The following is a 56,669-nucleotide window of genomic DNA, read 5'->3' as shown; positions in this document are numbered from 1 at the left end:
GCCCACGGGCGAAGCCTACGACGCCGCCTCCGTGCGCAGCGAAGCCCTGCCCGCATGGCAGGCCTTCTTCACGGACGAGCGCCTTCGCAAGGTGATCGATCTCGCCCTCAAGGAAAACCGCGACCTCCGCGTCTCGGCCCTCAACATTGAAAAGGCCCGCGCCCTCTACGGCGTGCAGCGCTCCGAGCTCTTCCCGACCGTCGCCGCCGCCGCTAGCAACGCAGGCAAGCACACCCCGGCAAGCGTCGCCGGCACGAGCACGACGACCCACACCTACACGGCCCAGCTCGCCATGACGAGCTATGAGCTCGACTTCTTCGGCCGCGTGCGCAACCTCAACGAACAGGCCCTGCAGGCCTACCTCGCCTCCGAGGACGCCCGCCGCTCCGCCCAGAGCGCCCTGATCGCCCAGGTCGCCTCCGGCTGGCTTGCGCTCGGCGCCGACCGCGCCCAACTCGAGCTCCAGAAGGAGACCCTCGCAAGCCAGGAGGAAAGCTTCCGCCTCATCGAGGAAAGCTACAGGCTCGGCGCCGCGAGCAGGCTCGACTATGAGCAGGCCCGCACGACGGTCACGGCCGCCCGCGCCCAGATCGCGTCCTACATCCGCGCCGTCGCGCAGGACAAGAACGCCCTCGACCTTCTCTGCGGCACCACCGTCCCCGAGGATCTGCTCCCTGCGGGTCTCGCCACCGGCGTCACGCAGACGGCCGTCCTCCCCGCCGGCCTTCCCTCCGAAGTGCTCCTCAAGCGTCCCGACATCGCTGCGAGCGAACGTGACCTGATCAGCGCCGAAGCCAACATCGGCGTCGCCCGAGCCGCCTTCTTCCCGAGCGTCTCGATCACCGCCGGCGCAGGCACCACGGGCATGCAGCTCTCGAACCTCTTCGACGCGCACACGGGCTTCTGGTCCTTCACGCCCTCCGTGAACCTTCCGATCTTCACGGGCGGCCGCAACGTCGCCACCCTTGAAGCCGCCAAGGTCGGCCAGAAGATCGCCGTCGCGAACTACGAAAAGGCCATTCAGACCGCCTTCAGGGAAGTCTCCGACGCCCTCGCCACCGAAGGCACGATGGACCGTGAACTCACGGCCCGCCGCGAATACGCCGAGGCCGCCACCAAGGCCTGGGAACTCTCCGACGCCAGCTACAAGGCGGGCGCCATCTCCTACAACGACGTTCTGACGAGCCAGCGCGCCATGGTCGGCGCCAAGCAGGCCCTCATCGGCGCCGAACTCTCCAAGTCGATGAGCGCCATCACCCTCTACAAGGTGCTCGGCGGCGGCACGACCGTAGCCGAAGCGCAGCCGGCCGACAAGGAGTAATCCATGGCCAAAGTGACATTCACCATTCACAAGGCGGGCAAGCACCAGCGCCACTCACGCCGCAACCAGATACTCGACGCCGCCCAACGCTGCTTCAAGAAGCAGGGCTTCCACAAGACGACCCTGCGCGACATCGCGCAGGAGTTCGGGATGAGCGCCGGCCACATCTACAACTACTTCAGCAACAAGGAAGCGATCATCGAGGCGCTCGTCGAACTGCGCACGCAGGAGTTCCTCGACATGATCGACACCGACAAGTTCGCCGACCTGCCGCCCGAAGAGCGCATGGACAAGGAGCTCGGCCAGGTAGTCGACGCCTACCTCAACCTCGACAACACGTCGCTCTCCATCGCGATCATGAACGAGGCCCTCATCAACCCGAAGGTCTATGAAATCGTCGTGGCCGCCGCGAGCAAGGTCCGCAACCACATCGTCGAGGCTCAGCTCCTCGCGATGAAGGAGGAGCGCCGCTACGCACCGCCCTACGAAGTGATCGAGAGCCGCTGCATGACCATCCGCGCCATGCTCGAAGGCCTGCGCCTCGCGCACATCTTCACGCCCGAAATGGACGTGCCGCTCGTGCGTGAGATGGCCATCAAGCGCATCAAGCAGATCCTCGCGCTCGATGAGGCCGAGGACCAGGCCGCAGCATCCGCCGAGGCCAAGCTCAGGGCCGAAGCCATGGCCTGCGCCTACTATCCGGTCTCCGAAAAACCTGAGGCCTGAGGCCTGAGGCCTGAAGCCTGAAGCTTCTAAATAAAATCGGGAGTCTCCGCAACGGAGGCTCCCGATTTTTTCACTCTCATTTTCATGCGTCCCTCAGTCTTCCCGAGAGACGCATTTGAACGCCCTCTTTACGGCAGTCTCGACACGGCATCCGCCATCATGTCCCAGAAACGCGCGAGGTCAAGCTCGAGCGCGGCGTGGGTGTGACAGCCCTCGGGGGCCGTCCTGCGGAAGTCGGCGACGGTCATGCCGCGGGTGCGCGTGCCCGTGAGTTCGACGCTGATGGGCACGGGGACGTACCTGACGACCGTCGGGTCGAGCACGCACGCGATGGCGCACGGATCGTGCAGCGGCGCGTCGCCGAAGCCGCGCACGCGGCGGTAGCGGACGTTGAAGGCCGTGAGGATTTCAGCGAGGAGCTTCGCGGAGGCCGTCGGGATCGCGGCGATGCGGGCGACCTGCTCCTCGCTCACACGGGCCTGATAGGTGAGGTCGAGCCCGACCATCACGACCTTCCACTTTTCCTTGAAGACGATGTCGGCCGCCTCGGGGTCAGTGCCGATGTTGAATTCGGAGTACGGGCCGTGGTTGCCCGTGTGCACGGCGCCGCCCATGAGGACGACCTCCTTGACGCGCTCGACGATCCTGGGCTCCAAGCGCGCGGCAAGCGCAATGTTGGTGAGCGGCCCCGTCGGCACGAGCGTCACCGTCCCTGCGGGGCGGCTCATCACGGTGTCGATGATCACCTGCACGGCATGCCTCGGATCCGTCTTGAGCACGATCTCCTCGGGGAGCGTCGCGTCGTCAAGGCCCGTCTCGCCGTGGATTTCGGCCGCCACTTCGGGCTCGATCATCAGGGGACGCGTGGCGCCCGCCGCGATGGGAACGTCGTGAAGGCCCGCCACCTGCGCGATGGCCAGCGCGTTGCGGGTCACCTTGGCAATCGACTGATTGCCCGCCACGACCGTGATCGCGAGGATGTTCACGTTCGGATTGCCTGCGGCGAGCAGGATGGCGGCCGCGTCGTCGTAGCCGGGGTCGCAGTCGAGGATGATGTCGATCTTCTGGTTTTCGGTGCTCATGTTGCGTGCTCCTTGCGTTCGGAATGTTCGGCTGCGAAGATTGCCGGGCTTCAGACGGCGAGCGCCTCGACCTCGGACCTTCTCGGAATTGAGGTGGCGGCGCCCTCGCGCGTCACCGAGATGGCGGAGGCCTTCGCGGCGCGGTTCATGGCGGTCCTCAAGTCCTCGCCCGCGGCAAGCGCGGCCACGGCATACCCCGCGAACGTGTCGCCCGCGCCCGTCGTGTCGACGGCCTTCATCTTCACGGCCGGCACGAAGAAGGGCTCGGCACCGGGCACACGGCCGCAGGCGCCCCTGCTGCCGAGTGTGAGGATGAGGTTCACGTCAGGATACCTGCGCTCGAGAAGCGCCATCAGGCCGGCGGCCTCAACGCCTTCGGCCTCGTCGGCCAGAAAGCCCCTCGCCTCGGTCTCGTTGACGATGAGCGCGTAGAGCCTTTCGAGCGGCGCCTTGAGAAGCGAAGCGTCGAAGGGAGACGGATTGAGGACGGTGCGCAGACCACGTTCGAGCGCAGCTTCGATAAGGCCCGCAGTGTCGGGGAGCTCGTTCTGCAGCATCACGATGTCGTCCTTCTCGCAGGCGTCGAGCGCAAGCAGCATGCTCTCCACCGTCACGCGGCCGTTGGTGCCGGGATAGTAGAGGATGCCGTTCTCGCCGTCCTCCGTCACCTGGATGAAGGTGTGGCCGCTCGCCTCGGACTCGTGCACGGCCAGCATCGAGACGTCGACGCCTTCGCCCTTGAGCACTTCAAGAAGCATACCGCCGTCGGCACCCACGCAACCCGCATGGAGGACCGTCGCTCCCGCGCGAGCAAGCGCCACCGACTGGTTGAGACCCTTGCCACCCGCATGCACGGCGCGGTGCGAGGCCGCAAGCGTCTCGCCGGGACGCACGAAGTGGTCGACGCGATAGACGTAGTCAAGGTTGAGAGAGCCGATGTTGAGGACTGCCATGTTCGATGTCGTCAATAAAGTGTTGGAACGGGACCCGCCGCCCGCCGAGGCGGGCGCGGGAGCTTCGGTGACACGCATTTTAGACCAGAGGCCCCTCATGACAAAAGCGTCTCAACATCATGAAAACGACTCGGGCGCAAGCTCCTCAGGCAGATCGCCTTCAGGCGTGCGTACGCCAGACGCCCTTGCGCCAGTAGTGCCACAGCACGACGCCCGCCGTGATGTAGTAGATCCAGTCGGCGGTCCAGACGACGGCGACGTTCGTCGTGAGGCGCGTGATCGTGAAGACGTAGCAGAGATAGACGGCCGAGGCGGCGATGGTCGCGACCGAGCTCTCCCAGGTTCGGCCGATGCCGCCCATCACGAAGAGCAGATACATCGCGGGCACGGCCGTGAGGAAGGAGCCGAGCATCACGTAAAAGGTCGCGTTCGCGGCCGAGATCACGCCCTCGATGCTCGTGAAGACCCCGAGCACGGCCGAGGGGAACACGGCGGCGAGCAGCATGACGGGCAGCATCGAAACGGCGCAGAGCACGAGGCCGCGTCGCACGAGGCCCGGCACCTCGTCCTCCCTGCCCTCGCCGATCAGGTTTGCAGCGACGGCGCCGCACGTCGAGCCGAAGGCGTGGATGAATAGGAAGAGCGTCGAGCAGATCTGGCGCACGATGTTCGAGACCGCCAGAGGCTCCTCACCGAGATGCTCGACCGCGAGGAAGAAGAGAAGCCACGCAAAGAACGCAAAGGCCTCCTGCACCATCAGCCAGCGCCCGAGCCTGAAGAGCGAGCGCTGCAGCGCGCCGTCCCAGGAGAAGCTCCCGAAGAGCGCATACTTCCCGTGGTCCACGCGAAGGAGTACGTAGCCGAGCAGGAACACGAGGCAGACCGCCTCCGAAATCGTCGAGGCAATGGCCGCGCCCGCAATGCCCATCGCGGGCACGGGACCTGCGCCGAAGATGAGCACGTAGTTGAGGACGAAGTTCGAGGCGACCATGACGAGCGAGCTCGCCGTCAGGACGCCGGGCCTGAGCGTCGCGATGAAGAACGCACGCAAAAGCGCGCAGGCAAACGCAAAGGGCAGGCCCCAGACGCGCCAGTAGAGATACGTGTCGGCCGCCTCAGCCACCGCCGCCGACTCGCAGGCCGTATCGAGAAAAGGCTTGGCCGCAAGGTCGGAGAGCACGATGAGGACCGCCGCGAGCCCCGTGAGAAAGAGTACCCCGGAGCGGAACGACCGCCCGATCTCCGCCCAGGCCTTCTCGCCGTTCTTCCTGCTCATGTGCGCCTGCACGCCGAAGCCGTACCCCATGCCGAACATCATGAGCATGAGGAAGAAGACGCCCGCGAGCGCTGCGGCGCCGAGCTCCACTTCGCCGACACGCCCGAGAAAGGCGACGTCGGTCATGCCGATGAGCTGCTCGAGCAGGAAGCTCAGCATCAGCGGAACGGCCATGCGGAAGATGGTGCCGCTCGAATAGATGCGGCGGCGTTCGATTTCGAAGGACATGTGCAGAAAGACTGAAGAGGCCCGAAACGCAGGCCCTGAACTGAAAGTGCCGTATTTTAGCGACTTGCAGGCTTCTTTTCAGCGTGCCCGCGAGCGCCAAAAAGTCAGGCCGCCCGTCCGAAGACAGGCGCTCCTCATCCTTTTTTAGGCTCTTACTCGTTGATGTTCGGGCCGCTCTTGACTTCCTCCCCGTCCTAAAGGGCGGGGATTCCTTGGACCACGCGGTCTCGTGGTTCAAGGGCGGTTCCCATTGATGGCATCGAGTCCTTAGGCCGAAAGCCTTGCTCCCCAACACTCACTACATGGGCGATGTGCTTTTTGTTGTGTGCACTCGGGCCTGTCCGGCCCTTCCTCAACACGTTCAGGGCGCCCACCACGTCGGCATTCGCTTCGAAGCCGCAACTTTCGTTGACGCACTTGAAAATCGCCTGCGTCGGGCGGTTGCGTTTGTCCCTGCTCTGACAGTGCGGGCAGGTGATGCTCGTCCCTCTCGGATCGACGGAAATCATCACACCACCCACTTTCAGAAGTTGCCATTCGATTGTTTGGCGAAGACTGTAGAACCCCGTGCGCAGGATGGCGCGGTTGAGCCCGCTTTTCTGCTTCACATTCTTGCCTGGATTCGCAACGGTGCCCTTGGCGGACGCCGTCATGTTCTTCACCTTCAGGTCCTCGACGTACACGCAGCCGTACTCCTGCGCGAGCGCATGCGCCGTCTTCCTGTGGAAATCCTGTCGAATGCAACGAATCTTTCGGTATAGGTTTTGAATCCTCTCCTTGAGCTGACGGCGCTTGCGACTCGGCTGCTTCTTGTCAAAAGGCTCCGCCAGTCCCAACTTCGCGAGTTTCTTTCGCGACTCCTGGTTGAGCGAAAGCTTGCGTTTCAAGCCCGCAATGCGTTTCTCGATCGAGCGAATCTTCTCCGTGTCGAGATCGTAGAATCGTCCGTCGCTCGTCGCGACGGCATGCACGACGCCGACGTCGATTCCGACATCGAGCGCCTTCATGTCGGGGGCCTGGACTTCGAACTCAACCGTGAAGATCACGAACCAGCGGCCGCAGTCCTTCTTGACGTGAATCTGTTTCACGACACCGGGAACGAGCGTCCCGTTCGCACACTCAAACGCGATGGCGCGCGTTCTACGGTATCGAATCCAGCCGATCTTCGGGAGCTTGACTCGCCCGTTGGCATTGTCGATGTGTTCTGGAGCAAACTGCGGAACCCGAAAGCCGTCTCCGATATCTTTCGCCTTGAACTTCGGCCATCCTTTGTGTGCCGGATCGCTCTTGGGACGGAAGCTGTCGCTGATGGCGCGATCGAGATCGAGCAGGGCTTGCTGGAGCGGTTGGGCCATGGCCTCTCGAAGGAAGGCGGTCTCGGGTTGTTTTTTCCAGAGCACCAACTCGTGGGCGAGCTCCTTGTAGGTGAGAAGCTTTTCACCTTTGGACTTGCGCTCGTTTTGGATCCCCAACGCCTTGTTGAAGACAAACCTGCGGCAACCGGCGTTTCGGCTCAAGGCCGCACGTCGGGTCTCGTCAACATAGAGTTCGTATTGAAAGGCGCAGGTGATCTTCATATGAACATCATGGCACACTTCCTTCAAGAATACGTGCTTTACGACCAAATGCCCATTTGGGCCTTATATCCTCCCCATGAATGGAGAGGTTTTACGGCCCGTTAGATAACGGGAGGCAGTCAGACGGGCAGCGGTTGAGGGACAATTTCAGCGGGTGAACACCTTGCCGATGACAAAACCGAGACCAACGCCCAGAAGGTCCGGAATCGTGAACACCAATGCGCCGAAGACAAAGGCGCAAATCACACCGATGATCGTGCCGGTGGCAAGTCCCTCTCTTCCTCCGATGAGTGCTCCGAGGATGGGCGGAAGGCAGTGAAGCAATGCAATGATGACTACCATGATGGGATACCTCAAGAAGGGATGGTGCGGGCAAAGCCCGGCCTGTGTGCTTCGGAGCCTTTGGAGACCAGCCGATTGACCTGAGGTTTCGAACAGTCAAGTTTTAGGTGACGATATCGGAGGATGGCTCGCGTGTGACAGCAGGCAGGAGCGTGCTCGACTATGCATGTTGTTTTCGAATCGCATGGATCTCATGGAGGGAACTAGCGAAATCTTTTTCATTATAGGATGCCGTGCATGGAATGACTTTGCCGGACACCACACGGTACGGATCGATCCCTCACTGAAAATCGATGGATGAGAGTCGGGAATGGATTTTCATCTCCTCCGGGCAGGGCCATGCGAAGTTGCCCGCGAGCGCCAAAAAGTCAGGGCGCCCGTCCGAAGACAGGCGCCCCTCATCCTTTTTTTAGTCAAGCCCGTGCAGGGCGCGGCTTATTTCTGAGCCGGCTCCCACTTGCAGCGGACCGGCGAGACGATTTCACCCGTCTTCTTCATCGCCGCAAAGGCCTTGTCGACCGCCTTGCGGTCAAGACCCGTAAGTTCGGCGACCTTGCCGGCATTGAGCGGTTCGCCCGCCTTGCGCATGGCTTCGAGAATGACGTCCTTGTCTTCCATTTCTGTCTTCCTTTGACTTCGTAGGGTTCGGGGCGGCACACCGCCCCCTCTGTCCGCTCATTGTCCCAGACTTTCGGAAGGGCCGTCCCGATTGACATAGTGTTTTACAAACACTCCTCATGATATTGACGACATCAATTTGAACGATTGAACGACCCTATTCCTGAGCATCCGCCGCGTCCATCCGCGAACCGACCGTCCGCATCCATCGTCATCAAAACGTCATGTCCGTGTCGTCTTCGTGAAGCACAAGGTCTTCAGAATCTCACGGCGACGGCGAACGTCGTGCGGCCCGCGCCTTCAGTTCGTTTTCTCCGGTGCCGGAGCCTCAGCGTGAGTCGTCACCGCATTCAGACCTTTGTTTTCGGACTCCGTGCGGAGTCCGGCGCGGGACTCTCCCTTCATTCGTCATTCGGAGCTCCGCGCGTTGCTGCAGGAAATGTAAATGTTCAAGATCCGCAAGACCGCCGCCCTCGCGGCCCTCTTCTGTTCCAGCGTCCTCAACGCCTGGGCCTCGGCCGATCACATGGTGATCGCGATGCCGCAGATTCCGACCATCATCGAGCCGCAGGGCATCAACAACAACGCGATCGACCGCTATGTCGGCAACGTCTTCGAGACGCTCCTCAAGGCGGACCAGAAGACGGGCGAGCTCAAGCCGGGACTTGCCGAATCGTGGTGCCGCCTCTCACCCGACACGGTCGAGTTCAAGCTGCGCTCCGGCGTCAGGTTCCACGACGGCACGCCGCTCACGGCCGATGACGTCGTCTTCACGTTCGGGCCCGAGCGCTTCTCAGGCGAAAAGGCGCCGGGCCGCGCCGTCGCCTGGGAATTCCTCGGCAACCTCAAGGAAGTGGTCAAAGTCGACGACCTCACCGTTCGCGTCACCATGAAGGCGCCCGACCCGATGATCGAGCGCCGCTTCTCCGCGCGCACCTCCGAGATCATCTCCGAGGACGGCTGGAAGGCTGCGGGCGGCTGGGAGAAGTGGCTCAAGGCGCCCGTGGGCACGGGTCCCTACAGGATCGCCTCCTTCAAGACCGGCAACCGTCTTGAGCTCACGCGCTTCGACGGCTACTGGGGCAAGACGGCACCCGCCGCCAAGGTGAGCTTCGTCGAGGTGCCCGAACTCTCCGCCCGCGTCGCGGGCCTTCGCTCGGGCGAATTCGACCTCATCACCGAAGTCCCGCCGGATCAGGTGAAGCCTCTTTCCGCCGACGGCCGCATCGACGTCACGGGCGGCGCCATCGACAACATCTACGGCCTCGTCTTCGACTGCAAGTCCTCCGCCGTCATGCAGTCGAAGGAACTCCGTCAGGCCATCCTCCACGCGATCGACCGCGACATTCTCGTCAACGCGCTCTTCGCGGGCCGCACCTCCACGGCCGACAACTTCCAGTCGAAGACCTTCGGCGAACTCTATCTCACCACGGCGGGCGAAAAACTCTACGATCCCGCCAAGGCCAGGGCTCTCGTCAAGGCCTCGGGCTACAGGGGCGAGCCCATCGTCTGGCGCATCCAGGCGGGCTACTACACGCAGGAGCTCGTCGTCACGCAAGCCGTCGCCTCCATGCTCAAGGCCGCAGGCCTCAACGTGAAGATCGAGGTCAAGGAAAACTGGACCCAGGTCGAGGCGCCGGGCCGCGACCGCATGATCAACAACGCGAGCTTCTCCGCCTACTATCCCGATCCCGTCGCCCAGCTCTGGCGCCGCCTCAAGCCCTCGAGCTTCTGGGTGCAGAACGGCTACGTCGCCGACTCGGCCGAGTATAGGCGCTTCTGCGAGCTTGGCGAAAAGCTCGAGACGAGCGTCGATCCCGCCGAGCGCAAGGCCGCCTGGGGCGAGATGCTGAAGGTCTTCTCGCAGAATCCCTGGGCCTGCCCGCTCTACTCGCTCCCGATGCTCTACGCCAAGCAGAAGAACGTCGTCTGGGAGGCGAGCGCCCTTCAGGGAAGCCTCGACCTCTCGGCGGAGAACTTGTCCTTCCAGTAATGCCGGCATCCTCCGGCATCGGATTCCGGACGAACTCCCGCGCAGGGCGGCCGTCCGGGATCTGGCCCCGCACGCCGAACGCACGAAAGCCGCGGACGCAGGGATCCCGTCATCCCGTGCGTCCGCCCGCGTTCTCCGTCCCAGGCTTTCCGGATTCCTCACGTCCCTCACCTTCAACACATGTCTCACATGTCCAACATGTCTGCAGAGACTTTCTCCACCTGCAAGCTTCTTGACGTGCGCGGCCTTCGCGTCTCGTTCGACGCCGTCGACGTGCTGCACGGTGTGGACCTCACCGTTCACTGCGGGCGCATCCATGCGCTCATCGGCGAGTCGGGCTCGGGCAAGAGCGTCCTCGCCCGCTCGATCCTCGGTCTGGCCGGCCGCGGCGCCCGCACCACGGGCTCCATCCGCTTTCTCGGCCGCGAGCTCGTCGGTCTTTCCGAACGCGAGTACCGCGCCATCCGAGGGGCCGACATCGGCCTCGTCGTCCAGGACGCCATGTCCGCGCTCAACCCGATGCGCACGATCGGCGAGCAGCTCGTCGAAACCATCGCCTGCCGCCATCCCGACTTCCGAAGCGGCGCCTCGCGTGCTTCGCGCAGCTCACGCGCCGACCGCCACGACATTGCGCTCGAGCTTCTGCGCACCGTCGGCATCACCGCGCCCGAAAAGCGCATGAACGCCTACGCCCACCAGCTCTCGGGCGGCATGCGCCAGCGCGTGATGATCGCGCTCGCCCTCACGGGCAGCCCCAGGCTGCTCCTCGCCGACGAACCCACCACGGCGCTCGACGTCGTCGTGCAGCGGGAGCTCCTGCAGGAAATGCGTGCGCTCGTGCAGGCGCGCGGCATGTCGATGCTCATCGTCACGCACGACCTGAACCTCGCCCGCGACGTCGCCGACGACGTCTCCGTCATGTACGCGGGCCACGTCCTTGAGGAAGGCCCCGTCTCCGACGTCATCACGCGTCCCGCCCATCCCTACACCGAAGGCCTTCTGAGGGCCATGCCCGCCATGGACGGCACCCGCGGCCGGCTCATCCCGATCAAGGGCGAGATTCCGCCGCCCGACAAGCTCGGCTCGGGCTGTCCCTTCGCCTCGCGCTGCCCGCGCGTCACGAACGCCTGCCGCGAAAGTCTCGGCGCCATGACGGCCGTCGAGGACGGCCGCAGGCGCACCCGCTGCGACGCCGCGCTCCTCACCGCCGCCCCGCATGCGCCTTCGTGCGCCTCGCGCCTTGCGTCCCTGCCCGTTCAGGACACCGAGTTTCCCGTCATCTCCGATATCCGCATCGCCCGCCACTGCTACGTCTCGAGGCAGGGCCTTCTCGGCCGCCGCCGTCCCTGGGACGTCCTGCAGGACATCGACCTGCAGGTCCGCTCGGGCGAGGTCATGGGACTCGTGGGCGAATCGGGCTGCGGCAAATCGACGCTCGCGCGCCTCGCGCTCGGCCTCATCGAGCCCACCGAAGGCACAGTGCGCTTCAAGAACGCGCCGATCCCTGAGCGAGACTCCGCCGCCTGGCGCGCCCAGCGCGCCTCCATGCAGATGATCCATCAGGACCCGTACGCCTGCTTCGATCCGCGTCTTCCGATCATCGAGCAGGTGGCCGAACCGCTTCGCCACCACAGGGGCCTCTCGAAGGAGGCGGCCGCGAAGGCCGCGCTCGAAGTGCTCAGGGCCGCAGGCCTTCCCGCGCACCACGCCGGCAGGCGTCCGTCCGTCATGTCGGGCGGCCAGCTCCAGCGCGCGGCCATCGCCCGCGCCGTGGCGCTCGAACCCGCGCTTCTCGTCTGCGACGAACCCGTCGCCTCGCTCGACGTCTCGATTCAGGCGCAGGTGCTCGAACTCCTCCTGCAGCTTCGCAACCGCATGAAGATGGCAATGCTCTTCGTCTCGCACAACCTCAGCGTCGTGCGCTGCATCTGCGACCGCGTGACCGTGATGTACCTCGGCCGCATCGTCGAGTCGGGCACCGTCGAAGCGGTCTTCAGCCGGCCCCTGCATCCCTACACGAAGCTCCTCATGGCCTCGACTCCGGGCGCCGACGCGCACGTCGTGCGCTACTACCCGAAAGGAGCCATGCCCAGTCCGATCGACCGTCCGAAGGGCTGCGTCTTCGCCTCCCGCTGTCCGCTTGCCGAGGCGCGCTGCCGCACCGACGTGCCGCCCCTCAGGGACGACGGCAGCGGACACCTCGCGGCCTGCTTTTCGGGCCCCTCCTTCCTCTTGCATCCGGAGGCCTGATCCATGTTCGCCGTCGTCTTCCGAATCCTTCTTCGCGCCGCGTTCACGCTCCTGCTCCTCACGGCCTGCGTCTTCTTCGGCCTTCACATGACGGGCGATCCGGCCCGCATCATGCTCGGCAACGCCGCCGACGAGGTGGCGCTCGAGGCCTTCCGCGCCCAGTGGGGCCTCAACCTGCCGCTCTGGCAGCAGTTCCTCGTCTACCTCGAGAAGTTCGTCTCGCTCGACATAGGCACGAGCTACATGACGGGCCAGCCCGTGAGGGACGTCTTCCTCGACGCGCTCGGCCCCACGCTCTCGCTCATGATTCCGACCGCCGTCGTGACGCTCCTCATCGGCATTCCGTCGGGCGTGTGCGCCGCGCTTCACCGCAACACGCTCCTCGACCGCAGCCTCATGGTGATGTCGGTCTTCGGCTATGCGGTGCCCAACTTCTTCATGGGCGTCCTCCTTCTGCTCGTCTTCTCGATCCAGCTCGGATGGCTCCCGTCCTACGGCAACGCAACCGTCTGGCACTACATAATGCCGATCATCACGATGGCGACCTCGGAGGCCGCGATCTTCTCGCGCTATGCCCGAAGCGCCATGATCGACGCGCTGCGCCTCCCGTGCGTGAGGGCGGCCCGCATGCGCGGCCTGCCCGAGCGCAAGATCATCTGGCTCCATGCGCTTCCCAACGCCATGCTCTCGATCCTCACGATCCTCGGCTTCTTCCTCGGCACGCTCGTCGCGGGCGCCGTCATCACCGAAAACGTCTTCTCCTGGCCCGGCGTCGGCAAGCTCCTCGTCCAGTCGGTCGCCTCGCGCGACATTCCCGTCGTGCAGATGATCGTGCTGGTCACGGGCGCCTCGCTCGTCACCGCAAACCTTCTCATGGACCTTCTCGCACTCGTCGTCAACCCGCGCCTTCGCAAGGGAGACAACTGATGACCACACGTCCCGCACTCGCCATTGCGGCAGGCATCATCCTCGCCGTCTTCTTCACCGCAGGGCTCCTCGCGCCCGTCCTCGCCCCGTACGACCTCGAGGCCATGGACCTCACGGCCCGCCTCCTCATGCCGTTTGAGTCCGCCGCTCACATCCTCGGCACCGACGAGCTCGGGCGCGACATCTTCTCGCGCCTTCTCTACTCGATCCGCATGTCCTTCGTGCTCGCCGTCGTGGGCACGCTGCTCGGCGCCGTCATCGGCACGCTGCTCGGCTTTCTCGCCGCCCGCTTCGGCGGCATCGTCGACGACGCCGTCAACTGCGGCATTGACTTCACGGCCTCGCTCCCCTTCATCATCCTGGCCCTCACGATCATCGCCTTCCTCGGCACCGACGTCACCGTCATCATCGTGATCATGGCCGTCTACGGATGGGACCGCTACGCAAGGCTCACGCGAAACCTCTCGCGCTCCGCCTACACCGAGGGCTACGCCTGCGCACTCGAGGGCCTCGGACTGCCCACGGTCTCGATCGCCCTGAGGCACATCCTGCCCAACATCGCCTCGGCCCTCGTCGTCAACATGGCCCTCAACTTCCCCGGCATGATCCTCCTCGAGACCTCGCTCTCCTTCCTCGGCGTCGGCGTTCAGCCTCCGATGAGCTCCCTCGGGACCATGCTGGGCTTCGGGCGCGACTACCTCACGACCGCCTGGTGGATCGCCGTGATCCCCGGCCTCGTGATCGTCGTCTCCACGCTCTCCATGTCCATCCTCGGCGACTGGGTCCAGCAGAAGCTCGAACCCGCCGCACGATAAGGAGACACTCATGACCTCAAATTCCTCCTCATCCGCCGCCGTCCGCTTCGTGATCGTGGGCTTCGACGGCCTTCGCCCCGACAGCGTCGAGGCCGACATGCCCGCGCTCTCGCGCTTCATGGCCTCGAACCACTCGTGGTCGCACTACCTTGCGGACTTTCCGACCGAGACCTACGTCAACCATCCCGGCATCTTCTCGGGCTTTCGCCCGACGGGCCACGGCCTCGTCGCCAACTGCTACTGGCGCCGCGACATGGGAGGCGCCGACGGCGTCTTCTTCGGCTTCGACCTCGAGCACGTGCTGCGCCATCGCCGCGAGGACGGGCTCCTGCTCGTTCCCACCATGGGCGAGCGTCTCGGCGCCGCCGGCAAAACCATGCGCGTCTACTGCGCCAACTCGAAGGGCAGCACGCGCCTTCAGCACCTCTACGCCGACCGTTATCCCGACCACGTCTGCGCCTGCGTGCACGACCTCGTGACGAGCGTTCCGGACAACGAGCGCCGCGAGCTCGTCGAAGATTTCGGCCCGGGCGTTCCGCTTGAATTTCCCGACTTCAGGGGCACGAAGCTCGTCGTCGACCTCTTCTTCGAGCGCGAGCTCCCGAGGGGCCTCGGCGACGTGACGGTCCTCTGGATCGGCGAGCCCGACCACTCCTCGCATGAGTTCGGCATTGACGACGAGCGCACCCGCGAGGCAAGGCGCGACGCAGACCGCCAATTCGCGCGCGTGCTCGAGTGGTGGGAGACGGAAGGCAGGGACGCGGGCGTGCAGCTCGTCGTCATGTCTGATCACGGCCACGGCGTCGTGCGCCGCCACTTCGACATGAAGGGCATTCTTGAAAAAGCGGGTCTGAGCATCCTCATGGGGCGCGAGGTGCTCGAAGGGGCCGACACGGCCTCGGCCGACGCCGTCCTCGTCGGAACCTACTGCGCGGGACTCTGGTTCACGAATCCCGCGGACCTCTCGCTTCAGCTTCGCGCCCGCGACGCGCTCATGACCTCGCCCGACATCGGGCTCCTCTTCTCGCCCTCGGATCCCGAGCAGCCCTGCTCAATCGAGGGCCGAATCCCGGGGACCTTCTCCGAGCGCCTCGTCTTCACCGACGGCCGCCGGTCGCCCGACCTTCGCATCGTCCCGCGCGGAGATCCCGAAACGGGCGGCCTCGTCATGGCGCCCGAGCTGCCTCTTGGCGCAGGAAACCACGGCGGACTCCTGCCTCAGGAGATCAACGCCGTGCTCGCGGTCGGCGGAAGCGCCTTCCCCGGCTCGGCCGTCCACGACGATCCTGCTGGCCACGCCGACCTCGCCGTCACGATCATGACGCTCGAAGGGCTTCTCTCCGGCTCCGACATGGTGAAGCCCACGGGCCGCCTTCTCGACGAGGCGCTTCCCGGCGGTCCTGTCCGCAGGACGCCTGCGGGCGAGGCCTTCGACCTCACCTTCGGCGCCTTCCACCAGCGAATTGAACGACTCTCATCCGGAGGCCGCGCCTACGTCACCTGCGCCCATCGCATCAACAACGACGGCTGGACGCCCGAGCGCGGTCTTCCCGAAGGCGCCCGCACGGACGACGATGACTGATTGAAAGAGGAAAATCGATGAACGACATGCTTCTTGCGGGCGACGACCGTGCGATCCACGGATTTGCAGACCGCCTCAACTTCAGGACGAAGCTCGTCAGACCCGGCTTCATCCGTCTTTCGGGCGTGAGCTCGAAGGGCTTCCCGACGGGGCTTGCGGCCATGGCCGAAGAGAGCGCCGTCGACGTCCTGCTCCTGCCGCCCGATCTTTCCCTCAGGCGCTTTCGCGTCGCCTGCTTCGACATGGACTCGACGCTCATTGAGAGCGAGTGCATCGACGAGATGGCCGCCTTCGCGGGTGCGGGCGAACGGATCTCCCGAATCACCCGCAGGGCGATGGAAGGGCTGATTCCGTTTGACGAGTCGCTGCGCCAGCGCGTAGCCGCACTCGCGGGATCGAGCGCCGAGATCGTGACCCACGCCGTCGAGCGGGCCGTTCCGACGCCCGGCGCCCTTGACTTCGTCGACTTTCTCACGCGGTACGGTCTCGCCACCTACATCATCACGGGCGGCTTCGAGGAGATCGCCACGCACGTCGCCCGCCGCTTCGGCATGACGGGCGTGGTCTGCAACCGCCTCGTCCTTGAGGACGGCAGGCTTACGGGCGGCGTCCGCGGCCCTGCGAGCGGGAAGATCCTTGATGCCGATGGCAAGCGGCGTGCGCTCGAGGTGCTCGCCCAGGTCAACGGCGCCTCGCTCTCCGAGACGATCGCGGGCGGCGACGGCGCAAACGACCTGCAGATGATCGCCGCCGCGGGCTTCGGCTTCGCCTACCACGGCAAGCCCGTCGTCATGAGGGAGGCCCCGAGGGGCGTTCGCTTCGGCGACTTCTCGGTCCTCAAGCACTGCTTCCTCGAAGCCTGGGCATGACGCCCTTGTCTTCCCGCACCGAAAAAACAGAACGCCCGCAGAAGAATCCTCCTGCGGGCGCGTTCAGTCAGACCTGAAGATCAGGCAGCTCAGAACTTGTGGACGAGGCCGAGGGCGAAATCGTAGCCTTCTTCTTCCCAGCTGCCGGTCACGCCTTCGTAGTTGGCGTCGAGCTCACGCTTCGTGTAGCCGAGACCCGTGTAGACGAGCGTGCACTTGGAGAGCGAGTATTCGTAGCCGAAGGCAGCCGTGTAGACCTTGGAGTCGGCGACCTGGCCGTCGTTGGCGTAGTCGATGTCGGCGTCCATGTAGCCGATGCCGGCCTTCATCGTGCCGCCGAGAACGTCGAACGCCGTGGAGAGATGCACGCCATAGCCGGTGTTGGCAACGGCACCCTTGTTGAACTTGACGTCGCCTTCGTTATTGTTGAAGACGCTGTCTTCGTCGAAGAAGCCCACATAGTCAAGGACGGAACCCGCGTCACGGGCATCCTTGAAGTACTGGGTGGCAAGATAGGTCTTCATGAAGCCGAAGTCATAGGAACCGGCGAGGTTGAACGTCCAGGCATCCTGAAGGTTCATGTCCGCCTGGAATTCGGCGCCGTTGCTGTGGGTGATGGAGGAGTCCTTGTTCGTCCAGTCGACGAGAGCGGCGAGGTCGAGGGCGCCGGCCTTTCATTCAGCACCGAGAGCGGCGTAGCGGTAGTTGGAAGCCTTGTTTTCGTTCGTGTCGCCCATGGCGTACTGGGCATAGATCGTCACGCCGGCGAATTCCGGCGAAACGTAGGCGATCGTGTTGTCATAGCGGCTCGAGTAGTTGGCCATGACGGCGTTGTGGCCGGCGATGTTGTCGGACCAGCCCGTGGCCAGAGCGGAGGCCATGGAGCCGTAGAAGCCAACGGAGCCCGCGTCGGAGACGAGCGTGCCCATGCGGCCGGCGTAGACCGTACCGAACCCGCCCTTGATGAAGAGCGTGGATTCGCGGTCAAACAGCTTGCTGTCCGTCTTGAGGGCGCCCGTGCCGGACTCGAAGCCGTTTTCAAGCTTGAAGCCCACCGTCATGCCGTTGCCGAGGTCTTCCGTGCCGCGGATGCCGAAGCGGGAGGCGGAGTTCGTGCCCGGTTCCATGCTGAAGGAGTCGACTTCGGCGCTGGCGCTGCCGATGCCGTCGATGGACGCACTGGCTTCACCGTGCTGATAGAGAAGGCCCGTATCGACGACACCGTACATCGTGACGTCGGCAGCCATGGAAGTGCCGGCAAAAGCGCCGAGAACGGCGAGAGCGACAAAACTCTTCTTCATTTTTTCTTTCCTTTGATGGTTGACAAGAGACAATCAGGGCGCGGCTCCCGACGTCCCCTCAGGACGTCTTCAGACAGCACCGCGCCGTGACTCTGCGCCATTGTGCGCAATCCCCGAACGATGCGCCACCTCTCTTCAACCCCACCCACAGACTCGCGTCCTTCCTTCTGCCGCAACCCTTCCGGACTTTCATCCCCGTTCGATAACTGAAGAACCCCCCCCGGCTCGGACCGACGTCCCTCGAAGCGTTCTCCAAACCTTGCCCCACGTTTGACGCAGCGGATCCGACGCCGTGAACCGCGACGCTTCGCCATGGAAACGAACCGACGATGCGGGCCGCATCGATTCGTTCTCCCGTTTCCGCCTTCTCCTTCGAGCCTGTCCGCGCATTTCAGAACAAAGGGTCCTTCTTTCGTCTCAGGACGGATTGAAAAGCCCCTGCATCGGCGTTCTCTACAGCACCGACTCTGGAGAACAGGTGTTGCTTTCACGCAACAAACGGGCTGAAAACGGCGTTTTTGCCGGTTGAGCGAAACGGCGGTTTCTCAACATCGGCGGCCCCCTGCCCGCCCTCACGCCTGCGTTCACGTACATGAGAACCATCTCGCCCGATGGTCCGCCACCCTCATCCGCTCGTCTCCCCGTCTTTGCCTGCTGTCGCTTTAAAGCGACTGTACCGCACGCGTTTCCATCATCAGGCTCCGATCTGGGCCTCTAAGGCGTTTGTCTTAAGACAATTTGCCGAAATCCCCTCTCCCGCATCAAGGAATGTCGAAATTTCGTCGTCTTTCGACGTCCTTCGGTCGTCCGGTGCTTCTGGACGGGATCAGAATGAATTCATGAACGTGCACGCGCCGTCGACGACCCCGGGCGACGGCGTCCTCAGACTCCAACTACCGCACGTCAAGGAACCATTCCATGCTCATGTACAACTTTGTCTCGGCCTTTGCGGCCTGCCTCGTCATCATCCTGCTGGGCGAGGTGCTCTCCAAGTTCACGAAAGGCTGGGTTCCGTCGGTCTTCATCTCCGCCGTGCTGATCCTCATCGCTTTCTGGACCTTCCTCCCAAAGACGCTCGTTGCGGACTCGAAGCTTCTGCCGCTGGGCTCCTCCGTCGCCATCTTCCTCCTCATCACCCACATGGGCACGCTCTTCAGTCTCGAGCGCCTGCTCCAGCAGTGGAAGACCGTGGTCATCTGTATTGCGGGCCTCGCCGGGCTCGTGGGCCTGTGCTGGTTCGTCGGTCCGCTCTTCATGGACCGCACGCTCGTCATCGCCGGCATCCCGCCGCTCGCGGGCGGCATCGTAGCCACCACGATGATGCAGAAGGCCGCGCTTGACGCCGGTCTTGCCGCCGCAGCCGTCTTCGCGATCGTCATGTACTGCGTGCAGGGCTTCGCGGGCTACCCGCTCACGGCCGTCTGCCTCAAGCTTGAGGCCCGCCGCCAGCTCGCCGCCTTCCGCGCGGGCAAGGTCGAGGACAAGGGCGAGGACGCCCGCAAGGTCATGGCCGACGCACTCGCCATGCCCGGCAACGAATCCAAGCAGGGCGTGCTCGCCACGCCCAAGGCCTGGAACACGCCGTACTTCGTGCTCCTCAAGGTCTCGCTCGTCGCCTGGCTTGCCTTCGTGCTCGGCGTGCTCACGCCGGTCAACGGCGCCATCTGGGCGCTCGTCTGCGGCGTCGTCTTCTGCCGCCTCGGCTTCCTCGAGCCCAACGTGCTCTCGCGCACCGGCTCGAAGGACTTCCTCTTCCTCGCTCTGATCATGTTCGTCTACAGCGGTCTCGGCGACAGCAATCCCGAAATGATGGCGAAGCTCATCTGCCCGATGGTCCTCCTGATCATCATCGGCGTCGTCGGCATGGCCGTCGTCGCGGCGATCGTCGGACGCTTCCTCAAGATCTCCCCCTATCTCGGCTTCGCAACCTGCCTCACCGCTCTCTACGGCTTCCCCTTCGACGCGATCATGACCGAACGCATCTGCCAGGAGGAAGGCGCCGACAAGGCCGAGGTCGACTTCCTCATGAGCCGACTCTTCCCGCCGATGATCGTGGGCGGCTTCGTGACGGTGACGATCACCTCCGTCATTCTCGCGGGCTTCTTCGTCAAGCTCTTCTGACGGAAGACCTCAAACCTCTTTTCATTCAGGCGCAGCGCTTCCGCACGGGACCTGCGCCTGAAGACCCTTGACAGGACCAAAAAATGACACTCCAGGAACTCATGACCCGCTGGAACGGGTACCAGATCGAAATGCGCCGCTGGTTCCACCAGCACCCCGAAGAAAGCACGAAGGAAGTCCGCACTGCCGAACGCATCCGCGCCGAGCTCGACCGCGCAGGCATCCCGTGGCGTCCCTGCGGCCTCGGCACGGGCACGCTCGCCCGCATCGAGGGCGCTCAGCCCGGCCGCACGATCCTTCTTCGCGGCGACATCGACGCGCTCTCCGTCAACGAGGAGACCGGACTTCCCTACGCGAGCGAGGTTCCGGGCGTCATGCACGCCTGCGGGCACGACTGCCACATCTCGATGCTGCTCACGGCCGCAATGATCGTCAACGAAATCAGGGACCATCTCAAGGGCACGATCGTCTTCGCCTTCCAGCCCGCCGAGGAGCTGGGTCTGGGCGCGCGCGCCATGATCGAGGAAGGCGCGCTCGAGGGCGTCGACGCATGCTTCGGCATGCACGTCTGGTCCGACTATCCCGCCGGCACGGTCGCGCTGCGCAAGGGGCCGATGATGGCCTCGGGCGATCAGTTCAAGATCCACGTCCGCGGCAAGTCCACTCACGGCGCCCAGCCGCAGCTCGGCGCCGACGCGCTCATCATGGGCGCCGCCATCGCGCAGAACCTGCAGACGATCGTCTCCCGCGAGACCTATCCCGGCGACACCGCCGTCGTGACGGTCGGCAAGTTCCACTCGGGCACCCGCTTCAACGTCGTTGCGGGCACCGCCGAACTCGAGGGCACGACCCGCACCTTCAGCCCCGCCGTGCGCGACCGCTTCGAGGAGCAGATCACCCGCATCGCGAGGAGCACGGCCGAAGCCATGCGCGGCACGGCCGATGTCGAATACCTGCGCATCGTGCCCGTCACGGTCAATGATCCGGGCATGATCGACGTCGTCACGGGCGCGGCAGGCAAAATCTTCGGCGACAAGGGCGTCATCGAGGCGGACCTGCAGATGGGCGGCGAGGACTTCGCCTTCTATCAGGAGAAGGTTCCCGGCGCCATGGTCCTTCTCGGCGTGCGCAACGAGGCCTGCGACGCCGTCTGGCCGCAGCACCACGGCTGCTACAAGGTCGACGAGTCCGTCCTCGTCAAGGGCGCCGCGCTTCACGTTCAGACCGCGCTCGACTTCCTCGGCGTCGACCTGCAATAACGCCCGCCTCACCTCTCTCTTCCTGCACAGCCCCGCAGGCACTTCGCCTCGCGGGACTGTCTGCATATTTTCGATCATGCCTTCGGGTGCCTCGGCGGCTCCCGTACCTCAGTCTCGCCAGCCGTAGAAGCCCGCGTGCGCCGAGGTGATCGCCGCATGGTCGGCCTCGCTCACGAGGATCATGTTGTCGGGCGTGTCGGCGCCGCCCTCGGAAAGCGGCACGACATGATGGATCTCGTAGCCTTCGGGCACGCCGTCGAAGCCGTGGGCGGAGAGGAAGGCGTCGCGAGCGCCGATGTCGCGCACGATGTCTTCCGAGGCGACGTGGGTCGTGCCGTCGACCTCCCCGTACTGGATCAGGCGGTCGAGTTCCTGACCGTCGCCCGTGAAGACGCCGTTCTCAACCGACAGATCCGAAGGCGCGAAGCCCGATGCAAGCGCACCGCCCGCACCGTCGGCATCGGGAAGTCCGTCGACGTCCACGTCTGAGACGACGTCCAGATCCATCGCCGAGGCGCCCGCCGCCACCGTGACCGCAGCCGTCGCCACGGCCGCAACGCGGGCGGCGTTCTTCTTCGTCAGAAACCGCCTGTCGGGATTCGCGATGCAGCGCTCGGCCTCGCTGAAGAGCTCGCCCGCCGCCGTGCACTTGTTCTCGATCGAGCGGCCGACGCCCCGGGCCGTCCTTTCCGCAAGGCGTTCAAGTCCGTCCCAGTCTCCTCTGGCGGTCTTCTTCGCCGCCCTGCCCGCCACATCCGCGACGTTCGCGACGCCCTGGAGCATGTTGCTGCCGACCGTGATGCCGACGCGCGTCGCAAACTTCACGCCGCGCGCAGTCGTCCTAATGACCTTGAAGAGCTTCACCTGCCGCCTCCGTTTTCCGTGTTTTCCGCCTTTGCATCTTCATTCGTCTTCCCGGGCTCGCCTGCGAGGAACGGGCTCTCGGGATCGTGCCGCCTGCGGTTCTCGAGCACGGTCTTCCTGCTTGCGTTCGCATAGCAGTAGGCGCAAAAGTGCATGCACGTGTCGTACATGCCGATGTCCTTGCTCACGATGCAGCCGCAGGCCTCGCGCTGGCCCTTGTCCTTCAGGTTCCTGCGCTTGGAGACCGGAACCACGGGGATCACGGGATCTCCGAAGAGCGAGTCCGCCCCTGCGGCAGGCGCCTCAGGCAGCTTGCCCGAGTGAAGGAAGTGCACGAGCGCCTTGTCCTCGCCGAACACTCTTTCCATGAGCTCGCCGTCGATGCATCTGTTGTACGTAATGCCCCAGGCCGCGAGGTCGGCCTCCTCGGCACAGGACGAAATCTCAATGTCCCAGCCTTCCGAATGCCAGCGTTCTCGGATCTTGGCGAGGCCCTCGCAGATCTCGCGCCTCTGCGCCTCGTCGGGTTCGGCCGACAGCACGGTCTCGCGAGTGTAGAGACCCGTGTCGCGCACGAGGTTCGCCTGGACCTTTCGGTAGGCGCCCACGTCGACGAAGCTCACGACGAGCTTCTTCGTGAGTCCCCTCAATGCCTTGCCGACCGTCCAGATCCTCATGAGGATGTCGCGCGGACCGGTGCCCGGCGACAGGATGATCGGATCGAAGCGCCAGACGACGCGGTCGGGACCGATCCGCTCGGAGAGCCGCCTGAAGGTCTCGATGCGCTTTTCGAGCGCGGGCACGTTGGGCTCGAAGCCCTCCCGCTCGTAGTCGTTGAGCGTGTACTGGAAGTAGTAGTGCAGGCCGCGGGCATCGAGCTCGTCCAGATGCTGCAGGAAGGGCGCCGGGTTCTTCGTCCAGAAGACGACCGCCTTCACGTCCCTGAACGACACATACGAGGGACGGCGGTTGAACGGATTCACCCAGGCGCACCAGCCTGCGCGCAGGCGGTTCATGAACCACTGTCCATAATAGGCCGGGATGTCGGTCGAGCGGCTCGCTGACAGAATCACGGGCGTCATGGCCTTCACGCGGCCTTCGGGCGTTTGAATTTCCATTGGCATGTCAGCCTCCCCGGGCAAAGTACTTGTGATTGACGCAGCAGCCGGGAAGTTCGGCCAGGTTCTCACCCGCACCTTTCTCCCTGCACTCCCCACAGGATACGCCCATGGATATCTGCCATCGGGCGGGCGGCACTTCTGCACGCACCTTCTGCCAGAGCTTGTCGCGGCAGTACGCGCGGCATGCCAGCTTGGTCTCGGAGTACTCCAAAAGCCCGAGCTCGCTGAAGTCGAAGATGAACTGCAGAAAACGCGAATGGCTGCGGCATCCCGAGCATCCGTCGCAGACGAGCGGGAAAAGCGTCCTGAAGCCGTGCTTGCGGAACTGCAGCCTGTGCGTGTCGAACTCGCCGGTCATCTGCAGGTTCGTCCAATCATTGCCGCGATTGTGAGGCTGCCTCGACGTGACGTCCATCATGACGATCAGTCCTTCGGGAGCGATGCTGTCGAAAAACTCGCACGCGAAGTCGAGGAACGGCGTTTGGGAAACGGCGTTGAGCTCGCCGAGACACTTCGACGTGACGAGCACGTCGTAGTCGTCGCGCAGCTTCACGTTCGCAGGCGCAAATCCAGACTTCTCGGCCTTGTGCGTGACAGTCCTTACCCTGAGGTCAAAGTCCCACTTGTCGCGGCACAGGTGCATGATGTCCTGCATCATGCCGAGGGCGTCCTCGTTGCCGTCGATGGCGTCGACTTCCACCGCGGGCAGCTCCCAGTTGAACTCCCAGCCGAGCGCGATGAGGAATCCCAGAAGCTCGCCGCCCGTGCCGCAGCCGAAGTCGAGGACCCGGATCACGTCCCGCTCCGCAAGCATCTTCTTCACGGACGGCATGGTCCGCATCAGATGTTCGAAGATGACGGCGCTCTCAAGGACGGTTCTCGGAAAGTACGTTCCAAGATAATCCAGATTCTCATCGTGAGAGTTTTCCAGATTCTCGCGCGCCTTTTTCCAGTCAGGATTGTAACGGGCTCCCGCCGGCTCCAGAATCATGCGCTCCAGAAAGTCATACGCCCCGGTCAGTCCGATCAGCTTGGTCATGCATGCGCTCCTTTTTTCCTTGATGACGGTTTCATTCTGATCACGGGAGCCTTCACGCCACGAAACCGCAAATTTGCGGTTTGCTATAGTTGTATGCATCAAATCGCTTTCAGCACCCGACTTCGGGACGCATCGCCATGGCCGACAGCAAAAGACGCATTCTCCTCATCGCTCTTGGAACCACACCTCACCTTCTGACGTTCACGCTCGCGGCGCTCTACAAGGAGTCGCCCGAGGCCATGCCGACCGAAATCCGCATCGTCACGACGGAGCTCGGGGCCGAGATGGCCAGGCGGTCCTTCTTCGGAGAAGGCAATATCCTCGACGCCTTCTGGCGCGACTACGGCCTGAGTCCTGCGGCCTTCACCGAGGCCGACATCCATGCGATCTCCTCCGCTGACGGCGAACCCATCGCCGACATCCGCACGCTCGACGACAGCAACCGCGCCGCCGACCTCATCGTCAAGCTCGTGCGCGAGTGCTGCGAGGATCCCGATGCCTCGCTCCACGTCTCGATCGTGGGCGGACGCAAGAGCATGGGCATGCTCATGGGAAGCGCGCTCACCTTCTACGGGCGCGACCGCGACCGCATCAGCCACACGCTTTCCGAAAACGAGACGGCTCCCGACCGCAGGCCCTATCCGTCTCCCGAGGAACTCGCCGCCAATCCGGACGTCGTGATCCTCGCCGACCTCCCCTTCCTGCGCCTTCGCCAGATTCTTCCCGCCATGATGCTCTCGAAGGAATACTCCTTCAGCGAGATCGTCCGAAACTCCCAGCAGGCGATCGAATACATGCCGCGCGTGCGCCTCACGCACGACGGCAGCCGCTGGCGCCTCTACGCCGACGGCGTGCCCGTGCACCTCGAGCCCAAGCTCCTCGGCCTCTACGCCTGGCTGCTTCTTCGCACGAAGCTCGGCCGGGAGACGCCCGTCTCCTACGGCATGCTCCCGTCGGAGGTCTTCCTGCACCTGCGGCTTCAGTTCGTCCGGGTGCTCGGCCTCATCCTCACGGAAACCCGTCGCGGCACGGCCTGCAGAAGCCACCTCGGCGTCGAGGAGCACGTGCTCGAGCAGGCCGTCAGATCCCTTCAGACCGAGGGCATCGAGTCGGACGCCGAGTTCTACCGAGCCTTCAAGGCTGCAACGGGCGCCGGAGGCGACGCACGAAGCGCCGAGGTGCACAAGGCCTTCGTGAACGCCGAGCGCAGCTTCTCGAAGAACGTCTCTGAGCTTCGCTCGAAGTGCAACGACAAGATCCGCGCCGAACTCGCGGACCAGATCCCCGACGTGACGGGCCGCCGCTTCAACAGCTACCTCGTCGAATCGAACGGCCAGAAGGACGCAACCGCCTACGGCCTGCAGATCTCGCCCGAAAACATCGAGCTGCCGCAGATCCTCCTCGACCTGTGCAAACCCGTCGAGACGGGCGCCGTGCACCGCTGGCGCGAAGTCTGAGGACGAATTCCGCAAATCTGCGGAATTCCCCGCCTTCCCGCCCCGCCCGCACAATCGGATCATGGCGGCGAATCCGCGCCGCATCTTCTTGAAGGGCGACTTCGCCCGTGGACAAACGTCATGACCGATTCCGTCACGCTGCGGCCCGACCCGCAGGCCGCCTCCCGCATCGAATTCACCGCTCTCAGGGATGACGGCGAAAGCACGCTCTCCATCGTCGTCGACGCCGACGGCGGATGGCGCCTCAGCGAAACGGACGAATGTGCTCGTTCGGGAACGATTTCAACCGGCTGCCTGCACGATCTGATTGTGGGTTTCCTCAGTGCTTTCGGCATTGAGGATGAAATGACCTTAGAATTGACGGAGATCCGCGGATCCTGGTTCGTTCGCTTTCTCATGGCGGGCGTGCCCGTTTCCTCGAAGTCCGGTCCGATCCTTTCCGAAGCGGTCTCGCCATACCGGACGCTCGACGGCCTGCTGAGACAGTGCTTCGGCACGCCGCGCGGGATCTTCTCCGACCGAACCACCTGACCCGCGACCACCGTCCATGTCCCAAAGCGAATCGCCCCGCGACTTCTACCACCGCCTCGAAAACGGGCTTTCGCCGCTCATCAGGCTCGTGCTCGCCGAGCATCTGCCGAAAATCGGCGGCCGAAAATGGTGGGAGGCCTGCGTGCTGAGTTCTCTCACGCCCATCCAGCTTGAGTACGTCCGCGAGCCGGAGAACCTCGAGCAGTTCGACTTTCCCGCTCTCGTGAACATCGTGCACCACAACTGGCGCACGCTCAGGCCCTCGCTCGGCATCGGCAACGAGTTCACGAACTACCTCTTCTCGCTCAAGACGCTGCGCAACGAAGTCGAGCACAGGCCGGACCTCGTCCTAGACGACGAGCGCCGCAGGCATCTCGAGCAGTCGGCCCGTCTGGCCATGAGACTTCTCAACAAGGACGAGACCACGGGCCCGAACCTCTGCACGCCGCTCGTCGCCCGCAGTATGCGCGCGGGCATTCTCGCATCCGCCATCGCCGTGGTCGGACTCGGCGTCCTCCTTCTCAAGCCAGGCGATGCCGTCACCGTCACGCCGTCCGAGGCGGCCGATCCCGCGCCTGCCGCCGCCCGCACGGCACAGGCCGAGACGAAGCACATCACGGCGGGCCTTGCCTCGAAGCTCGGCTCCGACCGCATCAACGTCTGCATGCGCTACCAGCGAAACGACGGCACCTGGTCGAAGCGCTACACCGTGTACGCGACGCTCGAATACGGCTGGCGCCTCAACGAGCTGCTGCATCAGTCGCTCTACAAGCCCGACATCAGACACCTCGTCGTGCACTGGCGCAAGACCGACGACTACACCGTCATCCCGCTCAACGCGGGCGAGGCCAGGCCTCCCGAGACCTTCGCCGCCTACCGGGACAGCCGCACACGTCCCTGGGAGCTCAAGACCGGCTGGGACGGCTGCCGCACGCCCGATGCGGACGCCCAAAAGCGCTCCTGACACCCGTCGGCGAAACTCCTGATGCACGAAAGCGCCGCTCCTGCCGGAGACGGCGCCTTTTCGTCATCAGTCCGCCCGCATGGTCGAGTAGCTCACGAAGCGCTCGAGGCGGGCGCCGCTGTACCGGCCGTCAAGGCCGAGCCTTCGGCAGAGAGCCGCATACCACGACTGGGATATGCCACCGTCAAAACTCCATTCGCGTCCCTCCATGCTCATCGTCAGGCATCCCGAAATGTGCGGGTACCTTTTCCCGGGCTCGTTGTCGCGAATGTCTCTGGATCCTGAAAACCGTGGAATCTACAATCAGTCAGATTCGTCGAAGAAGAGCTCGAGGAACATCTGGTCTCTGGCCGTCGTCTCCGTAGACCAACGGTACTGTGCCACCCTGTTCCTCACCTCGACTCTTTCCACACAGTCGAACCAATCGAGCAACTGCTTGAGCGTCATCGATCGAATCCAGGCGGTCAGTTTTTCGTACTGCTTCCGCACAGTCTTCCCGAGCGACTCATCGTTGGCTCGCCGCTCGGCTTCCTGAGCCGTGCGCTCCATCATGCTCTGCAGCACGAAACGGTAGCCGAGTGCGACGTGTCGGCAGATTTCTTTCCCGCGTACGCTGGTCATCGTCCAGACTCGGGGCTTTCGCCCGTCAAGGTCGGACTTGACGACGCGATACGAGGTTTCAATGTCGTTGCGGCGACGGTAGCGACGAAGCACGTCCCACGGGCTCGCATGAAGATTTGAAAGGATGACGAAAATCCCAAAGTCCTTCTGTGCGGCCAGAATGGCCTCTTCGTTGGGGATGACCTTGATGCCTCCGCCTCGAACACGCTTCCACGAGAAGTACCGGTGCGCGAACTCAAGCTCGGCATCGTCCATTTCATTTTCCTTGCCGGCTGCAAGACTCATTTCGTAGCTTTTGAGCTTCGTGTGGAAGGCTGAAGCTTCCATGACAGCTCGGGCATTGTTGCGGAAATAGTGAAAGTACAGCCGGAAGGATTTCGACTCCGTATCCCCGGCGGCTACGCCATTGCGCGTGCGCTGCCGCTTCCATTCAAACGGCGTCATTTCAGACACCGATACGGCACTGATCTTCTCGTCGAACGGGCACTGAGAAGCGTACCGCGAGAAGTGGTCTCTCAGTTTGGTCCCATCATCGGCGGCGCTGTCCAAATGCTTGTAGATCCAGGCGTGCTTGAGCGTGGCGAGGATCGTGAACTTGAAATTCTTGCGCAGGAAGCGCAGCACGTTCTCCTTGCTGAAGAACCCGTTGTCGAGGCAGAACTCCGGATTCTTCAAGCCGTATGCCTTGGCCCGAGGCACGGCATTGACGAGAGAAATCACGTCGGGGATGTTGCCGGGCTGAAGCTCGAAAGAAACGGGCAGACCGGAATCAAGCGAGCAGAAGGTGATGATCTTGTAGATGTCCAAGCCGTCGCCGTCTTTGTTGAAGCCTTGCCGCGCGTACGGTTTCAGGCCGTTGCCGTAGACGGAGTGCGAGGTTGAATCGAATGCGATGGCCGGCTGTTCGTCGTTGCCTGCCGTACGGGCCAGTTCCCGGAAGAGAGACTGCGAACCGGATTCATCCAGGCCGAGCTCGTGGAAGAGGTCGTAGCAAATGTCCTCGGACAGGCCGGCTTCGTAGGGGAGATCATGTTCGCATTGCCAGGGCTCCACGTTGTGAACAGTTTCATCCGTAGCGACCAAGTACTGAGAGACGGAGAGCAGCTTCTCGGAGGTTCCACCGTTGGGATACGCCCTGCGGACCGAACTTTCGAGTCCGGCCACTGCCCCGGCATGACGAATCAAGTCCAGAGCCCCTACACGGGTTCGTTTGGCAGAGAGCTCGGCAGTCTGAGCCGCTTCGGCTGGCTTCTTCTTGGGGCGGCAACGGGTTGTCACCGTTTCGCCTTCCAGGATTTTTTCACCCGTCCGACGGCTCGACAGAAGGACGTTGTAGCCCTTTGCCGGATCGTATTGATAGCGACGTTCCTCGATGTATTTGACGCCGGTCTTTTTGTTCGTTACTGCCACACGGCGAACTTTGACCGGGAACTCCTTCCGAGCTGCCATTTGATCTCCTTTGATGAGTGTATATTATTTATATCACACACACCCATCATGGCACAAGAAAAAAGCCCCGATTAAACAGGGCTTTTAAGAGAAGTGTCTGCTTTGAGTGATCTTTTGACGACTTGCAGGTTAAGCAAGCGAGAGTTCTATCGCCAGTGTCTTCCCACCCTGATTTCCTCCCGCAAGCGTCCGCCGCTTGGCGTGTTCTATTCATCTCTTCGGCTCCTGGAGAATCTGGCAGCAAGCGGGCAACTTCATAATCCCGCCGGCAGTTCATCTTCCGAAGTTGTACAGGTTGCCTCTTTTACCTCCGAGACGCTCCAGGCAGTTCCTGACTTCCCTTACCTTGACGAACCCGCTCCTTCCCGCACGGTTCGTCTGAGCATGCCCAACGGTACGCACGTCGAGTTCGAGTCTGCCGATCCCGACCGATTGATTATGGATCTCTTCAAGCATCAGAGGGCGGCGCAATGAAGCTCGACTTTGCCGACTATCGAGTGACGATCGCCATCGTTTCCGTGGATCTTCGAGCCGGATATGTTCGGCTCTCGGCGATCGCGTCATGTCTCATGAACATCGACGCTGATCAGGGCAGGATATCGCGGCGTCTCTCGACTGCGCGGTCTACCCTGAGACACGCTCGATTCACCCAGGCAGTCATAGACCTGCTCCTTCTATCCGATCAGCTACGCGCTCTGCGTTCGCAAGAGACATCCGCTGGTCGAGGCCTCCCGCGAAAAGGACGAGGTGACGCTCGACATGCTCCGCCACTGGCGCAAGATCACGGTCACGAACCGCGAACAGAACCGACTTGAAGTGTACTGCATGGACGAGACGACCGTGCTCGGCGAGGCGCTTCAGGAAACCGCCGTCACGATCCCATATTTCCTCGCCGTCCCCTCGCTTCTCAACCCACGGACTTCACGGCCGTCATGCCCATGCAGACGGCAAGACTCTTCGAGGAACGGGACGGCATCGTCGCCATTCCCATTCATCTCGGTCCCGAAAGCAACCGCGGCCGGGGCGCCTTCGACACCCGCCTCATCCGGCACGAACGCGTCGCCGACGAACCCGCCCTGCAGTGGCTGCGCGGACTCTTCGCGGTCCACGCCCACCGGGAGGATCCGAAGGCGAAGACAGGCGCATTCCGTGCATTCAGGCGCAGGCGCTTCAGACCGGACAGGACTTGAGGTCCTCGACATGAGGCACGAGCCAGGCGGGCTCGCGCTTCTCTCTTGCACGGATGTCGTCCTCATGCTCGAGCGTAAGCGAGACCGCGTCGAGGCCTTCGAGGAGGCACTTGCGGCGGAAAGGATCGAGCGTGAAGCGCCAGGTCCTCTCGCCCGCCGTGCAGGTCATCGTGACGAGATCGACCGTCACCTTCATGCCGGGATCGGCCTCGAGGATCCTGAAGAGCTCGTCGACCTCCTCCTCGGCGAGGTTCACCAGCACGAGCCCGTTGCCGAGCGCGTTGTTGCTGAAGATGTCGGCGAAGGACGGCGCGATGATGGCGCGGATGCCGAAGTCGAGCAGCGTCCAGGGCGCGTGCTCGCGACTCGAGCCGTTGCCGAAGTTGCGGCGCGCGACGAGGATCGAGGCGCTCCTGTAGGCCGGCTTGTTGAGCACGAAGTCGGGATTCTCGATAGTCTCGGCGTCGTCAAGATAGCGGCGCTCGTGAAAGAGATGCACGCCGAAGCCCTTGCGGTCGACCGCAAGCAGGAACTGCTTCGGGATGATCTGGTCGGTGTCGACGTTGGCGGCGTCGAGCGGGGCGGCGACGCCCGTCAGAGTCGTGAACTTTTCCATTTCTGCGCGCCTCCTCAAATGTAATCGCGGACGTCGGCGATGTGGCCGGCAACGGCTGCGGCGGCGGCCGATGCAGGACTCATCAGATGGGTGCGGCTGCCGCGTCCCTGGCGGCCGACGAAGTTGCGGTTGGAGGTGGAGGCGACGCGCGCCCCCTCGGTGGCGCGGTCGTCGTTCATGGCAAGGCACATCGAGCAGCCCGGAAGCCTCCACTCGAACCCTGCCTCGATGAAGATCCGGTCGAGTCCCTCGGCCTCGGCCGCGGCGCGCACGGCCATGGAGCCCGGCACGGCCAAGGCGCGAACGCCGTCGGCCACCCTGCGGCCCTGCAGTACTCTGGCCGCCTCGCGGAAGTCCTCGAGACGTCCGTTCGTGCACGAGCCGATGAAGACCGTGTCCACCTTGGCGTCGGTGACGGGCGCGCCCGGCTCGACGCCGATGTAGGCGAGCGCAGCTTCGGCGCCCGCACGCTCGACGAGATCGGCCATTTCGGCAGGAACGGGCACCATGCCCGTCACGGGCATGGCCTGTCCCGGATTCGTGCCCCAGGTCACGTGCGGCTCGAGGCTCGAGCAGTCGATGTGAACCTCCTTGTCGAAGACGGCGTCGTCGTCCGAGCGCAGCGTGCACCAGTACTCGACGGCGGCGTCCCAGGCCTCGCCCTTCGGAGCGAAGGGGCGGCCCTTCAGATAGGCGAACGTCGTCTCGTCAGGTGCGATCATGCCCACCTTGGCGCCCACCTCGATGGCCATGTTGGAGAGTGTCATGCGTCCTTCCATCGAGAGCGCCTCGACGCCCGTGCCCGCGAATTCGATCGCGTAGCCCGTGCCACCCGCGGTCGTGATCCTTGCGGCGATCGCGAGGATCAGGTCCTTGGCGTAGACGCCCTTCGGGAGGACGCCGTCGCAGACGATGCGCATCGTCTTGAAGCGCTGCTGCTTGAGGGTCTGGGTCGCCATCACGTGCTCGACCTCGGACGTGCCGATGCCGAACGCGAGTGCCCCGAAGGCGCCGTGCGTGGCCGTGTGGCTGTCGCCGCACACGAGCGTAGTGCCCGGCAGCGTGAAGCCCGTCTGCGGACCCACGATGTGCACGATGCCCTGGCCGGGATGGCCCAGGCCGAAGAGCGTCACGCCGAACTCGCGGCAGTTGCGGATCAGGGTCGTCACCTGCTCGCGCGCCATAGGACTGCAGACGTCAAGCGTCGCCTTCTGCGTCGAGATGTCGTGGTCCATCGTCGCGAGCATCAGGTCGGGACGGCGTAGCTTCCTGCCCGCCTCCCTCAGGCCCGAGAAGGCCTGCGGAGAGGTGACCTCATGGAGCAGATGGCGGTCGATGTAGAGGAGCGGCAGTTCGCCCGACAGCTCGTTGACGACGTGGGCGTCGTAGACCTTTTCGTAGAGCGTCCTTCCCATGATCAGGCCTCCTCGACGGCGCGGGCGACGGCGTCGCCCATGGCGGCGGTGCCGACGACCGTGGCGCCCGGCATGGCCGAGGCCAGGTCGCCCGTGATGACGCCGGACTTCAGGACCTTCGCGACGGCGGCCTCGATGCAGGCGGCGGCCTCGGATTCGCCGAGGGAATGGCGCAGCATCATGGCGGCCGAGAGGATCTGGGCGATCGGATTGGCGATGCCCTTGCCCGCGATGTCGGGCGCGGAGCCGCCCGCGGGCTCGTAGAGGCCGAAGCCCGAGCCGCCGAGCGAAGCCGACGGGAGCATGCCCATCGAGCCCGTCACCATGGCGCATTCGTCGGAGAGGATGTCGCCGAACATGTTGGAGCAAAGCACGACGTCGAACTGCGAGGGCGCCTTGAGGAGCTGCATCGTGGCGTTGTCGACGTACATGTGCTCGAGAGTCACGTCGGGATTGTCGGTCGCGACCTCCTCGACGGTCTCACGCCAGAGGCGGGACGTGGCGAGGACGTTGGCCTTGTCGACGGACGTCACGCGGCCGCGGCGGTGGCGGGCGATCTCGAAGGCGAGCTTCGCGATGCGCCTCACTTCGGCGCGGGTATAGGTTTCGGTGTCGAACGCACGTTCGGCCTCGCCCTCGCCTTCACGGCCCTTCGGACGACCGAAGTAGATGCCGCCCGTGAGCTCGCGCACGCAGACCATGTCGAAGCCCTTTTCGGCGATGTCGCGGCGCAGGGGCGAGAGGCCCTCGAGGCCTTCGTAGAAGCGGGCCGGACGCAGGTTGCAGAAGAGTTCGTAGCGCTTTCTCAGGGGGAGCAGCGCGCCCACTTCGGGGCGGGACTCGTGCGGGAGCGCGTCCCACTTCGGGCCGCCCACGGAGCCGAACAGAATGGCGTCGGCCCTGTCGCAGGCCTCGACGGTTTCGTCGGGCAGCGGCCTGCCGCAGGCGTCGATGGCGGCGCCGCCGACCAGGCGCTCGTCGCGGGTGACCGTGAAGCCGAATTTCTTCGCCGCTGCGTCCATGACCTTCAGCGCCTCGGCCATGACTTCGGGACCGATGCCGTCGCCGGCGAGGACGGCGACGTGATGCGTGCGTGTCTGCATGATGCTTGTCTCTTTTGATGCTGTCGTTGAGTTTTGGGGTTGACCTTGATGCTGATGAATCAGGGCAGGTGCTGCGGCACGTCCGCGTCCTTCTCATGGCGGCGCGACTCGCGGATGCGGTTCGCGCGGTCGATGTTGTTGCTGGCGTGGATCAGGGCGAGCGCGGCGGCCTCGAGAATGTCGACCGACATGCCGATGCCGTGGAAGACGCGGCCCTCGTGCCTCACGTTGACGTCGACCTGGCCGAGTGCGTCCATGCCTGCGCCGTTGGCGGAGATCGTGAAGCTCGTAAGTTCGCAGCGGATGCCGGTGAGGCGCGTGATGCAGTTGTAGACCGCGTCGACGGGACCGTTGCCGATCGAGGAGTCGCTGCGGATGCGCTTGCCGACGCGCAGGCGAACGGAGGCAGTCGGGATCGAGTGCGAGCCGCCCGTCATCACGCTCATGGCGTCGAGCTCGAACGTGTTCTCCTCCTCTTCGAGCGTGGAGCAGAAGAGGAGCGCCTCGAGGTCGTAGTCAAAGACCTGGCCCTTCTTGTCGGCGAGCTTCAGGAAGCGCGCGTAGATTTCGTTCAGATCATATTCATCGTCCTTGTAGCCCATGTTGGCGAGCGAGGCGCGGATCATGTGGCGGCCCGAGCGCGCCGTCATGCGCATCGTGTTGCCCGTGAAGCCCACGCTCTCGGGCGTGAGGATCTCGTAGGTCTCGCGGTTCTTGAGGACGCCGTCCTGATGAATGCCCGACGAGTGCGCGAAGGCATTGGAGCCCACGATCGCCTTGTGCGCGGGCACGGGCTCGCTGCAGATCTTGGAGACGAGGCCCGAGGTGCGGGCGATCTGCTTCGGGTTGATGCCCGTGTAGAGGCCGCCGAGCGACTTCTCGCGCAGCTTGATCGCCATGGCGACCTCCTCGAGCGAGCAGTTGCCCGCACGCTCGCCGAGGCCGTTCATGCAGCACTCGATCTGGCGCGCGCCGTGCTGCACGGCGGTGATCGAGTTGGCCGTGGCCATGCCGAGGTCGTTGTGGCAGTGCACCGAAATGACCGCCCTGTCGATGTTGGGCACGCGGTTGAAAAGCGTCGTGATGATGCCGCCGAACTCCTCGGGCACCGTATAGCCCACGGTGTCGGGAATGTTGACGGTCGTGGCGCCCGCATCGATCGCGGCCTCCACCATGCGGCAGAGATGGTCGATCGGCGTGCGGCCCGCGTCCTCGCAGGAAAATTCGACATCGTCCGTGTAGTTGCGGGCGCGCCTCACGGCCTCAACGCCCATCTCGAGGATCCTGTCGAAGTCCTTTCGCAGCTTGTCCCTTACGTGAATGTCGGACGTGGCAATGAAGGTGTGGATGCGGAACCGCTCGGCCGCCTTGAGCGCCTCGGCACAGGCGTCGATGTCGCTCGCCACGGCGCGGGAGAGGCCGCAGGGCACCGCACGCTTGAGAACGGAAGCGATGCTGCGCACGCTCTCGAAGTCGCCGCGGGAGGATACGGGAAAGCCCGTCTCGATCACGTCGACCCCGAGCTGCTCGAGGGCGAGTGCGATCTGCATCTTCTCGCGTGCGGAGAGGCTCTGAGGCAGGGCCTGCTCGCCGTCGCGGAGCGTGGTGTCGAAAAGGATGATGCGCTTGGGATCCGTGTAGATCATGAGGTCGGCTCTTTGTCGTTGTGCGTTGAACTGGGTTCGAAGCCCCGGACCGCATCTTCACAATGCGCGTCACGAAGGGCGGCAAGACAACTTTATGTCTTCGCAAAACCGACGTCAATTGCAAAAACCTCAAAAAACACATGGTTATTGCCAAGTCGTTGATTTTAATGAGAAATGAATTTGTGCTTAGGGAATTTCACCTAGTTTGATTTTCTGCAAAAAGTGACGCTTTTGCAAGACAGCAAAAATGCAGGAAGGCATGTTTTTGCAAAAATCCGCCGTCGCGAAAGGCACGGTTCTGAAGGAAGGAAGCGCACCCGAACTTGAACCCGGGCCCTTGGAGGTCCGGGCGGCGAACGGGCGGCCAGCAGCGCGTTGATTGAGGGCATCAACGAGCTGCTCGCCGCGAATGGCGACGGGGTCGGGCGAAATGCCCGCCGTCGAGCAGCGCCGGCGAAACGCCGGCGACGAACCTTCGGGTGCGCGTCCGTTGTTTGGATGCTAGCACGGCTCCTGAAAACACGCGTCCCCCTCACGGGCGGGCGGTCAGAGGCGCTCGAGCCTCACGTCGTAGGCTGCGGCGTTGTTGCCTCGGCTCCAGCCCGAGGTGGGCAGGTCGGGGACGAGCACGTTGGCGGCGCCGTGGCGGCAGTCGAGCCTCACACCGCCGTCCTCCCGCTCGCCCGCCTCCGTCGTCTCGGCCCATGCGCCGTGATGGAGCGCGAGCACGCCGGGGCGCACCCTGTCGGTGACGACCGCGGCCGCGCGCACCGAGCCTCTCGGCGTCGAAAGCCTCACGGCGTCGCCCGTCGAGATGCCGAGCCTCGCCGCATCGTCCTCATTGATCCAGCACGGCTCGCACCCGTCCGTGTTGTGCGCCCTGCGCGTCACGGCATCAAGCTGGCTGTGCAGCCGCCAGGCGGACTTCGGACTCACGAGCCTGTATTCGCCCGGCTTCGAGGGCTCGCCGAGATAGGCGGGATGTCCGGGACAATCCTCGAGCCCCGCCTCGGCGACGCGCTTCGACGCGAGCATGATCCTGCCCGATTCCGTCGCGAGCGGCGCGCCTTCGGGATCGGCCGCAAAGCGCTCAAGCGCCGTGGGCCCCGGGACGGCCTCGGGAAAGAACACGATGCCCTTCTTCACGAACGCATCCCAGTCGGGAAGCTCAAGCCCCGCCGCAGCCTCGCGGCGCACGGCCTCCTCATAGAGGCGCCTCTGCCAGCCCTGCTCGTCCAACCCTTCCGTGAAGACGCCCTCAAGACCGAGCTTCGCGGCAAGACGCCTGAAGATCTCGTAGTCGGAAAGCACATTTCCCTTGGGCTCGAACACCTGCGAGCTTCTCACGATCCCACGCGCGGCATAGCCGCCGATCCCCGCAATGTCGCTTCTTTCCAGCGGATGCGAGGCGGGAAGCAATATGTCGGCATATTTCGTTGTCGCCGTTTCGAAGACGTCGCAGGCGATGACGGCGTCGGGCCGTCTGAAGCCCGCGACGAGGCGTCCCGTGTCGGGATGGTGCGCGAAGGGATTGCCGCCCGCCCAGAAGACGAGGCGAATGTCGGGGTATTCGAGCTCGATGCCGCCGCAGCGGATGCGCTTTCCCGGATTCAGGAGCACGTCGGCAACGGCGGCGACGGGAAGCGGCTTCGGGAGCCGCTCGGGATGCGTGACGGGACCGACGGGCGCCACGTTGACGGGAAGGCCCGGAAGGCCCCTGCCCGCCGACGCGCCCGCGCCGCCCGAAGAGTAGTGGTAGCGCGTGCCGATGCCCGTACCTCGTCCGCCGATCTGGCCGAGCGCTGCGGCGAGCGCCCAGACGGCCCAGACCGTCGACTCGCCATAGCGGGCCCTCTGGGGCCCCCAGCCGAGCATGATCATCGTCCGGTGCGCCGCAAGCTCCTCAGCGAAATCCCTGATCGTCTTCTTGTCGAGCCCGCAGATGCCGGCCGCCCAGGCGGCGTCGCGGACGACGCCGTCAAGACGTCCGTTGAGGCAGGCCTCGAGCGTTTCGAAGCCCGTCGTGCGGGTCTCGAGAAAATGACGGTCGGCCCTGCCCGTCGCCAGAAGCGTGTGCACGAGGCCGAGCGCGAACGCGGCGTCCGTCCCGGGAAGCGGCGCGATCCTGCGCCCGCCCGTGACGTCGAGCGTCTCGGGCTTCACGGGATTGACGGCGACGACCTCGAGTCCCTCCTTCGTTCTCATCGCCTCGAAGACCTTCGCCGTGTCGTGCAGCGTCGTGGTCCAGGCGATGTCGTTCGTGACGACCGGATCCGCACCCCAGAGAATGACGCGCTCGGCATGCTCGAGCACCTCGGCCGCAGGCGGCACGTCGGGGTCTCCGCTCCCTGCGATCACCTTCTGTATGGCGGCGATGGCGGCCGTGGAGTAGGAGTTGAAGGTCTGCACGAACCCGCCCTTGAGCATCAGCAGCCTTCTCAGGAGTCCGATCGGATTGTTGACCTCGCCCGTGTTCTTCCAGCCGTAGGATCGGCCCCAGACGGCCGAGGGCCCGTGGTCCGCATACGTCCTCTCGATCGCGCGGGCGGCAAGCTCGAGCGCCTCCTCCCATTCGACCTCGACGAAGGCCTCCCTGCCGCGGTCCTCACGGGTCAGGGCGGGGTCGCGTCCCTCGCGGCAGGCCCTGAGATAGCCTGCGCGGACCTTCGGAGCGAGAAGGCGTTCGGCGCCATCACGCCCCGCCAGATAGTCGGCCATGCGTTCCGAGGGCCTCATGTCCTCGACGATCGGAACGAGCGCGGGACGGCCGTCCGTCATGCGGACGCGGGCGACACCCCAGTGGGCGGCGACGAGCTTGTCGGTACGGGTCATGATCATTCTCCAGATCGACGCAAAGGCCGGCACGGGTCGAACCCAGACCGGCCTTGCCTTGCATTTCACTTCAGACTAACGCAATTCTCAGAAGACGGGAAGCACGCCGCCCTGATACTTCTCCTCGATGAACTTCTTCACTTCAGGAGAGGTGATCGCCTTCTTGAGCTTCTGGAAGGCCTCCTTCTTGTCGTCGCCTTCGCGGATCGCGACGACGTTGCCGAAGGGCGAACTCTTTTCCTCCAGCGCAATGGCGTTCTTCGCCGGGTTGAAGCCCGCTTCGAGCGCGTAATTGGCGTTGATGACGGCGGCCGTCACGTCGTCGAGGGCGCGCGGCAGAAGAGCGGGCTCAAGCTCGACGAACTTCAGCTTCTTCGGATTCGAGACGATGTCGCCGATGCCGGAGAGGAGCGTCGCGCCGTCCTTGAGCTTGATGAGGCCCGCGTGCTCGAGCACCTTGAGTGCACGACCCTCGTTCGTCGGGTCGGACGGCACGGCCACCTTGGCGCCTGCCGGAATGTCGGCGAGGCTCTTCACCTTCTTGGAGTAGAGGGCCATCGGCTCAAGATGCACGGAGACGAGGATGTGCAGGTTGAGGCCGCGGGACTTGACCATTTCCTCCAGATACGGAATCGTCTGGAAATAGTTGGCGTCAAGTTCGCCCGCATCGAGCGCGAGGTTCGGCTGGATGTAGTCGTTGAATTCCACCACCTCGAGCTTCACGCCTTCCTTCTCAAGCGTCGGCTTGATGAAGTTGACGATGTCGGCGTGCGGCACGGGCGTGACGCCGATGCGAAGCGTCGTGTCGGCGAGGGCGCTGCCGGAAATGCCGGACAGGGCAATGGCGGCCACGAGGGCGATGGGTGCGAAAAGTCGGGAGAGATTCATTTGGGTTCTCCGGATGTTGATTGCGGAAAAACAGTTTTTGGGATTGTCGGACGGGGACGTTGTCCGTCCGTTTCGCAGAAACATCAGAGCAGTCCGTGCGGCCGAGGATGCCGCATCAGGCCGAAGAGGATTCGGATGACTGTTCTGGAGAAGGTCGCCTTTGACGAGAACCCCTCGGGTTCGTCTGAAGGCGAGCCCGGACCTGCCGGGCGTTTCCGTTTCGGTCAACTCTCAGAAGACCGTGATTGAACTCTAGCAGAAGCCTTTCGAAGCGTCATGTGAAAGTGAGCGAACCTTGAGGTATTACATCGCGACCTTGGAAAAATGTCTTAGAGCCCGGACTGACGGCCCTTGGTGCGTCACGCGCTTTTCGCCCAAGCCCACTGCATGGGTGGCGTCCACGGCACCGTCCGCCTCGGCTCCAACACCCTCACGATCTGCATCATCAACGGGATGATCGCCGCCCGGAAGGTTGCGAGCCGCTGAGGCACGACGTACCGAGCATCAGCTCAACTGCCTGAGTGCCGGCCGGAACACGCACGCCGTTCAGCTTATACTGCAAAACATCTCCCGCAAAAAACCCTCGAAAACCCTGCATTTTCACCTCTTCTTCGCCGATCGTCACCCATTCTTTTGTATCGACATATCAATCTTTTGAGCCAAGTCATGTCATTTACACTCAATTGAGCAGATACTTAAAGCACATGTCCGAAATATTCGACGCAACTTTCCGACCAAGGAGAATTGAAATGACGACAGTTGACACGATCGCACAGGCGATCAAGGAAAAGAAGGCCCTGGAATTTGCATACCACGGCTTTGACCGCGTGGTCGTCCCCTATGCCTGCGGCCTTACGCCCACCAACGAAATCAAGATGATCGGCTTCCAGATCGGCGGCGGCAGCAATTCCGGCGTGACCGAAAAACTCCGTTTCTACACTGCGGCCGACATCGCAGGCGTCGCCTTCTCCGACGCAGCCTATCGCGAAGCCACTGAAGAAGACAAGGCTGTCTTCGCACAGCTTTCCAAGATCTACGAACAGATCTGATCTGATCTGCAAAAGCAGCCTAATGACTGAAGCCCGGAAGCGCAAGAGCCGTCCGGGCTTTGTGGTTTTCAGGAGTTGCGCCCGCCGGACTGATGCAGGCGGGCAGAGTGCATCAGAACAACCGAGCCACTCCAGAATTGGATAGAAACTCCGCAGTTTTCAGCCCCTCTTTCAAGAGAAAAGAATTCGATCCCACAAAAAATAACAGCCAAAGCCTGTTACAGGGAAAGGTCAGGGACCCAGGAAGAGCTTGACTCACAGGAAATTTTCCCTGTCACCGGGACCTGCCGTGCAGAGGTGCCGGTGCATGAACACAGGCGAAGGGCTCCTTCGGGAGAACCTGTCCGGCGAAGCAAAACATCTGCGAAGAAAGGCGAATGCCATCCTCAATTCCCAGAGAAGAAAAGGCCGCCCACAGGCGGCCTCTGAAACCGAAGCAACGGACCGTCAGGCCTGCTCCTTCCTGATGCCGATGACTCGTGCGCGGAGCTGTCCGCAGCCGCCCTCGATGTCCTGAGCCGCACTGTCGCGAAGGGTCGCGACGGTACCTCGTCTGCGCAGGATCGTGATGAGGTCCTGCATGTGGGCCGACTCGGGCCTCCTGAAGCCCGAGCCCTCGACGGGATTGACGGCGATGAAGTTCACCATGGCGTAGCGTCCCTCGATGAGATCGGCCAGACGCTCGACCTGCTCGGGCGCGTCGTTGATGCCCGCCATCAGCGTCCACTCGATCTGGGCGGGGTATCCCGTCTCATCGGCGTAGTCGAGCGTTCTCTCGAGGAGGGTCTCGACGGGAATGTCCTTCGAGTTGGTGAGGAGCTTCCTGCGCAGCGCGTTGTCCGTGGTGTGGAGGCTGAGCGCGAGCGCGGGACGCACGGAAAGCGCGGGCAGGCGGTCGAAGAGCCTGTGGTCGCCCACGGTCGAGACCACGATGTCCTTGTGCGCGAGTCCGCACACGTTGCCGAAGAACTCCACCGCCTCGCAGACGGCGTCGAGGTTGTGGCTCGGTTCGCCCATGCCCATCAGGACGATCTTCCTGACGTCGCTGCGCACCCGCCTGGCCTCGCAGTACTGCGCGACGATCTCGGCGCTCGAGAGCTGGCGCACGAGGCCACCCTTGCCCGTCATGCAGAAGACGCACCCGACGGCGCAGCCCACCTGAGTAGAGACGCACAGTCCCTGCCTGGGCAGCAACACCGACTCGACGCACTCGCCGTCCTCAAGCCCGAGAATGAGCTTGACGGTCTCGGCCTCGGCGCTTCGAACGGGCAGCGCATGCGAGAGGCGGTCAAGACGCTCCCTGATGTCGGGCAGCGCCTCGGCCACGGCCTTCGGAAAGCTCTCGCCCTTTCTGGCCTCCCACGGGGCAAGCCCCGCCCAGGCAAGAAAGATGCGCCGAACGTGCTGGGGCTTCGCGCCCAGCGCCTGCCACTCGGCGGCGAGTTCGCTCAGATGAGGGCCTCGGGCCATGGATGCTCCTTTTATATATGGGATGGTGAACGGAAAGCCGTGATTGTAGCCCATGCGCCCGCCGCCTTCAGCGGATCCGCACGGGTGCGTGTAAAACGGCCGGTCATTTGCATTTGTTACAAAACAATAAAGTTCATTGCGCCACAGTCATGTGCAATTCAACGTGCCGCATTTACGGTATTTTTAGTCCTCACCCCTTGCAAAACCAAAAACTTCCTGTACAATTCAAGTCTCTCGAGAACGACACGCTCTTGAGAAAACAAAAAGACTGGTGGGAATAGCTCAGTTGGTAGAGTCCCGGATTGTGATTCCGGTTGTCGTGGGTTCGAGTCCCATTTCCCACCCCAGATTCTTGAGTCCCTGCAGATGCAAGTCTGCAGGGACTTTTCTTTTGTCCGCTTTCTCCTCCCTTCCGCCTTTGCATCCCGCTTCCAGGGACTTCCTCCTCGTGCTGCGGCGAAACCGCGCCCCTCAACGCTTTCCCCGATTTCAGCCTCATCCGCCCTGTGCTATTGTTCGTGATCTCCGCAAAAGCCGTCCGAAAGAGGCCGGCTGCGGTCAGGCGCGCGATCGAGAGGACGCGCGCGCAGACAGACACTCAATCACAGCACACTATGAAAAGCTTCACTCTCAAGGAGCGCTGCCTCATCGGCCTCACGCTCTTCTCGATGTTCTTCGGCGCGGGCAATCTGATCTTCCCGCCGTTCCTCGGCGCCCTTGCGGGCGACGCAACCCTGCCCGCCATGTCGGGCTTTGCCGTCACGGCCGTGCTCTTCCCGATTCTCGGCGTGGCCGCCGTCGCGCGCTCGGGCGGCCTCACGGCGCTCGGCAACCGCGTCCATCCGGCCTTCGCCTTCCTCTTCACGCTTCTGATCTATCTCTCGATCGGTCCCTGCCTCGCCATTCCCCGTACGGCGGGCACGTCCTTCGAGATGGCGATTGCGCCGCTCTTCGCAGGTGAAGGCGCGCTCTCGGGCACCATCCTGGGCTTCGAGGCACATGCTGTCGCCCAGGCCGCCTACTCCGTCTTCTTCTTCCTGCTCGCCTTCACGATCGCGCTCAACCCCGAAAAGCTCACGCAGCGCCTCGGCAAGATCCTCTCGCCCACGCTGCTCACGCTCATCGCGGTGCTCTTCATCGCCGCCATCGTGCATCCGCTCGGCGAGTACGGCGCCGTGCGCGCCCCCTATGACGCGGCGCCGTTCGTCCGCGGCTTCATCGAGGGCTATCAGACGATGGACACGCTCGCGGCCCTCAACTTCGGCCTCATCATCGCGATGAACATCCGCGCGCTCGGCGTCACGAAGGACTCGGGCGTTGTCCGCGAGACGATCTTCGCCGGCTTCGTCGCGGGCTTTCTGCTCATCACGGTCTATGCCGCGCTTGCGCACATCGGCGCCGAAGCGGGCGGTGCGGGCCTTACGGGCGAAAACGGCGCCCAGACCCTCACGGGCGTCGTGATCCAGCAGTTCGGCCACGCCGGCCTCTTCATCCTCGGCGCGATCTTCTTCATCGCCTGCCTCAACACCTGCGTGGGCCTGCTCTCCTGCTGCTCGAACTACTTCCGCGACACGTTCCCGGTTCTCGGCTACCGCGGCTGGCTCACGGTCTTCGCCGTGACGAGCACGATCATCGCCAACGCCGGCCTCACCGCGATCCTGAAGTTCTCGGTCCCCGTCCTCGTCGCGATCTATCCGCTTGCGCTCGTGCTCATCATCCTCGCCTTCCTGCACCCGTTCATCGAAAAGCACCGCTTCGCCTACCCGATGACGATGCTCTTCACGGGCGCCGCCGCCATCACGGCGGGCTTCGGCCAGGCAGGCTTCAAGCTGCCGGTCCTCGCCGACTTCTTCGCCGCCATGCCGTTCGCGGCCGAAGGCCTTGACTGGATGCTTCCCGCCGCCGTCGGCCTCGTCGTCGGCATCGCACTGAGCCTCGTGACGCCGAAGAAGGCCGCCTGACGGCCTCCCCTCTGAAGTCACTCAAAATCAGGGCGCCTTCGCGAATTCCATGGATTCCGAAGGCGCCTTTCATTTGACCGTTCACTTCACGGAACACCCTCAGGCGCAACACTGCGGCATCCTCGTGACGCCTGACGCGCGGGGATTCTTCGGTGCAGCCGGCCTGGCCTTCTGCCGAACGCAGGTGCCCGAAGAACGACCGCCGGCCTTCGCCAGGCACCTCGAAGCAAGTTCTAACGCCTGGCGGCACGCAACATCGACGATCGTGGTGCCCGCAAGAGAGCAGAGCCGCTCGAGGAGTTCAGGCAGTCGCGAACCATGACCGTACTCGGGATCCACGCCTCCAAGCGTGCGCCACAGAGCGGTTCCCAAGAACGGGAAAAGCTGCTCGAACACGCCCGCCTTGTTCTTGCCGTAACCGGGCATGTGCTTCTTCAGGCGCTTGAGCACGGCCTCGGGATGAGCAACACGTTCCAGAAACTCCATCGTCATCCGGACGCTTCTGTCCGGAGCCACCTGCTTCCCCTGCACCTGCCGCTTCGCAACGTACCAACCCTGCGCCAGAGGAAGATCATCCTGAAAATCATCGAAGTGAAGAAGCAGCCAGTACTCGAAGCACGGCTTCGTGGCCGCAAGATGTATGCAGGGATGCTGCTTCACAAGCTCGAACACCTCGTGAAAGCCTTCATGGCGGTCGCGATCAAAGACCAGCCAGCACTCGGGAGAGGCGGCGGACGCCTTCGAAACGCCGGGCACTTGCCGGCATATCCACTCGATCGCCCGTGCGGGATTCTTCACGGGACAGACGGAGATGACCGCCTTTTTTCCGGAAAGGCCGATCAGCCTGCAGAAGTCCTGCAAATAGAGCACCTCAGTCTCGCCTTCGCAGAAGACATGGATCCTGCCGGGCCCCGGAACCCGGAACCCGGTCATGCGGGAGATTTGACATCGTCATGAGAATCTCCTTCAGGCAGTCGCAAATGACCGGCTCACGCCTGATCGTACTCGAGCGCAGCGAAAAAGTCCCTCTCCCCAAAGCACTCTTTTGTGACGAATGTTCACGCGGCGCATCCGCCGTCGAAAAAGGCCCGCCTCGAAACCGAAGCGGGCCCTTCTTCTCCCTTCGAGACCTTTGTCAGAGCAGCGTCTTGAGCTTCTCGACGACCTCCACGTCGGCAGGCAGCCAGTCGACGCTGTCGAGCTCGTCGGGCGAGAGCCACTTCGCCGCCTCATGTTCGACGAGACAGATCTCTCCCTTCACGATGGACGAAAGGAAGCAGTGCATCGTGAGGTGAAACTTCGGATAGTCGCACTCGACCGTCGTCACGAGGGTCTTGGGTGCAATCGTCACCTTGAGCTCCTCCTCGATCTCGCGCACGATGGCGGCCTCGGGCGTTTCGCCGGGCTCCATCTTGCCGCCGGGAAACTCCCACCCGTCCTTGAAGTCGCCGTACCCGCGCTGGGTGGCGAGAATCCTGCCTTCATGCTCGATGATGGCTGCGACCACTTCGATCGTCTTCATTCATACTCCTTGCTGTTTTGAATTGAGCTTTTGTCGGCTTCGTGCCGCCGTGCCGCGCGCCTTCGGATTCTAATCCTCGGCCATCGTCACGTAGGCGTAGATGTCGGAACGCACGGGCACGTCGAGTCTGTAATCGATCTCGAAGGCGCGGTCGCCCGTTGCGGGAAGCGTCACGGGCACGGGCTCGCCCTGCGCCTCAACCTCCCCGAGGAAGTAGAAGGCCTTCGCCTCACCCTTGTCCTCCTTGTTGCGGCGCACGAAGAGAAGGATCCTGTTGTCCTTGTCCTCGGGCGTGCGCTTATAGATGTGGTCCGCGTCGGCCGACGTTGTCCTGCGCTTCGTCTTCGAGAGCGCCACGATGTGCGACGGCGAGACGAAGCGGTCCTCGTAAGCGATCGCGCCTTCGGCCTTGTGGTAGTTGACGAAGACGGGCATCGTCTTCGTCGTCTTCTCGTAGAAGTACCCGCCGATGTTCTGGGCGTTCATGTTGGTCGGCCAGTTGAGCAGCCTGCAGACGTCCTCGTACGTATATTTTTCGTAGAGAACGAGGTCGGTGCCCGCGTAGCGCTTCGAGAACCTGGCCTCGTAGCGCGAGACCATGAAGCCCGCGAGCTCCGCGAGCATCGTGCGGAACTCCGCGCTTCGGCCGAGCTCCTCGCGAAGTTCCGCGGCCATGCGCCATCCGAGCGCGGCGTCGTACTCGACAAAGACCATTCCGGCGCGCTGCTTCGCTTCGTCGGCGGTCTTCACGAAGCGGTTCGAAAGAAAGCCGAAGACGCTCGAGAGATGCGCGGCCGAGGGCTCGATCCCGTAGCGGGCGAGTCCCTCGCGAAGTCCCGTCTCAAGGTCCGGCCTGCCCGCGAGCAGGTCCCTGATGACAATCGCCTCGGAAACGCGCCTGCCCGCGCCCGCCTTCACGGACAGGAAGGCGAGCATGCCTGCGGCGCGCGTCGAGAGCCTAGTCGTGAAGGACTTCTCGTACTTTTCGAGAAAGGCGTAGTAGGAGCCGAACTTCTCGAAGAACTTGACGGCATCGATCGAGCCGAACCTGTCGAAGTCGAGAAGCTCCGGAATGCGGCCGAGCTTGGCCTTGAGCTGCTCGTAACTCGTGCGGATGAGCTTTGTGTCGCTCACGCTCGCGCGGTCGATCGACTCGTAGATGCGCTTGCGCACGATCGGATCGAAGTGCACGCTCGAGGCTCCCGGAATCTGCCTCAGATCGACGGCGAGCGCGCGGCGCATGTTGTCCTTGTTGTACGAGCGGTCGTCGGCGAGCGCCACCGGAATCAGAAAGTTCGACTGGTAGTTCCCGATGAAGTCGAGAATGACCACGAATTCCTTGTCAGGTGCCTTGCGAAGACCTCGGCCGAGCTGCTGCACGAAGACGATCGCGCTCTGCGTCGGACGCAGCATGATGACCTGGTTGACTTCGGGAATGTCGACGCCCTCGGCGAAGATGTCGACCGTGAAGATGTAGTCGAGCCTGTTGTCGCCCACGCCGTACGAGAGGCGGTAGATCGCCTCCTCGCGCAGGCTCTGCTCATCCTCGCCCGTGAGCGCGACCGTCATGAGGCCGCGTTCATTGAAGAGCCTCGAAAGTTCGGCGCACTCTTCCTTCCTCGAGCAAAAGACGAGGCCCTTGACGCGCGGACCGCTCCAGCCGAAGTACTGCGCGCGGTCGAGAATGTTCGAGACGCGCTCCTCGGCCGTCAGCAGCCTGAAGTCGGAGAGGTCCTCGAGCATCATGCCGCCCACCGTGACGTCCTTCACGCCGAAATAGTGGAACGGACAGAGAAGGTCCTCCTCAAGCGCCGTGCTCAGGCGGATCTCGTAGGCGATGTTGTGGTCGAAGAGTGCGTAGATGTCCGCGCCGTCGGGCCTGTCGGGACTTGCCGTCATGCCGAACCAGAGCTTCGGCTCGAAGTGCGCCATGATCTTCTTGTAGCTCTCGGCCGCTGCGCGGTGCACCTCGTCGATGATGATCACGTCGAACGCCTTCGGATCCAACGCGCCGAGCACGCGTTCTCGCGCAAGCGTCTGCATGGTCGCGAAGACGCAGTCCGCGCCCGCCTCGTTCTGCCCGCCGCCGAGAAGCCCGTAGGTGAGTTCGTCCTCACCCAGGACTCGCCTGAAGCTTGCCATCGCCTGCCTCGCGATCTGCTCGCGGTGCACGACGAAGAGCATCCTGCGGGGCTTGAGCTCACGCACGGCGAAGGCCGCGGCATAGGTCTTGCCCGTGCCCGTGGCGGAAATGAGCAGCGCGCGGCGCTCGCCCGAACCCGCGATCCTGAGAAGATTCTCGACGAAGGCGCGCTGCATCGAGTTGGGCTCGGGACGCACGGGCGAAACGGGAAGCGGCAGGCGCCTCATCACCTCGGTCTGGGCCGCCATGTGCGCCCTGCGCTCGGCCTCGTAGGCGTCGATCACCTCATGGAGGGGACGGCTGAGCGGATGGTCCCAGAGCGCCCTGAATTCGGCCTGAAGCGCCCTTGCAAAGGCACCCGTCTGCTTCGAGACGAGCCTTGCGTTCCACTCGCGGTTCGTCGCGAGCGCCGTGCCCGTCAGGTTCGAGCTTCCGATCAGGAAGCGGCAGACGTCGCCCGAATTGAAGATGTAGCCCTTCGTGTGAAAGCCTCGGTTCCCCTCGGCCCTGAAGAGCCTCACCTCGATGTTGGAGATGCCCGCGAGCTTGCGCATGGCGGCGGGATCCGAAAAGCCGAGATAGTCCGTCGTCAGCACGCGTCCCGGCACGCCTCGTTCGCGCAGCTCCTCGAAGATGGGCAGAAGCGGCTCGATGCCGCTCATCGTCACGAAGGCGACACTGATGTCGAAGCTCGTGCATCGCGCGAGTTCGTCCTCGATCACGGTGAGGACCTTGATCCTGCGGTCGGGGTCGTTGATGACGAATTCCGGCCGGAGTCCGGCCTCCTCCCCGTCGGTCTCTCCCGTGAGGAAGGCCGAGCGGAGCTGCGCCTCAAGACAGGCGTCCGTCGTCATGCCGGCGGGAAGGCCGGCGGAAATGGGCATGGTCTCGTTCATGCCAGGATTCTAGCAGCCGCTGCGCCCGCCAAAACGCCTCGATGCGCCTGCGGCGCAGGCCCGGGCCTCCGAATCAGGGCAGTCTGCCGGTCCCGGCCCAGGAGAGAGGCGAAGTCGGGCGAATAGGGGTTTTCCCGGAACACGCGTCAAATCGACATCCGCGTGGTCCTGACCAGGCCTTTGCGGAACAGGAACGGTGCGGGGCCCTGACTTTCCACACGCTTCCGATGATTCCGAATCATCTAGGCAAACCTCCCTAAGAGAATCGTCCGAGGCACCTTGCGTGCAGTCACAACTCCCCCGCTTTCCCTGTGTCCTAAGCAATTCGCCCTAGAGACGGCGGATTTTCCTTCGGATAAATTGGAATCATCCCGACGCCCACAACCTTTTTTTCCACCCGCGGCGCCGGGATCACCACGGAAGCCGGACCGTGCAAGCGGTCCGGAAGGAAACCATGAAATCCTTTTTTCACCCCTTCGCCACATGGAGCGGCCTGACCGAATAAGTCGGAGCCGACGCAAATCATGATGAAAGTCCTCGCAAAAATGAGCCAGTTCGTTAACAAGACGTTCGCCCTCTGGGTCGTCATTTTCGGCATTGCCGGCTTCGTTTTTCCGGAGATTTTCAAGCAGATTGGTCCCTGGATCGCTCCTCTGCTCGGCGTGGTGATGTTCGGCATGGGCCTCACGCTCTCGCCCTCGGACTTCCGTGAAATCTTCCGCCGTCCCCGCGACGTCTTCCTCGGCATCCTCGGCCAGTTCACGATCATGCCCGGTGGCGCGTTCCTGCTCTGCTATGCGCTGGATCTGCCGCCCGACGTCGCCGTCGGCCTGATGCTTCTGGGTTGCTGTCCGGGCGGCACGGCGTCCAACGTCGTGACCTTCCTTGCCCGCGGCGACGTCGCCCTCTCGGTCACCATCACGTCCTGCACGACGCTCCTCGCCCCCGTCATGACGCCCGCGCTGATGTATCTCTTCGCCAGCCAGTGGCTTGCGATCGATCCGACCGCGATGTTCATGTCGATCGTCCAGATCATCCTTCTGCCGATCGCCGCCGGCGTGTTCGTCCACAAGCTCCTCGGCGCCCGCATCGACACCGCCGTCGCAGCCCTGCCGCTCGTCTCGGTTCTCGCCATCGTGCTGATCGCCGCTGCCGTCACGGCGGCGTCCCGTCAGCAGCTGATGAACACCGGCCTTCTGGTCTTCGTCGCAGTCGTCCTGCACAACGCCCTCGGCATGCTCTTCGGCTTCCTCGTCGCCAAGTGGTCCGGCATGAACCTCGCCAAATGCAAGTGCATGGCCTTCGAGGTCGGCATGCAGAACTCGGGCCTCGGCGTCGCCCTCGCCTCCGTTCACTTCGCAGCCAATCCGATGACCGCACTCCCCGCCGCCATCGCCGCCCTTTGGCACAACGTGGCCGGCCCGATGCTCGCCACCGTGTTCCAGAACTGGCGTGACGACGACGAAAAGGCCTCCTTCTTCGACCGCATGGAAGCGGCCTGCAAGACGCCCGCCAAGGCTGCCGCCGCCGAATAACAAGGCTCGAATCCACCACTTCCCAAAGGCCGCGACGATTTCTGGTTTCCCGTCGCGGCCTTTGTGCATCCGCCGAAAACACCGCGAGCCGCTCATCCGAACAGGATGAACGGCCCTCATGGCCTTCATGATGCCGCCCGACGCACGGGCGGCTCCTTCACGACTTACTTGCCGACGGCCGTTTCAGCCGCGATGACGCCCGAGACGATGGCCCAGGAGTTCATCATGGCGGTCATGGAATCCGCGCCGTTGGCGCCGCCCACGACGCAGCCTGCGCCGAAGAGACCCGGAATCGGCTTGCCGCTCTTGTCAAGGATGCGCAGGCCTTCGCCCGCACGCAGGCCGCCGAGCGTCGTCTGATAACGGACCTTCTGCTCGACGATGTAGTACGGCCCCTCGCCGATGCCGCCCGTGATCTGACGGCCGAAGGCGGTGTCCTTGCCCTGCTTCACCATCTTGTTCCAGTCGCGCACCGTAGCCTCAAGTCCCTTGGCATCGACGCCCATCACGCTCGCAGCTTCGGAGAGCGTGTCCGCAACGGCCATGACGGGACGGCCGTTGATGACGATCTTCGTCCACTTCATGAGCGCGGTTTCGTCGGGCACGAGCTTGTCTTCAAGCGACTTCGCAACGTATTCCTTCCAGGCCTTCGCATCCATCACGATGTAGGCGATGTGGCCGGGCTGAGCCACCGTCGTGTCGGTGAGTTCGCCCAGGGAGGCACGCTCGTTCACATAGCGCCTGCCGTCGCGGTTGACGTAGATGGCGCCCGACTTCTTCATCGTGTCGGTCGAGCTCGCGGTGGCCGCAAGACCATGGCCCGGCACCGTCTCGACGCCCTGCGGGTACATCTTGACGAGGTCCATGTTGATCGTGTCGGCGCCGATCGCCGTGGCCATCCTGTAGCCGTCGCCCGTTTCGCTGTCAAGGCCGTAGAAGACGTAGTTGCTCATCTCCTTCGGGAGCATGCTCTTCACTGCGCCGTAGCCGCCCGAGGCGAGAACCACGGACTTGGACGTCAGCTCGACGGTGTTGCCCTGCGCATCCTTGGCGCGCACGCCCACGACGCGGCCCGCGTCGTCACGAAGAAGCTCTTCGGCGCGCGTCTCAAGCATGAGCTTGCCGCCCATGTCGAGGAACTTTCCCTTCATCAGGTTTAGGTAGTTGACCGATCGGCCCTGAACGCCGAGCTGGCGGTTGGCCGAATGGTCGGGATACTGCGTTGCCGCGGGACCGTACGGGATCTTCAGGTCGTAGACGAGCCAGTCCACGACGCCGCCCACGCGTTCGGTCACCTGCTTGACAAGAACCGGATCATTGCGGTTCTTGCCGACGCGGAAGATGTCCTTCGTGGCAAGCTCGGGCGAGTCCTTCGTCTCGTGCATGGCCTCGCGCTGGAAGCGGGAGCCCGTGGCGATCAGCGTGCCCGCGTTGAGCGCCGTAGCGCCACCAATCACCGGCATCTTTTCAATGAGGATCACCTTGGCGCCGAGCGTTTCGGCACGAACGGCGGCGGAGATGCCCGCGCCGCCCGCACCGACCACGACCACGTCGGCCTTTTCCTTGATGAGTCTGGCGGCAGCCTTCTTCGTCACGACAGCCGTCGCGAACGCGGCGGGATCGCCGCCCGCCTTCCTGATGGCGTCGGCCACGGCGGTGCGGATGCCCTCGCTCGTGAGCGTGGCGCCGGAGACGGCGTCAACCTTGAGGCTCTGGGCGTCGACGATGCGCGCAGGCATCTGCTTGACGGCCGCGTCCGAAATGCCGACCGTCTCGACATGCTTCACAACGCGAACGGCGGAAAGCTTTCCTGCGTCAACCTTGACCTCGACGGTCAGCTCGCCGTTCCTGCCCTGCCCGACGCCCGTGTATGTGCCGTCCGTCATGGACGGGGCAGTGGACGCACAGCCGAAGACCGCGGAAATGGCCGCGATCGATGCCAGAAGCTTGAAGGACTTCATCATGTTCTCCTCTTTGGTCTTGTGGGGCGGTACCGCCTGAGCGGCACAACATCCCGAGTCTAGAACGACAGGAACATGATGTCACGAGGCAAAACCCGAAAACCTGCGTAAAGGCGCGCAGGGACTTCGTCTTCGGGCAAAGGAAGCGCCTGATCTTGAAATGTTGAGTCGCCCGAATGTCGCGCAGCTCTTTTTGCCGAGCTCGTTGCGGTCTTCCTTCGACACGCCGAACAAAAGCGCGAGATCCACCTCGAAGTCCTCGATGCGCCGCTGACGGCAGCGATCGGAAAAATGCCTGGTTCTTCCGGAAAAACAATGCGGCGTGCAGTTCATGGTTGGTCTCCTCATGACGGGTTGTTCATGCCCTCATGTTAAATGACGGGGAGATCGGCTCCGAAATCGCAAATTTGCGGCCTGATGTCCTCAGATCGAACGCCCCGCCCGCACCTGCAACCGCAAATTTGCGCTTTCTCCGAGCACCTGCCTCCGATCTTAAAGTGAGACTTGCCAGACAACCGCTCACAAAGGAGGACATCATGAGCCGCTCGCACCACATCGCCAAAATCACCTCCGGCGCCGCCATCGAACACGTCCGCAGCTACCTTCTGTCTGAAGCCGCCAGGCTCGGCCTCGGCGAGGAAGTTGACGCCGCCGCCTGCAGGAAGCTTCTCGCGCTTCTTCAGGACATGCGCAGGTCGCTCGAAACGATTGAGCGCCGCGGCGGTCTCGTTGTCGTTTCGTCGACCCAGACCCTCATCACGACCTACCGCTGCGAAGGCTACCGCCCGCAGCGAAAGCCCCACAGATGCAGTCCCCATCTTTCCATGTCAGAGAGGGGCTTCATCAAGGAGCGGGGCCTCATGCACGCCGACGGCACCATGGCCGCGCCTCCCGTGCGCCTCTGGTAAGACGAGGCCGGGAAAAGGCAAATTTGCGAAATTCCGGCTCCGTCCCATGCGCCTTCACAATGAACATGCATCCCGCCGCAAAGGCTCCGCCTTCTGCGGCGGACAACAAATCCTTCCAACCCGAGAAAAAAGCCATGACCATGCAGAGCCTCAGCACGACCACCACCGAACTCAAGCCCGTTGAACTCCAGTCCTACCTTGACGAAGGCTGGAGGATCTTCGTCGATACATGCTCCTTCATGTCCTCCGGGTGCGAGCCGTTCTTCACCCGAAGCGCCGCAGCCTTCAGGGACGCAGGCGTGAGCATCCACTGTCCGAAGGAGGTGCGAAGAGAGCTTGAGAAGAATCTTTCCTCCCCGAAGGAGCAGACGCGCCAGCTTGCCATGCGCGGTCTGGCCGCCTACGACGCTCTGGACAAGCTTGACGTCCTGCGCGAGATCGACTGTCCGGGCTCGCAGGAAAACGTTTTTGCCGACCCCGTCTTCGCGAAGATCTTTGACGAGCAGCGCGCCGAGCACAAGCTTCTTCTCATCACCCAGGACAGAAGGCTCGCCGCCGGCCTCTACAGCCGCAATCAGGACGAGTTCATGCACTTTCATCCGGTGCACGTGCTTCGCCTGCTCTCCCGCGGCGACCTCGGCTTTCTCAACCACCCGCAGACTCAGGAGCTTATGTTTCCGCCGAATATGAACGATTTTTCCCGTCAGTCCGTACCAATGATCCGCGCCCATCTCGTCTCGTCCGAGGCGGTTCCGCCCGCAGGAAGGTCGGTCCCGCGCACCGTCTCCGCAGGCCGCACCGGCGACGTGCGCGAAGCGTCCCGTCCTGAGAAAGAGTCCGTTTCGAAGGTCGTTTCCAAGCCGGCCGTTCCCGCCGTCGAAAAGGCCGCGCCCGCCCTGCACGCCGCCTTCCCCGTCTGCACGAGCGTGATCGACCTTGAGGACCGTCCCGTGGGCATCGACAGGGCGCCCGTCGAGGGCGACGTCGTCTGTGACGAATTCGGCATGACCCACACGCTCGGCCGTAGGCTCGGCGAGGGCGGCGAAGGCATCGTCTACGACGCAGGCAACGGCATGGTCGCCAAGATCTACCATGCCGACAAGTGCACGACCCGCCGGGAGGCGAAGGTCCGCCTTCTCGCCTCGCGTCCGATCCGCCTCAAGGGCGTGTGCGCGCCGTAGCGCATGCTCTTTTCCAACGGCTTCTTCGCGGGCTGCCTGATGCCCGAAGCGAAGGGCTTCGGACTCGAGGGACCGCTCGACAAATGCTTTGCGGGCTGGAGCCGCGCCGACCTCGTGCAGCTCGCCGTCACGATCCTCAAGACGATCGGGAGCCTGCACAGGCTCAACGTGCTCGTGGGCGACGTCAACCTCAGCAACATCAGGATCGTCTCGCCCGACGAAGCGTATCTCGTCGACTGCGACAGCGTTCAGGTCGCCAACCTTCCCTGTCCCGTCGGACATGAGATGTACACGGCGCCCGAAATCCGCGGACGCGACTTCAGCACGTTCCTGCGCTCGAAGAGCAGCGAAAACCATGCCGTCGCGGCCCTGATCTTCATGCTCCTCATGCCTGACGAGGACCTCGACGAGAGCGGAAAGTACAGGCTCGGCGCACGGAGGATCTCCTCGGATCCGTTCCTTCTCGACTATCCCGGCTTCCACCGGGGCGAGCCGCTCACGCTTTGCCGCAGGGCCCGCATCTGGAGCCATCTGCCCGACGACCTGAAGTCGGCGTTCGGAAGAACCTTCGACAGCAGAGGGAGCCTCCATGCCGAGGCCGACCGCCTTGGCGTTGCGGGATGGATCCTCCGCCTCAACGCCTATCGCGAGCGTCTTCTCGACGGCACGCTTCTCGCGGACGACCCGCTCGCCAACGAGATCTATCCGAAGACGAGCAGGAAGATCCTGCCTCCCGCACGCCCCGCCTGCGTCGTCTGCGGCAGGCCGCACAACGAGACCGACGGCAGGGACGGCGTCTGCAGCACCTGCATTTCGATCGCCGAGCGCGTGCTCGCCAGGACGACGGTCCGCGCCGCAGGCACTCCCGCACCTTCCGCTCCGAAGAGTGAGCCGAAGGCGTCCGGGCCCGAGACCGCGGCAAGCGAAGACAAGCCTTCCGACACCGCGTACGAACGCACGTGCGTTGACTGCGGGTCGCTCTTTCGCATTACGAAGGGCGAGGCTGAGCATCTGCGAAACCTCGGCTACAGGCTGCCCGCGCGCTGCAAGGCATGCCGCGCCGAGCGCCGCGCCAAGAAAAAGGCGATCGAACGCAGGTCCGACGAGGACGGCACCATCCTCGACGAAATCCTCAACGGGGTTCGCGACCTCATCAAGCCGCTCGCCTGAGAGAGGGAGGTCGTCCTGCGGCTCCGCTGCAGGCTGCTATACTTTCCGGCACCATCTCCTTCACCACAAGGTCCTTCGGCGCCATGCAGTTTCTCGAATACATGCTTCGATCAGGCAGGCTGCAGCCCGTCTCCTGCAGAAAGTATGCGGGCGCACTCTACGGCACGCTCTCCCGCATGGCCGAAATGCCGCTCTCCGAAATCGAGTCGGCTCATGAGTTCGAGCAGATTGCGGAAGGCCTCAGGCAGCTCGACGCCTTCTCGCAGCTCAACAAGACCAGCAACCACATGTACAGCAGTGCTCTCAAGTCAATAACCCCCGCCTAAAGGCGGAGGCTTCAAAGAGCCTTTATTGACTAGTCTCAGCAAACCTCCTCTGGGAGGCGAGCTACGTTGGTTTGGAATGTACAGGCACCGTGGGATGTTTATCCTAGTCCCACGCTCTGCGGTCTGTGTTTAAAAGTTCTGAGAGGTAGGAACGGTGATGCAGACAAGAAACCCATTCCAACATTGACGAAGGATGAGAATCGGCCCTCGGGCCGAACAACCGGCCTTCGGGCCGAGCAAGCGGAGCCTGCGGGTATCCGCAAAGGAGATACTTTGAAAGTTTTTGTTTTGAACATGCGCGGCAAGCCGCTGATGCCGTGTTCGCCAGCAAAGGCGCGACACATGCTGAAGGCGGGCAAGGCCTTCGTCGTGCGTCGAACGCCGTTCACGATCAAGCTGACCATCGCCACAGGCGAGACGAAGCAGGACGTGACGCTTGGCGTCGATGCAGGCGCAAGGCACGTTGGCATTTCCGCCACGACGGAAAAGGAGGAGGTCTTCGCATCCGAAGTCGCGCTTCGACAGGACATCACGGGACTTCTGGCCGATCGTCTGGCATTCCGACGTGCAAGGCGCAATCGAAAGACGCGCTACCGCGCTCCGCACTTCAACAATCGCGTTCGATCAAAGCACAAGGGATGGCTTGCGCCGTCCGTGGAGAACCGTATCCAAGCGCACATTTCGCGCATCGAGGCGGTCTGCAGACTGCTTCCCGTCACCAAGATCGTGATTGAAACCGCATCCTTCGACATTCAAAAGATCAGGAATCCCGAAGTCGAAGGGACGGGCTATCAGCAGGGCGACCAGCTTGGATTCTGGAACGTGCGCGAGTACGTTCTTTTCAGAGACGGTCATATCTGTCAGCACTGTCGAGGCCGATCCAAGGATCCGATCCTCAACGTGCATCATCTTGAGAGTCGTAAAACGGGCGGAGATGCGCCAAACAACCTGATCACGCTGTGCGAGACATGCCACAAGGCTTATCACGCAGGAAAGATCAAGTTGAAGGTCAAGCGCGGTCAATCGTTCAGGGCGGAAGCCTTCATGGGCATCATGCGCTGGACGCTGCTTGACCGCGTACGCAAGACGCACCCTAAACTGCCTGTCGAGAACACCTACGGCTATCTGACGAAGCACAAGCGCATTGCTCTTGGCTTGCCCAAGACGCATTGCGCCGACGCCTTCTGCATTGCGGGAAATCTGAAAGCGTTGCGAAGAGGAGATTTCCTCTTCCAACAACAGACGCGAAAGCACAACCGACAGATACACAAGTGTTCGATTCTCAAGGGTGGCGTGAGGACGCTCAATCAGGCGCCATTCCTCGTCAAGGGGTTCCGCCTATTCGACAAGGTGCGAATCGGCGGACAGATTGGTTTTGTTTTCGGGCGACGCGTTAGAGGCACATTCAACATTCGTCGCCTTGACAAAACTGTGATCGGGACAGACATCAATTGCAAAAAACTGAGTCTTCTCGAAACACGCAAAACTTTTTTGACTGAACTACGAAAGGAGTAAGCCGCGATTCCTCACCCGACTGAAGTCGGATGTTCCCTCGCGGCAATTCTATGGAG

At 63.3% G+C, this 56,669-nt stretch carries 47 protein-coding genes, 1 tRNA gene and 1 pseudogene (1 of these 49 running past the window's edge); 25 read left to right on the top strand and 24 right to left on the bottom strand.

What is annotated here, in order from left to right:
* Both HMPREF9465_RS06025 and HMPREF9465_RS06020 read left to right on the top strand, forming a co-directional pair.
* Window positions 1–1,321, top strand: partial view of an efflux transporter outer membrane subunit gene (locus tag HMPREF9465_RS06025; RefSeq protein WP_005435085.1) — the 3' portion only. 113 nt of this gene lie to the left of the window's left edge; only the last 1,321 of its 1,434 coding nucleotides appear in the window; the start codon falls outside the window, past its left edge; it ends in the stop codon at window positions 1,319–1,321.
* A gap of 3 nt (window positions 1,322–1,324) precedes the next feature.
* Window positions 1,325–2,047 (top strand): TetR/AcrR family transcriptional regulator, encoded by a 723-nt coding sequence (locus HMPREF9465_RS06020; protein ID WP_005435083.1) that lies wholly within the window; start codon window positions 1,325–1,327, stop codon window positions 2,045–2,047.
* 128 nt (window positions 2,048–2,175) lie between these two features.
* Here HMPREF9465_RS06020 and HMPREF9465_RS06015 read toward each other — a convergent pair whose 3' ends face one another.
* From HMPREF9465_RS06015 to HMPREF9465_RS05990, 6 genes are all read right to left on the bottom strand, one after another.
* Window positions 2,176–3,129 (bottom strand): nucleoside hydrolase, encoded by a 954-nt coding sequence (locus HMPREF9465_RS06015; RefSeq protein ID WP_005435081.1) that lies wholly within the window; start codon window positions 3,127–3,129, stop codon window positions 2,176–2,178.
* A gap of 50 nt (window positions 3,130–3,179) precedes the next feature.
* On the bottom strand, window positions 3,180–4,082 hold the full coding sequence (locus tag HMPREF9465_RS06010) for a ribokinase (protein ID WP_038006860.1): 903 nt from the start codon (window positions 4,080–4,082) through the stop codon (window positions 3,180–3,182).
* 160 nt (window positions 4,083–4,242) lie between these two features.
* Window positions 4,243–5,586 carry an MATE family efflux transporter gene (locus tag HMPREF9465_RS06005; RefSeq protein ID WP_005435077.1) on the bottom strand — a complete coding sequence of 448 codons (1,344 nt, stop codon included), beginning with the start codon at window positions 5,584–5,586 and terminating at the stop codon, window positions 4,243–4,245.
* A gap of 194 nt (window positions 5,587–5,780) precedes the next feature.
* Entirely contained in the window at window positions 5,781–7,163 is a 1,383-nt protein-coding gene (locus HMPREF9465_RS12300) for an RNA-guided endonuclease InsQ/TnpB family protein (protein WP_005435075.1), read from the bottom strand.
* Between the two features lie 147 nt (window positions 7,164–7,310).
* Entirely contained in the window at window positions 7,311–7,505 is a 195-nt protein-coding gene (locus tag HMPREF9465_RS05995) for a hypothetical protein (RefSeq protein WP_005435073.1), read from the bottom strand.
* 435 nt (window positions 7,506–7,940) lie between these two features.
* Entirely contained in the window at window positions 7,941–8,123 is a 183-nt protein-coding gene (locus HMPREF9465_RS05990; protein ID WP_005435071.1) for a hypothetical protein, read from the bottom strand.
* Window positions 8,124–8,568: 445 nt separating this feature from the next.
* Between HMPREF9465_RS05990 and HMPREF9465_RS05985 the strand changes: the two genes are divergently transcribed.
* The 6 genes from HMPREF9465_RS05985 to serB all read left to right on the top strand — a co-directional run bounded on the left by HMPREF9465_RS05985 (window position 8,569) and on the right by serB (window position 16,559).
* Window positions 8,569–10,116: an ABC transporter substrate-binding protein gene (locus HMPREF9465_RS05985; RefSeq protein WP_005435069.1), complete on the top strand. Its 1,548-nt coding sequence runs from the start codon at window positions 8,569–8,571 to the stop codon at window positions 10,114–10,116.
* Between the two features lie 189 nt (window positions 10,117–10,305).
* Window positions 10,306–12,366: an ABC transporter ATP-binding protein gene (locus HMPREF9465_RS05980; protein WP_005435067.1), complete on the top strand. Its 2,061-nt coding sequence runs from the start codon at window positions 10,306–10,308 to the stop codon at window positions 12,364–12,366.
* A gap of 3 nt (window positions 12,367–12,369) precedes the next feature.
* Window positions 12,370–13,293 (top strand): ABC transporter permease, encoded by a 924-nt coding sequence (locus HMPREF9465_RS05975; RefSeq protein WP_005435065.1) that lies wholly within the window; start codon window positions 12,370–12,372, stop codon window positions 13,291–13,293.
* A complete protein-coding gene (locus HMPREF9465_RS05970) occupies window positions 13,293–14,108 on the top strand; it encodes an ABC transporter permease (protein ID WP_005435063.1) in 816 nt (271 codons plus the stop codon). The genes HMPREF9465_RS05975 and HMPREF9465_RS05970 overlap by 1 nt, the downstream gene beginning before the upstream one ends.
* Before the next feature lie 10 nt (window positions 14,109–14,118).
* On the top strand, window positions 14,119–15,690 hold the full coding sequence (locus HMPREF9465_RS05965) for an alkaline phosphatase family protein (RefSeq protein ID WP_005435062.1): 1,572 nt from the start codon (window positions 14,119–14,121) through the stop codon (window positions 15,688–15,690).
* Between the two features lie 17 nt (window positions 15,691–15,707).
* On the top strand, window positions 15,708–16,559 hold the full coding sequence (gene serB / locus HMPREF9465_RS05960) for a phosphoserine phosphatase SerB (RefSeq protein WP_005435061.1): 852 nt from the start codon (window positions 15,708–15,710) through the stop codon (window positions 16,557–16,559).
* Between the two features lie 89 nt (window positions 16,560–16,648).
* Here serB and HMPREF9465_RS12745 read toward each other — a convergent pair.
* Window positions 16,649–17,860: pseudogene (locus HMPREF9465_RS12745) on the bottom strand (porin).
* A 292-nt stretch (window positions 17,861–18,152) separates the two neighbouring features.
* Here HMPREF9465_RS12745 and HMPREF9465_RS13190 point away from each other — a divergent pair.
* The 3 genes from HMPREF9465_RS13190 to HMPREF9465_RS05945 all read left to right on the top strand — a co-directional run bounded on the left by HMPREF9465_RS13190 (window position 18,153) and on the right by HMPREF9465_RS05945 (window position 21,240).
* A complete protein-coding gene (locus tag HMPREF9465_RS13190) occupies window positions 18,153–18,389 on the top strand; it encodes a hypothetical protein (RefSeq protein WP_147645254.1) in 237 nt (78 codons plus the stop codon).
* Between the two features lie 389 nt (window positions 18,390–18,778).
* Window positions 18,779–19,981, top strand: coding sequence for a hypothetical protein (locus HMPREF9465_RS05950; RefSeq protein ID WP_005435058.1), 1,203 nt, complete (start codon window positions 18,779–18,781; stop codon window positions 19,979–19,981).
* Between the two features lie 83 nt (window positions 19,982–20,064).
* A complete protein-coding gene (locus HMPREF9465_RS05945) occupies window positions 20,065–21,240 on the top strand; it encodes a M20 metallopeptidase family protein (RefSeq protein WP_005435057.1) in 1,176 nt (391 codons plus the stop codon).
* A gap of 108 nt (window positions 21,241–21,348) precedes the next feature.
* Here the strand turns inward: HMPREF9465_RS05945 and HMPREF9465_RS13425 are convergent, their stop codons facing one another.
* Genes HMPREF9465_RS13425 through HMPREF9465_RS05930 form a run of 3 tightly spaced genes read right to left on the bottom strand, consistent with a single transcriptional unit; the run spans window position 21,349 to window position 24,264 of the window.
* Window positions 21,349–22,104, bottom strand: a complete 756-nt coding sequence (locus HMPREF9465_RS13425) for an HNH endonuclease (RefSeq protein WP_005435056.1) — start codon at window positions 22,102–22,104, stop codon at window positions 21,349–21,351.
* The gene (locus HMPREF9465_RS05935) at window positions 22,101–23,228 is read right to left on the bottom strand and encodes a DUF1848 domain-containing protein (protein WP_005435055.1); all 1,128 of its coding nucleotides are present in this window, start codon (window positions 23,226–23,228) and stop codon (window positions 22,101–22,103) included. The genes HMPREF9465_RS13425 and HMPREF9465_RS05935 overlap by 4 nt, the downstream gene beginning before the upstream one ends.
* A 1-nt stretch (window position 23,229) precedes the next feature.
* Window positions 23,230–24,264, bottom strand: coding sequence for a methyltransferase domain-containing protein (locus HMPREF9465_RS05930; protein ID WP_005435054.1), 1,035 nt, complete (start codon window positions 24,262–24,264; stop codon window positions 23,230–23,232).
* A 137-nt stretch (window positions 24,265–24,401) separates the two neighbouring features.
* Here HMPREF9465_RS05930 and csm6 point away from each other — a divergent pair, with 137 nt between their 5' ends.
* From csm6 to HMPREF9465_RS05915, 3 genes are all read left to right on the top strand, one after another.
* The gene (csm6, locus tag HMPREF9465_RS12285) at window positions 24,402–25,721 is read left to right on the top strand and encodes a CRISPR-associated ring nuclease Csm6 (protein WP_005435053.1); all 1,320 of its coding nucleotides are present in this window, start codon (window positions 24,402–24,404) and stop codon (window positions 25,719–25,721) included.
* 120 nt (window positions 25,722–25,841) lie between these two features.
* Window positions 25,842–26,252: a hypothetical protein gene (locus tag HMPREF9465_RS05920; RefSeq protein WP_005435052.1), complete on the top strand. Its 411-nt coding sequence runs from the start codon at window positions 25,842–25,844 to the stop codon at window positions 26,250–26,252.
* Window positions 26,253–26,268: 16 nt separating this feature from the next.
* Window positions 26,269–27,216 (top strand): Swt1 family HEPN domain-containing protein, encoded by a 948-nt coding sequence (locus tag HMPREF9465_RS05915; RefSeq protein WP_005435050.1) that lies wholly within the window; start codon window positions 26,269–26,271, stop codon window positions 27,214–27,216.
* A 66-nt stretch (window positions 27,217–27,282) separates the two neighbouring features.
* On the opposite strand, the gene HMPREF9465_RS13180 is transcribed toward HMPREF9465_RS05915, so the two are convergent.
* Together HMPREF9465_RS13180 and HMPREF9465_RS05910 are read right to left on the bottom strand one after the other, a co-directional pair.
* Window positions 27,283–27,432, bottom strand: coding sequence for a hypothetical protein (locus HMPREF9465_RS13180; protein WP_005435048.1), 150 nt, complete (start codon window positions 27,430–27,432; stop codon window positions 27,283–27,285).
* Window positions 27,433–27,519: 87 nt separating this feature from the next.
* The gene (locus HMPREF9465_RS05910) at window positions 27,520–29,286 is read right to left on the bottom strand and encodes a transposase (protein WP_005435046.1); all 1,767 of its coding nucleotides are present in this window, start codon (window positions 29,284–29,286) and stop codon (window positions 27,520–27,522) included.
* A 102-nt stretch (window positions 29,287–29,388) separates the two neighbouring features.
* Between HMPREF9465_RS05910 and HMPREF9465_RS13175 the strand changes: the two genes are divergently transcribed.
* Complete coding sequence (locus HMPREF9465_RS13175) at window positions 29,389–29,760, top strand: hypothetical protein (RefSeq protein WP_147645252.1); 372 nt, start codon at window positions 29,389–29,391, stop codon at window positions 29,758–29,760.
* 458 nt (window positions 29,761–30,218) lie between these two features.
* Window positions 30,219–30,476 carry a hypothetical protein gene (locus HMPREF9465_RS12280; RefSeq protein WP_005435045.1) on the top strand — a complete coding sequence of 86 codons (258 nt, stop codon included), beginning with the start codon at window positions 30,219–30,221 and terminating at the stop codon, window positions 30,474–30,476.
* Here HMPREF9465_RS12280 and leuD read toward each other — a convergent pair.
* The 6 genes from leuD to HMPREF9465_RS05875 form a co-directional block, all read right to left on the bottom strand.
* On the bottom strand, window positions 30,457–31,092 hold the full coding sequence (gene leuD / locus HMPREF9465_RS05900; protein WP_005435044.1) for a 3-isopropylmalate dehydratase small subunit: 636 nt from the start codon (window positions 31,090–31,092) through the stop codon (window positions 30,457–30,459). The genes HMPREF9465_RS12280 and leuD overlap by 20 nt on opposite strands.
* A gap of 14 nt (window positions 31,093–31,106) precedes the next feature.
* Window positions 31,107–32,507, bottom strand: coding sequence for a 3-isopropylmalate dehydratase large subunit (gene leuC, locus HMPREF9465_RS05895; protein ID WP_005435043.1), 1,401 nt, complete (start codon window positions 32,505–32,507; stop codon window positions 31,107–31,109).
* Between the two features lie 2 nt (window positions 32,508–32,509).
* Window positions 32,510–33,610, bottom strand: coding sequence for a 3-isopropylmalate dehydrogenase (gene leuB, locus HMPREF9465_RS05890; RefSeq protein ID WP_005435042.1), 1,101 nt, complete (start codon window positions 33,608–33,610; stop codon window positions 32,510–32,512).
* 59 nt (window positions 33,611–33,669) lie between these two features.
* Window positions 33,670–35,256 carry a 2-isopropylmalate synthase gene (gene leuA, locus HMPREF9465_RS05885; RefSeq protein WP_005435041.1) on the bottom strand — a complete coding sequence of 529 codons (1,587 nt, stop codon included), beginning with the start codon at window positions 35,254–35,256 and terminating at the stop codon, window positions 33,670–33,672.
* Window positions 35,257–35,802: 546 nt separating this feature from the next.
* Entirely contained in the window at window positions 35,803–38,088 is a 2,286-nt protein-coding gene (locus HMPREF9465_RS05880) for a molybdopterin-dependent oxidoreductase (protein WP_005435040.1), read from the bottom strand.
* 87 nt (window positions 38,089–38,175) lie between these two features.
* Entirely contained in the window at window positions 38,176–38,976 is an 801-nt protein-coding gene (locus HMPREF9465_RS05875; protein ID WP_005435038.1) for a MetQ/NlpA family ABC transporter substrate-binding protein, read from the bottom strand.
* 749 nt (window positions 38,977–39,725) lie between these two features.
* Here HMPREF9465_RS05875 and HMPREF9465_RS05870 point away from each other — a divergent pair.
* Window positions 39,726–40,025 (top strand): hypothetical protein, encoded by a 300-nt coding sequence (locus HMPREF9465_RS05870; protein WP_005435036.1) that lies wholly within the window; start codon window positions 39,726–39,728, stop codon window positions 40,023–40,025.
* Window positions 40,026–40,472: 447 nt separating this feature from the next.
* Here the strand turns inward: HMPREF9465_RS05870 and HMPREF9465_RS05865 are convergent, their stop codons facing one another.
* On the bottom strand, window positions 40,473–41,495 hold the full coding sequence (locus HMPREF9465_RS05865; RefSeq protein WP_005435035.1) for a radical SAM protein: 1,023 nt from the start codon (window positions 41,493–41,495) through the stop codon (window positions 40,473–40,475).
* A gap of 271 nt (window positions 41,496–41,766) precedes the next feature.
* On the opposite strand from HMPREF9465_RS05865, the gene HMPREF9465_RS05860 reads away from it, so the two are divergent.
* Window positions 41,767–41,842 (top strand) — tRNA-His (locus tag HMPREF9465_RS05860).
* Between the two features lie 267 nt (window positions 41,843–42,109).
* On the top strand, window positions 42,110–43,456 hold the full coding sequence (brnQ, locus tag HMPREF9465_RS05855; protein WP_005435034.1) for a branched-chain amino acid transport system II carrier protein: 1,347 nt from the start codon (window positions 42,110–42,112) through the stop codon (window positions 43,454–43,456).
* Window positions 43,457–43,555: 99 nt separating this feature from the next.
* Here brnQ and HMPREF9465_RS05850 read toward each other — a convergent pair whose 3' ends face one another.
* From HMPREF9465_RS05850 to HMPREF9465_RS05840, 3 genes are all read right to left on the bottom strand, one after another.
* Window positions 43,556–44,389: an RloB family protein gene (locus tag HMPREF9465_RS05850; protein WP_005435033.1), complete on the bottom strand. Its 834-nt coding sequence runs from the start codon at window positions 44,387–44,389 to the stop codon at window positions 43,556–43,558.
* 202 nt (window positions 44,390–44,591) lie between these two features.
* Window positions 44,592–44,978, bottom strand: coding sequence for a (deoxy)nucleoside triphosphate pyrophosphohydrolase (locus tag HMPREF9465_RS05845; RefSeq protein WP_005435032.1), 387 nt, complete (start codon window positions 44,976–44,978; stop codon window positions 44,592–44,594).
* 69 nt (window positions 44,979–45,047) lie between these two features.
* Window positions 45,048–48,005, bottom strand: a complete 2,958-nt coding sequence (locus HMPREF9465_RS05840; protein WP_231289359.1) for a DUF3427 domain-containing protein — start codon at window positions 48,003–48,005, stop codon at window positions 45,048–45,050.
* A 539-nt stretch (window positions 48,006–48,544) separates the two neighbouring features.
* Between HMPREF9465_RS05840 and HMPREF9465_RS05835 the strand changes: the two genes are divergently transcribed.
* Window positions 48,545–49,552 (top strand): bile acid:sodium symporter family protein, encoded by a 1,008-nt coding sequence (locus tag HMPREF9465_RS05835; RefSeq protein ID WP_038006979.1) that lies wholly within the window; start codon window positions 48,545–48,547, stop codon window positions 49,550–49,552.
* A gap of 164 nt (window positions 49,553–49,716) precedes the next feature.
* Here the strand turns inward: HMPREF9465_RS05835 and HMPREF9465_RS05830 are convergent, their stop codons facing one another.
* Complete coding sequence (locus HMPREF9465_RS05830) at window positions 49,717–51,516, bottom strand: FAD-dependent oxidoreductase (protein WP_038006849.1); 1,800 nt, start codon at window positions 51,514–51,516, stop codon at window positions 49,717–49,719.
* A 78-nt stretch (window positions 51,517–51,594) separates the two neighbouring features.
* Window positions 51,595–51,846 (bottom strand): hypothetical protein, encoded by a 252-nt coding sequence (locus HMPREF9465_RS13170; RefSeq protein WP_005435026.1) that lies wholly within the window; start codon window positions 51,844–51,846, stop codon window positions 51,595–51,597.
* 203 nt (window positions 51,847–52,049) lie between these two features.
* Here HMPREF9465_RS13170 and HMPREF9465_RS05825 point away from each other — a divergent pair, with 203 nt between their 5' ends.
* The 5 genes from HMPREF9465_RS05825 to iscB all read left to right on the top strand — a co-directional run bounded on the left by HMPREF9465_RS05825 (window position 52,050) and on the right by iscB (window position 56,613).
* Complete coding sequence (locus tag HMPREF9465_RS05825) at window positions 52,050–52,421, top strand: hypothetical protein (RefSeq protein WP_005435024.1); 372 nt, start codon at window positions 52,050–52,052, stop codon at window positions 52,419–52,421.
* A 134-nt stretch (window positions 52,422–52,555) separates the two neighbouring features.
* Window positions 52,556–53,602 (top strand): hypothetical protein, encoded by a 1,047-nt coding sequence (locus HMPREF9465_RS05820; protein WP_005435022.1) that lies wholly within the window; start codon window positions 52,556–52,558, stop codon window positions 53,600–53,602.
* 3 nt (window positions 53,603–53,605) lie between these two features.
* A complete protein-coding gene (locus HMPREF9465_RS05815) occupies window positions 53,606–54,772 on the top strand; it encodes a zinc-ribbon domain containing protein (RefSeq protein WP_005435020.1) in 1,167 nt (388 codons plus the stop codon).
* Between the two features lie 83 nt (window positions 54,773–54,855).
* Complete coding sequence (locus HMPREF9465_RS05810) at window positions 54,856–55,098, top strand: hypothetical protein (protein WP_005435019.1); 243 nt, start codon at window positions 54,856–54,858, stop codon at window positions 55,096–55,098.
* 273 nt (window positions 55,099–55,371) lie between these two features.
* Window positions 55,372–56,613 (top strand): RNA-guided endonuclease IscB, encoded by a 1,242-nt coding sequence (iscB, locus tag HMPREF9465_RS05805; protein WP_231289356.1) that lies wholly within the window; start codon window positions 55,372–55,374, stop codon window positions 56,611–56,613.
* The last annotated feature ends 56 nt before the right edge of the window (window positions 56,614–56,669 follow it).

The sequence above is a fragment of the Sutterella wadsworthensis 2_1_59BFAA genome, from assembly GCF_000297775.1.
Taxonomy (GTDB): domain Bacteria; phylum Pseudomonadota; class Gammaproteobacteria; order Burkholderiales; family Burkholderiaceae_F; genus Sutterella; species Sutterella wadsworthensis_A.
The sequence above is the reverse complement of the archived record's forward strand: the minus strand, read 5'-3'. Positions and strand labels throughout refer to the sequence as shown.

Excerpts from the sequence above, each read along its gene's own strand:
- HMPREF9465_RS06020 (WP_005435083.1), top strand. The coding sequence starts at position 1,325 with ATGGCCAAAGTGACATTCACCATTCACAAGGCGGGCAAGCACCAGCGC.
- HMPREF9465_RS06015 (WP_005435081.1), bottom strand. The coding sequence starts at position 3,129 with ATGAGCACCGAAAACCAGAAGATCGACATCATCCTCGACTGCGACCCC.
- HMPREF9465_RS06010 (WP_038006860.1), bottom strand. The coding sequence starts at position 4,082 with ATGGCAGTCCTCAACATCGGCTCTCTCAACCTTGACTACGTCTATCGC.
- HMPREF9465_RS06005 (WP_005435077.1), bottom strand. The coding sequence starts at position 5,586 with ATGTCCTTCGAAATCGAACGCCGCCGCATCTATTCGAGCGGCACCATC.
- HMPREF9465_RS12300 (WP_005435075.1), bottom strand. The coding sequence starts at position 7,163 with ATGAAGATCACCTGCGCCTTTCAATACGAACTCTATGTTGACGAGACC.
- HMPREF9465_RS05995 (WP_005435073.1), bottom strand. The coding sequence starts at position 7,505 with ATGGTAGTCATCATTGCATTGCTTCACTGCCTTCCGCCCATCCTCGGA.
- HMPREF9465_RS05990 (WP_005435071.1), bottom strand. The coding sequence starts at position 8,123 with ATGGAAGACAAGGACGTCATTCTCGAAGCCATGCGCAAGGCGGGCGAA.
- HMPREF9465_RS05985 (WP_005435069.1), top strand. The coding sequence starts at position 8,569 with ATGTTCAAGATCCGCAAGACCGCCGCCCTCGCGGCCCTCTTCTGTTCC.
- HMPREF9465_RS05980 (WP_005435067.1), top strand. The coding sequence starts at position 10,306 with ATGTCCAACATGTCTGCAGAGACTTTCTCCACCTGCAAGCTTCTTGAC.
- HMPREF9465_RS05975 (WP_005435065.1), top strand. The coding sequence starts at position 12,370 with ATGTTCGCCGTCGTCTTCCGAATCCTTCTTCGCGCCGCGTTCACGCTC.
- HMPREF9465_RS05970 (WP_005435063.1), top strand. The coding sequence starts at position 13,293 with ATGACCACACGTCCCGCACTCGCCATTGCGGCAGGCATCATCCTCGCC.
- HMPREF9465_RS05965 (WP_005435062.1), top strand. The coding sequence starts at position 14,119 with ATGACCTCAAATTCCTCCTCATCCGCCGCCGTCCGCTTCGTGATCGTG.
- serB (WP_005435061.1), top strand. The coding sequence starts at position 15,708 with ATGAACGACATGCTTCTTGCGGGCGACGACCGTGCGATCCACGGATTT.
- HMPREF9465_RS05950 (WP_005435058.1), top strand. The coding sequence starts at position 18,779 with ATGCTCATGTACAACTTTGTCTCGGCCTTTGCGGCCTGCCTCGTCATC.
- HMPREF9465_RS05945 (WP_005435057.1), top strand. The coding sequence starts at position 20,065 with ATGACACTCCAGGAACTCATGACCCGCTGGAACGGGTACCAGATCGAA.
- HMPREF9465_RS05935 (WP_005435055.1), bottom strand. The coding sequence starts at position 23,228 with ATGCCAATGGAAATTCAAACGCCCGAAGGCCGCGTGAAGGCCATGACG.
- HMPREF9465_RS05930 (WP_005435054.1), bottom strand. The coding sequence starts at position 24,264 with ATGACCAAGCTGATCGGACTGACCGGGGCGTATGACTTTCTGGAGCGC.
- csm6 (WP_005435053.1), top strand. The coding sequence starts at position 24,402 with ATGGCCGACAGCAAAAGACGCATTCTCCTCATCGCTCTTGGAACCACA.
- HMPREF9465_RS05920 (WP_005435052.1), top strand. The coding sequence starts at position 25,842 with ATGACCGATTCCGTCACGCTGCGGCCCGACCCGCAGGCCGCCTCCCGC.
- HMPREF9465_RS05915 (WP_005435050.1), top strand. The coding sequence starts at position 26,269 with ATGTCCCAAAGCGAATCGCCCCGCGACTTCTACCACCGCCTCGAAAAC.
- HMPREF9465_RS13180 (WP_005435048.1), bottom strand. The coding sequence starts at position 27,432 with ATGAGCATGGAGGGACGCGAATGGAGTTTTGACGGTGGCATATCCCAG.
- HMPREF9465_RS05910 (WP_005435046.1), bottom strand. The coding sequence starts at position 29,286 with ATGGCAGCTCGGAAGGAGTTCCCGGTCAAAGTTCGCCGTGTGGCAGTA.
- HMPREF9465_RS12280 (WP_005435045.1), top strand. The coding sequence starts at position 30,219 with ATGCCCATGCAGACGGCAAGACTCTTCGAGGAACGGGACGGCATCGTC.
- leuD (WP_005435044.1), bottom strand. The coding sequence starts at position 31,092 with ATGGAAAAGTTCACGACTCTGACGGGCGTCGCCGCCCCGCTCGACGCC.
- leuC (WP_005435043.1), bottom strand. The coding sequence starts at position 32,507 with ATGGGAAGGACGCTCTACGAAAAGGTCTACGACGCCCACGTCGTCAAC.
- leuB (WP_005435042.1), bottom strand. The coding sequence starts at position 33,610 with ATGCAGACACGCACGCATCACGTCGCCGTCCTCGCCGGCGACGGCATC.
- leuA (WP_005435041.1), bottom strand. The coding sequence starts at position 35,256 with ATGATCTACACGGATCCCAAGCGCATCATCCTTTTCGACACCACGCTC.
- HMPREF9465_RS05880 (WP_005435040.1), bottom strand. The coding sequence starts at position 38,088 with ATGACCCGTACCGACAAGCTCGTCGCCGCCCACTGGGGTGTCGCCCGC.
- HMPREF9465_RS05875 (WP_005435038.1), bottom strand. The coding sequence starts at position 38,976 with ATGAATCTCTCCCGACTTTTCGCACCCATCGCCCTCGTGGCCGCCATT.
- HMPREF9465_RS05870 (WP_005435036.1), top strand. The coding sequence starts at position 39,726 with ATGACGACAGTTGACACGATCGCACAGGCGATCAAGGAAAAGAAGGCC.
- HMPREF9465_RS05865 (WP_005435035.1), bottom strand. The coding sequence starts at position 41,495 with ATGGCCCGAGGCCCTCATCTGAGCGAACTCGCCGCCGAGTGGCAGGCG.
- brnQ (WP_005435034.1), top strand. The coding sequence starts at position 42,110 with ATGAAAAGCTTCACTCTCAAGGAGCGCTGCCTCATCGGCCTCACGCTC.
- HMPREF9465_RS05850 (WP_005435033.1), bottom strand. The coding sequence starts at position 44,389 with ATGACCGGGTTCCGGGTTCCGGGGCCCGGCAGGATCCATGTCTTCTGC.
- HMPREF9465_RS05845 (WP_005435032.1), bottom strand. The coding sequence starts at position 44,978 with ATGAAGACGATCGAAGTGGTCGCAGCCATCATCGAGCATGAAGGCAGG.
- HMPREF9465_RS05840 (WP_231289359.1), bottom strand. The coding sequence starts at position 48,005 with ATGCCCATTTCCGCCGGCCTTCCCGCCGGCATGACGACGGACGCCTGT.
- HMPREF9465_RS05835 (WP_038006979.1), top strand. The coding sequence starts at position 48,545 with ATGAAAGTCCTCGCAAAAATGAGCCAGTTCGTTAACAAGACGTTCGCC.
- HMPREF9465_RS05830 (WP_038006849.1), bottom strand. The coding sequence starts at position 51,516 with ATGATGAAGTCCTTCAAGCTTCTGGCATCGATCGCGGCCATTTCCGCG.
- HMPREF9465_RS13170 (WP_005435026.1), bottom strand. The coding sequence starts at position 51,846 with ATGAACTGCACGCCGCATTGTTTTTCCGGAAGAACCAGGCATTTTTCC.
- HMPREF9465_RS05825 (WP_005435024.1), top strand. The coding sequence starts at position 52,050 with ATGAGCCGCTCGCACCACATCGCCAAAATCACCTCCGGCGCCGCCATC.
- HMPREF9465_RS05820 (WP_005435022.1), top strand. The coding sequence starts at position 52,556 with ATGACCATGCAGAGCCTCAGCACGACCACCACCGAACTCAAGCCCGTT.
- HMPREF9465_RS05815 (WP_005435020.1), top strand. The coding sequence starts at position 53,606 with ATGCTCTTTTCCAACGGCTTCTTCGCGGGCTGCCTGATGCCCGAAGCG.
- HMPREF9465_RS05810 (WP_005435019.1), top strand. The coding sequence starts at position 54,856 with ATGCAGTTTCTCGAATACATGCTTCGATCAGGCAGGCTGCAGCCCGTC.